Genomic DNA, 56,390 nt, shown 5'->3' on the forward strand with positions numbered 1-56,390 from the left:
CCCCATTTAAAACCCCCCTGCCGGGGTTCACCTCCCCCCCCCCGGCCGTAACCCCGCGCGCTTGATTAATTCCATTTGGGGGGGGGGGGGCCGACACCCCCCCCCCCCCTCCGGCGTTTTCACGCCAACCACCGCCCGTCCGCGCCCTCTTGCCCCGCGCGGGCCGAGCCGCTTCACTGGCCGACATCCTCCCGAGCGCAGCCCGAGCCCTTCGGACATCGAGGGAACACCCGTGACAGGCAGCCGAGTTCATCCCGCCGGACCGCTCCTCGCCGCGGCCGCGGCCGGCTGCCTGCTCACCCTCACGGCCGGCTGCGGCCGCGCGGCCGAACCGTCCCCCCCGCCCACGAGCGCGCCCACGAGCACCCCCGCCGGCACCCCCTCGCCGCGCGCGAGCACCCCCGCGGACATCTGCACGAGCCTGATCTCGTACTGGGTGAGGGAGGCCCTGGAGGGCAGCGTCTGGGCCGGGCTGGACTGGGAGCAGAAGGGGCTCTCCAACGAGCAGTACGCGATCCACGACGAGGTGCTCGCGGCGGCCCGGGCGGAGGAGCGGCGGGCCGGCCGCGCGGCGGCGACGGCGCTCGCCGACCGGGAGTCGCGCCGGCGCTGCGAGGCGGCGAAGGGGGCCACCGGGAGTTCGGAGAACTGGCGCCCGCCGGAGGAGTGGACGACTCCCCCACCGGCCCCGAGCGACTGATCTCGGCCACGCCCGACGTCACCCTGCGTCACACTCGCGCAATGTTCGGGACATCGGACCGCCCCGGCGACGGTGGACCTCTCCGTCCGCTGGCACCAGACCCCCTATCCGCTATCCGGAGACCCTCACGAAGGTCTCGTCAGGACCGTGATCCGCCCAAGCCCCTTAGCGGAACTGGGGATTCTCACTATGTGAACACCGCTCTACCGACCCTTTTGCCCCATTTTGCCCACCCGCTGCACACCGTCTCCCCCCGTCGGCATAACAAGACAGTCACATCATGACCTCGGCGCTCCCCGCCGTTCCCCACCTGCGCCTAGAGTCACGGCCAGTCACCGCGCCGCCGGGCGCTTCCACTGCACGGCCTGCTCGACCTTGTACGGCCCGGCATCGAAAACGGCACCTCTAGCTACACAGCTTCACGGCACCGCCTCAGCTTGAGGGGGCCGCGCCAGGGAAAGGATTCTTCGTGCGACACCGTTCTTTGCTCATCCTCACCAGCGTGCTCACCACGGGAGCGCTCACTCTCACCGCATGCGGTTCGCGTGACGACAAGGGCAGCAGCGACAACAACGCGGACGGCGGCGGCATCACCGTCGTCATCGGCGTCGACGCCCCGCTGACCGGTTCCCTCTCCGCGCTCGGCCAGGGCATCAAGAACTCCGTGGACCTGGCGGCCAAGACCGCCAACAAGAACAAGGAAGTCCCGGGCGTCACCTTCAAGGTCGAGGCCCTCGACGACCAGGCCGTCCCCGCCTCCGGCCAGGCCAACGCCACCAAGCTCGTCGGCAACAAGGACGTCCTCGGCGTCGTCGGCCCGCTGAACTCCGGCGTCTCCCAGCAGATGCAGGGCGTCTTCGCGGCCGCCAACCTGGCCCAGGTCTCCCCGGCCAACACCAACCCGGCGCTCAGCCAGGGCGACAACTGGGGCAAGGGCGAGTTCAAGCGCCCCTTCCCGACCTACTTCCGCACCGCCGCCACCGACGTGGTCCAGGGCAAGTTCGCCGCCCAGTACCTCTTCAAGGACGCCGGCAAGAAGAAGGTCTTCGTCGTCGACGACAAGCAGACCTACGGTGCCGGCCTCGCCGCGATCTTCTCGGACGAGTTCAAGCGCCTCGGCGGCACCGTCGTCGCGACCGACCACGTCACCGTGAAGGAGACCGACTTCTCCTCCACCGCCGACAAGGTCAAGTCCTCCGGCGCCGACTCCGTCTACTTCGGCGGCCAGTACCCCGAGGGCGGCCTGCTCTCCGACCAGGTCAAGAAGACCGGCGCCAAGATCCCCGTCATGGGTGGCGACGGCATCTACGACCCCGCCTTCATCAGCGCCTCCGCCGAGGCCAACGACGGTGACCTCGCGACCTCGATCGGCTACCCGGTCGAGAAGCTCGACACCGCCAAGAAGTTCATCGCGGACTACAACGCGGGCGGCTACAAGGACCCGTACGCGGCGTACGGCGGCTACTCCTACGACGCCGGCTGGGCCGTCATCCAGGCCGTCAAGGCCGTCGTCCAGGCCAACGGCGGCAAGCTGCCGGCCGACGCCCGCGCCAAGGTCACCGAGGCCCTGGGCAAGGTCTCCTTCGACGGTGTGACCGGCAAGGTCTCCTTCGACGAGTACGGCGACACCACCAACAAGCAGCTCACGGTCTACAAGGTCGAGGGCGGCAAGTGGATCGACGTCAAGAGCGACACCTTCAACCAGTAGTCACCGCCCCGGTACCCACCCGGGAACCCCGCACCACCTGAACCAAGCCGCGCGAGGGCGCAAACAGCGCCCTCGCGCGGAGTCATATCCGACAAGCTCATCGGAGGCCTGCGGTGCACGAACTGCCGCAACAGCTGGCCAACGGCCTGGCCCTCGGTGCCCTCTATGGCCTCATCGCCATCGGGTACACCATGGTCTACGGCATCGTCCAGCTCATCAACTTCGCCCACGGCGAGATCTTCATGATCGGGGGCTTCGGCGCCCTCACCACCTACACCGCTCTGCCGAGCGGCACGTCCCTGCTGGTGGCGATCCCGCTCATGATCATCGGTGGCGCGATAGCCTCCGTGGCCGTCGCCACCGCCGCCGAGCGGTTCGCCTACCGCCCGCTGCGCAGCGCGCCCCGGCTGGCCCCGCTCATCACGGCGATCGGCCTGTCCATCGCGCTCCAGCAGCTCGTGTGGCAGTTCTACCCGGACGCCAAGAAGGCCGTCAGCTTCCCCGAGTTCACCGGCGACGCCTTCAAGATCACCGAGAGCCTCTCGATCCAGCGCGCCGACGCCTTCATCCTGGTGCTCGCACCGCTGTGCATGCTCGCCCTCGGCGTCTTCGTCTCCAAGAGCCGCAGCGGCCGCGCCATGCAGGCCACCGCGCAGGACCCCGACACCGCGAAGCTGATGGGCATCAACACCGACCGCATCATCGTCATGGCCTTCGCCATCGGTGCCGCGTTCGCCGCCGTCGCCGCCGTCGCGTACGGCGTCGACAAGGGCCAGATCAACTTCGAGATGGGCTTCATCCTCGGCCTCAAGGCGTTCACCGCGGCCGTCCTCGGCGGCATCGGCAACATCTACGGCGCCATGGTCGGCGGCGTCGTCCTCGGCCTCGCCGAGGCCCTCTCGATCGCCTACATCGAGGACATCCCCGGCATGCAGCAGCTCGGCGGCGGTGCCTGGTCCAACGTGTGGGCCTTCGTCCTCCTCATCCTCGTACTCCTCGTGCGACCCCAGGGTCTGCTCGGCGAGCGCGTCGCGGACAGGGCGTGAGCACCATGACGAGCACTGACAAGACCCCCGACACGGCGAAGGCCGCGCTCAAGCCGGCCGCCCTGCTCTGGGCGATCCTCGGCGGCAGCATCGCCACCGTCGCCAGCGCCTTCCTCGCCTGGACGTGGACCACCGCCTTCCCCGGCAACCTCACGATCTACGGCAACCCCGCCCCGCTCCAGCTCCTCACGCTGGTCGGCGGCGTCCTCACCGCCCTCCACGCGCTCTCCGCGCTCGGCGTCAAGGGATTCGGCTGGCTGACCCCGGCCGGCGCCCGCAAGGCGCTGTGGATCCTGGCCCTCGGCACCTTCGCCACCACCGCCTTCACCGCGATCGCGATCATCGTGGAGCTCGGTGCCGTGGTCGACCTGGAGCCCGGCGCCGGTGTGGCCGTCCTCGCCTCCGCCGTGCCCGCGGTCGCCGCGTACCTGCTGCCCGACGACACCCGCAAGGCCGCCCCGGCCAAGCGACTGCCGTCCTGGGCCGAGATCCTCGTCATCGTCACGGTCTTCGCCCTCGGACTCTTCGTGGTCACGTTCGGCATCGACACCGACGACTCGGAGCCGCAGCTCTTCATCGCGTACCTGATCCTCGTCGGCTTCTCCGCCGCCGCGGTGATCAAGTCCGGGATCGTCGCCCGCCTCTCGCAGATCACGGCGCGCAACCGCCAGGTGACCGTCACCGCCAGCCTCGTCATGGCGATCGCCTTCCCGTTCATCCAGCAGAGCGGCGACACGTACACGCTGATCGCGGTCAACATCCTGATCTTCGCGACCGTCGCCCTCGGCCTGAACATCGTCGTCGGCCTCGCCGGCCTGCTCGACCTCGGATACGTCGCCTTCCTCGGTGTCGGCGCGTACACGGCGGCACTGGTCTCCGGAGCCACCTCCTCCGCCTTCGGCGTCCAGTTCCCCTTCTGGGCCGCGGCACTGACCGGCATGGCCGCCTCGCTGATCTTCGGTGTCGTCATCGGCGCCCCGACCCTGCGACTGCGCGGCGACTACCTCGCGATCGTGACCCTCGGCTTCGGCGAGATCTTCCGCATCGCGATGGGCAACCTCGACGGCACCTCCGGTCCGCAGATCACCAACGGCCCGAACGGCATCCCGAACATCCCGCAGCTGGAGTTCTTCGGCTACAACTTCGGCGAGTCGCACATCGTGCTCGGTGTCGAACTCGGCGCCTACGCCAACTACTACCTGCTCATGATCCTGATCATGGCGCTGGTCGTGGTCGTCTTCTCCCGCGCCGGCAACAGCCGCATCGGCCGCGCCTGGGTCGCCATCCGCGAGGACGAGACCGCCGCCACCGCGATGGGCATCAACGGCTTCCGCGTCAAGCTCGTCGCCTTCGCCCTCGGTGCGGCCCTGGCCGGCCTCGCGGGCACGGTGCAGGCCCACGTCAACACCACGGTGGTCCCGGAGAACTACGTGTTCGCCGGCCCCGTCCCGCCGAACTCCGCCTTCCTCCTGGCGGCCGTCATCCTCGGCGGCATGGGCACCATCAGCGGCCCGATCGTCGGCTCCGCGCTGCTCTTCCTGATCCCGGCGAAGCTGTCCTTCCTCCAGGACTACCAGCTCCTCGGCTTCGGCATCGCCCTGATCCTGCTCATGCGCTTCCGCCCCGAGGGCCTCATCGCCAACAAGCGGGCGAAGCTCGAATTCCACGAGAACGACGAACAGCCCGACGTACCGGAGCAGCGACAGCCCGCGGATGCGGAGTCCGGCGCCGGCACGGCGAAGGCGGGGGCGTGACGCCATGACCACCATCACGACGGACCTCGTCCGCGACACCGCCACGGCCGCCACCGTCCTCGACGCGAGCGGGGTGACCATGCGCTTCGGCGGTCTGACCGCCGTCCGCGGGGTCGACCTCACCGTCCGCGAGGGCGAGATCGTCGGCCTGATCGGCCCCAACGGCGCCGGCAAGACCACCTTCTTCAACTGCCTGACCGGTCTGTACGTCCCCACCGAGGGACAGGTCAGCTACAAGGGAACGGTCCTGCCGCCGAAGCCGCACCTGGTCACCCAGGCAGGCATCGCCCGCACCTTCCAGAACATCCGCCTCTTCTCCAACATGACGGTCCTGGAGAACGTCCTCGTCGGACGCCACACCCGGACCAAGGAGGGCCTGTGGTCCGCGCTCCTGCGCGGCCCCGGCTTCAAGCGCGCGGAGGCCGCCTCCCGCGACCGGGCCATGGAACTCCTGGAGTTCGTCGGCCTGGCCTCCAAGGCGGAGCACCTGGCCCGCAACCTGCCGTACGGCGAGCAGCGCAAGCTGGAGATCGCCCGCGCGCTCGCCAGCGACCCCGGTCTGCTGCTGCTCGACGAGCCGACGGCCGGCATGAACCAGAACGAGACCCGGACCACCGAGGAACTCGTCTTCGCGATCCGTGACCTCGGCATCGCGGTCCTGGTCATCGAGCACGACATGAAGTTCATCTTCAACCTGTGCGACCGGGTCGCCGTCCTCGTCCAGGGCGAGAAGCTCGTCGAGGGCACCTCCGAGGTCGTCCAGGGCGACGAGCGCGTCGTCGCCGCCTACCTGGGCACCCCGTACGAGGGTGCTCCGGGGGCGGAGGAGGTCGCCGAGGTCGAGGCGGCCGAGGTCGAGGCCGAGGTCGAGGCGGCGGAGGCCCAGGCCGCCGAGGCCGAAGTCGAGGCCGAGGTCGAGGTCGAGACGGCGGAGACCGAGCCGGCGGAGGAGTCCGCCGAAGAGGCCCCCGAGGCCGACGACACCCCCGCCGACGCGGCTCCGGCCGCGGAAGCGGACAGCACCACCGAAGGAGACTCCAAGTGACCGCACTTCTGGAGGTCGAGGACCTCAGGGTCGCCTACGGCAAGATCGAGGCCGTCAAGGGCATCTCCTTCTCCGTCGAGGCGGGCCAGGTCGTCGCCCTGATCGGCACCAACGGCGCAGGCAAGACCACGACCCTGCGGACCCTGTCCGGACTGATCAAGCCGTCCGGCGGCCGCGTCACCTTCGACGGCCAGGAGCTCAACGGCATCCCGGCCCACAAGGTCGTCTCGCTCGGACTCGCCCACTCCCCCGAGGGCCGGCACATCTTCCCCCGGCTCTCCATCGAGGAGAACCTCCAGCTCGGCGCCTTCCTCCGCAGCGACAAGGCGGGCATCGAGAAGGACATCCAGAAGGCGTACGACCTCTTCCCGATCCTGGGCGAGCGTCGCAAGCAGGCCGCGGGCACCCTGTCCGGCGGTGAGCAGCAGATGCTGGCGATGGGCCGGGCGCTCATGTCCCAGCCCAAGCTGCTGATGCTGGACGAGCCCTCGATGGGCCTCTCCCCGATCATGATGCAGAAGATCATGGAGACCATCGCGGCGCTGAAGTCCGAGGGCATGACGATCCTGCTGATCGAGCAGAACGCGCAGGCCGCGCTCTCCCTCGCGGACTACGGGTACGTGATGGAGGTCGGCACGGTGAAGCTCTCCGGCACCGGCCAGGACCTGCTGGTCAACGACGACGTGCGCAAGACGTACCTCGGCGAGGACTGAGCACCGCCCGGTCCGCTCACGACGGAAGGCCCGCCCCACAGTGCTGTGGGGCGGGCCTTCTTCACGTCGTCGCGCGGCGCCGGGACTACTGCTCCTTGTCCCGCGCGGCCTTCTTCTCCTCGGCGTCCTCGATGACGGCCTCGGCGACCTGCTGCATCGACATGCGGCGGTCCATCGAGGTCTTCTGGATCCAGCGGAAGGCGGCCGGCTCCGTCAGCCCGTACTGCGTCTGCAGGACCGACTTGGCACGGTCCACCAGCTTGCGGGTCTCCAGCCGCTGGGAGAGGTCGGCGACCTCCTTCTCCAGGGCGCGGAGCTCGGCGAAGCGGGAGACGGCCATCTCGATCGCCGGCACCACGTCGCTCTTGCTGAACGGCTTCACCAGGTACGCCATCGCGCCGGCGTCCCGGGCCCGCTCGACCAGCTCGCGCTGCGAGAAGGCGGTCAGCATGAGGACCGGGGCGATGGACTCGCCCGCGATCTTCTCGGCGGCCGAGATCCCGTCGAGCACGGGCATCTTCACGTCCAGGATGACGAGGTCGGGACGGTGCTCACGGGCGAGTTCGACGGCCGTCGCGCCGTCCCCCGCCTCGCCCACGACCGTGTATCCCTCTTCTTCCAGCATCTCTTTGAGGTCGAGGCGGATCAGTGCCTCGTCCTCGGCGATGACGACACGGGTCGTCAGCGGCGGGACGTGCGACACCTCGGCGTCGTCGGCGGGCTGGGGCGACTCGGGGGCGGTCACGGGGGCTCCTCGTTCAAGGCCTCTTCCAGGCGGATACAGCTCACCAAGAGCCTACCTAGCTGCGGTATGGTGGACGCGCAGAGGGTCAGGGAAAACCTTTGATTCTGCGGGCCCCGGTAGCCCAATTGGCAGCAGGCAGTGGATTCAAAACCCACACAGTGTCGGTTCGAGTCCGACCCGGGGCACTTTTCCTTCGATTCGAAGGTCGACGAGCAGTCAGTGATCGTCACCCACACGCGTGAACTCCGCCGAACGGCGCACGAACTCGCCGTCACGCCAGGCACCGTCGGCCACATGTACGACATCGGAACGCGTCGGCGGGCACTCGCCCTGCTGCGAAGCGGCGCGACGAACGCGGCCGTCGCCCGGACCCTGCACATCCCGCCCGGCACGATCAGTGCCTGGAAGCACAAGGACCGTGCGCAGCGCGGCGAGTGCCCCGGCAGGGTCTACCGCCCCCTCTGCCCGCGGTGCGACGGACGCGGGCTCGACGAAACGGCGTACGCGTATCTTCTCGGGCTCTACCTCGGCGACGGGCACATCAGTCACCCCCGGCAGCACCGGGTGCCGAGCCTGCGGATCACGCTGGACGACGCCTGGCCCGGAGTGCAGCAGGAAGCCGTGACGGCCGTCCGTACGGTGTTCCCCGACAACACGGCCTCCTGGGTGCGGAAGGTCGGGTGCCACGACGTCAAGGTGCACTCCAGGCACCTCGTCTGCCTCTTTCCGCAGCACGGACCGGGCAGGAAGCACGAACGGGCCATCGTCCTCGAACAGTGGCAGCAGGAGATCGTCGACGCCCACCCGTGGTCGTTCATCCGAGGACTGATCCATTCCGACGGGTCGCGCATCGTCAACTGGACGGAGAAGACCGTCGGCGGGCGGATGAAGCGGTACGAGTACCCCCGCTACTTCTTCACCAACACCTCGGACGACATCACACGGCTCTGCACCGACACGCTGGAACGTGTCGGTGTGTCCTGGCGGAGCAGGCGCCGAGCGACCGGTGCGCACGATGTATCCGTGGCACGGCGTGATGACGTCGCGCTCATGGACCGACACGTCGGCCCCAAGCGCTGACTACGTCAGCGGATCCCCGATGTGGTGGACGCGGACGAGGTTGGTGGAGCCGGCGACGCCGGGCGGGGAGCCGGCGGTGATCACGACGATGTCGCCCTTGTGGCAGCGGCCGATGCGGAGGAGTTCCTCGTCGACCTGGGCGACCATGGCGTCGGTGGAGTCGACGTGGGGGCCGAGGAAGGTCTCGACGCCCCAGGTGAGGTTGAGTTGGGAGCGGGTGGCCGGGTCCGGGGTGAAGGCCAGCAGGGGGATCGGCGAGCGGTAGCGGGAGAGGCGCCGGACGGTGTCGCCGGACTGGGTGAAGGCGACGAGGAACTTGGCGCCGAGGAAGTCGCCCATCTCGGCGGCGGCGCGGGCGACGGCTCCGCCCTGGGTGCGGGGCTTGTTGCGCTCGGTCAGCGGGGGCAGGCCCTTGGCGAGGACGTCCTCCTCGGCGGCCTCGACGATCCGGCTCATGGTGCGGACGGTCTCGATGGGGTAGCGGCCGACGCTGGTCTCGCCGGAGAGCATGACGGCGTCGGTGCCGTCGATGACGGCGTTCGCCACATCGCTCGCCTCGGCGCGGGTGGGCCGGGAGTTGTCGATCATCGAATCGAGCATCTGGGTGGCGACGATGACGGGCTTGGCGTTGCGCTTGGCGAGCTTGACGGCGCGCTTCTGGACGATCGGCACCTGTTCGAGGGGCATTTCGACGCCGAGGTCGCCGCGGGCGACCATGATGCCGTCGAAGGCCGCGACGATCTCCTCGATGTTCTCGACGGCCTGCGGCTTCTCGATCTTGGCGATGACGGGGAGCCGGCGGCCCTCCTCGTCCATGATCCGGTGGACGTCGTCGATGTCGCGGGCACTGCGGACGAAGGAGAGGGCGATGACGTCGGCGCCGGTGCGCAGCGCCCAGCGGAGGTCCTCGATGTCCTTCTCGGAGAGGGCCGGGACGGAGACGGCCACGCCCGGGAGGTTGAGGCCCTTGTGGTCGGAGACCATGCCGCCTTCGACGACCAGGGTGTGGACGCGGGGACCGTCGACGGAGGTGACCTCCAGGGTGACGCGGCCGTCGTCGACGAGGATGCGCTCGCCGGCGGTCACGTCCTGGGCGAGGCCGGAGTAGGTGGTCCCGCAGCAGTGGCGGTCGCCGTCCGTGGGCTCGACGGTGATGGTGAACTCGTCGCCGCGTTCAAGCAGTACGGGTCCCTCGCGGAAGCGGCCGAGGCGGATCTTCGGGCCTTGAAGGTCGGCCAGGACGCCGACGCTGCGGCCGGTCTCGTCGGCGGCTTTGCGGACGCGGTGGTAGCGGTCCTCGTGCTCGGCGTAGCTGCCGTGGCTGAGATTGAGGCGGGCCACGTCCATTCCGGCCTCGACCAACGCCTTGATCTGGTCGTATGTTTCGGTGGCGGGCCCAAGGGTACAAACGATTTTCGCTCGGCGCATGGGTCGAGCCTAGGGCTTACCCGCCAGTAGGAAATCGGCGCGGCATGACTACTCAACAACCTTTCCGTGAAAGGTTGTTGACAAGACTTGAATCTGTGCAGCGACGTGCTCCGATGAGCGATTTCCGCGTCCCGGAGCCGCCTGTCTCAGAGTGCGGGCGGCCGCATCGTGAAGCGCGCGACGACCTCCGCGGTGACGGTCTGCCGCTGCGGTTCGAGGTCCAGCGGCGGCGCCTCGACGGCCCGTTCCGCGGCGAAGGCGACCGGGGCCCCGCGGAAGCCGGGCCCGCCGGCCGGCGAGGGGCCCCCGATGCCGGCGTCCGAGAGTTCGAGGAGTGAGGCGAGGGAGGTGCCGAGCGCCTCCGCGTACGCCCGGGCCCGGCGCACCGCCTCGGTCACGGCGAGCCGTCGCGCCTCCGCGTACGCCGGGGACTCGGCCCGCAGCGACCACCAGGGGCCTTCGACGCTCGTCATCTCCAGGTCGGCGAGCCGGGTGACCAGTTCCCCGAGCGCCGTGAAGTCGGTCAGTTCGGCCGTCACCCGCACCCGCCCCTCGTAGGCGTGGACGCGTTCGCCGCGGCCGCGCCTGCCGAGTTCGGGGGCGATCGAGAGCCGGCCGGTCTCCAGCTTCTCGACGCCGTCGCCGACCGCCTTGACCAGGTCGATCACCCGGGCGTTGCGGCGGGTCAGGTCGGCGAGGGCGGCGGCGCGGTCGGTGCCGCGGGCGGAGACGGTGACCCAGATCCCGGCGAGCTCCGGGTCGACGTCGAGCCGCCCCTCGCCGCGGACCGTCACCTGGGGTGCGTCGGGGGTCGCGTGTTCCTGTGTCACGTCCGGATCCTCCGTGTTCGGCTGTGGTCGTCCCTCGAACACTTTCCCACTCCGTAACCCGGAAGGTCTGTTGCCGACGGTGCGTCTGAGCCAGAATCTACGCGCGTTGTGCGCCACGGTCGGCGCCGGCGCCACAGAACCACAAGGGGAGAACACACATGCCGCTGAACCGCAGGACGTTCCTGGAGCGCTCGGCCGCCGCCGGGGCCGGAGTGGCCGTCGCCGGAGCCGTCGCCGGTCCCGCCGAGGCCCACGGCCCCGGCCGCCCGCGTCCGCAGAAGCGGTACTCGTTCACCGTGATGGGCACCACCGACCTGCACGGCAACGTCTTCAACTGGGACTACTTCACGGACAAGGAGTTCGACGACAAGGCGCACAACGACGTCGGCCTCGCGAAGATCTCGACGCTGGTCGACCAGGTCCGCGAGGAGAAGGGCCGCCGCAACACGCTGCTCATCGACGCCGGCGACACCATCCAGGGCACCCAGCTGTCGTACTACTACGCCAAGGTCGACCCGATCACCGCCCGCCGCGGCCCGGTCCACCCGATGGCCCAGGCCATGAACGCCATCGGCTACGACGCCGCCGCGCTCGGCAACCACGAGTTCAACTACGGCATCCCGGTGCTGCGGAAGTTCGAGGAGCAGTGCGACTTCCCGCTGCTCGGCGCCAACGCGCTCGACGCGAGGACGCTGCGCCCGGCCTTCGCCCCTTACAGCATGCACCGGCTGTGCACCCCGCACGGCAAGGACGTGCGGGTCGCGGTCCTCGGTCTGACCAACCCGGGCATCGCGATCTGGGACAAGGCGAACGTCACCGGCAGGATGGTCTTCCCCGGTCTGGAGGAGCAGGCCGCGAAGTGGGTGCCGAAGCTGCGCTCGATGGGCGCGGACGTGGTCGTCGTCTCGGCCCACTCCGGCTCCAGCGGCACCTCGTCCTACGGTGACCAGCTGCCGTACGTGGAGAACGCGGCCGGGCTCGTCGCCGAGCAGGTCCCGGGCATCGACGCGATCCTCGTCGGCCACGCGCACACGGAGATCCCCGAGTACCGGATCGCGAACAAGGAGACCGGCAAGGAGGTGGTGCTCTCCGAGCCGCTGAAGTGGGGGCAGCGCCTCACGCTCTTCGACTTCGACCTGGTGTGGGAGAAGGGCCGCTGGACGGTCGAGAAGGTCGCCGCGCAGGTCCTGAACTCCAACACGGTGGCGGAGGACCCGAAGATCACCGGGCTGCTCGCGGACGAGCACCGGAAGGTCGTCGCGTACGTCAACCAGGTCATCGGCACCTCGACCGCGGCGATGACCACGGCCGACGCGCCGTGGAAGGACGAGCCGATCATCGACCTGATCAACGTGGTGCAGGCCGAGACGGTGAAGGCGGCCCTCGCGGGCGGCGCGTACGCCGGGCTGCCGGTGCTCTCGCAGGCGTCCTGCTTCTCGCGGACGGCCCGGATCCCGGCCGGCGAGATCAGCATCAAGGACGCCGCCGGGCTGTACCCCTTCGAGAACACGCTGGAGGCCCGTCTGCTGACCGGCGCCCAGCTGAAGGACTACCTGGAGTACTCGGCGAAGTACTACGTCCGGACGGCGGCGGGCGAGCCCGTCGACACGGCGAAGCTGACCAACGCGGACAACACGCCGGACTACAACTACGACGCGGTGTCGGGTCTGACGTACGAGATCGACATCGCCCGGCCGGCGGGCTCGCGGATCGTGAACCTGGCGTTCGAGGGCAAGCCGCTCGACCCGGCGGCGAGGTTCGTCCTCGCGGTCAACAACTACCGGGCGAGCGGTGGCGGGGCGTTCCCGCACGTCGCGGCCGCCCAGCAGCTGTGGGCCAACTCGGACGAGATCCGCAACACCATCATCCAGTGGGTGAAGGCCAAGGGGACCGTCGACCCGGGCCTCTTCGCGTCGGTGGACTGGAAGCTGACCCGGGACGGCGTGCCGGTGTTCTAGGTCCCGCTAGACGAGCGGTGTGAGGGGCGTCAGCTTCTGGCCCTGTGCCGGGATGCTCGGCGCCTCTCGCGTCTCCAGGCCGAAGCTGGTGAAGGCGGTGCGGCGGGGCAGCGGGTACGGCTCCTTGCCGCTGACCGCGTTGAGGATGGTCGCGCTGCGCCAGGCGGCGAGGCCGAGGTCCGGGGCGCCGACGCCGTGGGTGTGCTTCTCGGCGTTCTGGACGTAGACGGAGCCGGTCACGGACGGGTCGAGGACGAGCCGGTACCGCTCGTCGACCCGGGCGCGGCCGGCGGAGTCGTGGCGAAGGTAGGGGTCGAGGCCGGCGAGCATCCGGTCGACCGGACGTTCGCGGTAGCCGGTGGCGAGGACGACGGCGTCGGTGGTGAGCCGGGAGCGGGTGCCCTGCTGGAGGTGCTCCAGGTGGAGTTCGACCTGGGTGGTGGCGACCCGGCCGGCCGTGCGGACCCGGACGCCGGGGGTGAGGACGGCGTCGGGCCAGCCGCCGTGCAGCGTCCTGCGGTAGAGCTCGTCGTGGATGGCGGCGATGGTGTCGGCGTCGATGCCCTTGTGGAGCTGCCACTGCCGGGGGACGAGGTCGCCGCGGACGGGTTCGGGCAGGGCGTGGAAGTAGCGGGTGTAGTCGGGGGTGAAGTGCTCCAGGCCGAGCTTGGAGTACTCCATGGGGGCGAACGCCTCGGTGCGGGCCAGCCAGTGGATGCGTTCGGCTCCGGCGGGGCGGGAGCGGAGGAGGTCGAGGAAGACCTCGGCGCCGGACTGCCCGGAGCCGATGACGGTGACGTGTCCGGCGGCGAGGAGGGTCTCGCGGTGGGCGAGGTAGTCGGCGGAGTGGACGACCGGGACGCCGGGGGCGTCGGCGAGGGGCTTGAGGGGCTCGGGGACGTAGGGCTCGGTGCCGACGCCGAGGACGACGTTCCGGGTGTAGGCGCGGCCGAGGGCCTCGGCTTCGCCGGCCGGGTCGACCTGGGTGAAGTCGACCTCGAAGAGGCGGCGTTCGGGGTTCCAGCGGACCGAGTCGACCTGGTGGCCGAAGTGGAGGCCGGGGAGGCGTTCGCTGACCCAGCGGCAGTAGGCGTCGTACTCGGCGCGCTGGATGTGGAACTTCTCGGCGAAGTAGAAGGGGAAGAGGCGCTCGCGGCTCTTGAGGTAGTTGAGGAAGGTCCAGGGGCTGGCGGGGTCGGCGAGGGTCACGAGGTCCGCGAGGAACGGCACCTGGAGGGTGGCGCCCTCGATGAGGAGGCCGGGGTGCCACTGGAAGGCCGGCTTCTGCTCGTAGAAGGTGACGGCGAGTCCGCCGGGCACGCCGTGGGCGAGGGCGGCGAGGGAGAGGTTGAAGGGGCCGATGCCGACGCCCACGAGGTCGTGGGGCTGGTCGAGGTCCTGCTGGGGGGTGCTGCCGGTCATCGGTGCGTGCTGCCTTCCACGAGGGTGATGAGCTGTGCCAGGTCGCCGGGGGTGGCGTGGGGGTTGAGCAGGGTGGCCTTGAGCCAGAGGCGGCCGTCCGCGGCGGCGCGGCCGAGGACGGCGCGGCCTTCGGCGAGGAGGTCGCGGCGGATCGCGGCGACGGTCTCGTCGGCGGCGTCGACGGGCCGGAAGAGGACCGTGGTGAGGGTGGGGCGGGCGCGCAGTTCGAGGCCGGGGGTCTTCTCGACGAGGTCGGCGAGGTCCCGGGCGCGTTCGACGCAGGCGTCGACGAGGGCGCCGAGGCCGTCGCGGCCGAGGGCGCGGAGGGTGACGGCGGTCTTGAGGACGTCGGGGCGGCGGGTGGTGCGCAGGGAGCGTCCGAGGAGGTCGGGGAGTCCGGCCTCGGTGTCGTCGTCGGCGTTGAGGTAGTCGGCGGTGTGGTCGAGGGCGGCGAGGTCGGATGCCTCCCGTACGGCGAGGAGTCCGGCGGCGGCCGGCTGCCAGCCGAGTTTGTGGAGGTCGACGGTGACGGTGCGGGCCCGGTCGAGGCCGTGCAGGAGGCGGCGGTGGGTCCGGCTGAAGAGGACGGGGCCGCCGTAGGCGGCGTCGACGTGGAGGGCGGCGCCGTGGGCGTCGCAGACGTCGGCGAGGGCGGGGAGGGGGTCGATCAGGCCCTCGTCGGTGGTGCCGGCGGTGGCGGCGACGAGGACGGGGCCTTCGGTGCGGGCGAGGGCGTCGGCGAGGGCGGTGGGGTCCATGGTGCCGCGGGGGGTGGGCACGGTGACCGGCTCGGGCAGGCCGAGGAGCCAGGCGGCGCGGCGGAAGGAGTGGTGGGCGTTGGCTCCGACGACGGTGCGGAGGGCGCCGTGCCGTTCGCGGGCGAGGAGCAGGGCGATCTGGTTGGACTCGGTGCCGCCGGTGGTGACGAGCGCGTCCGGGGCGGGTGCGGTGGGGAAGACCTCGGCGGCGAGGGCGGCGGTGACCCGGTGTTCGAGGGCGGAGGCGGCGGGGGCCTGGTCCCAGGAGTCCATGGACGGGTTCAGCGCGGAGGCGGCCAGGTCGGCGGCGGCGGCGAGCGCGAGCGGCGGGGTGTGGAGGTGGGCGGCGCAGAGGGGGTGGGCGGGGTCGGCGGCGCCCTCGGCCAGGGCGCGGACGAGGGTCCGCAGGGCCTCGTCGGCGCCGGTGCCGGTCTCGGGCAGTACGGCTCCGAGGGTCGCCGTCCGTGCGGCGACGGCGTCCGGGCCGCCGGCGGGGAGCGGGCCGCCGCGCTCCGTCGCGCCGGTGCGGAGGGCGTCGAGGACGGTGTCCAGGAGGGGGCGGAGGGCGTCGGGGCCGGGGGTGCCTCCGGCGAGGGGTGGGGGTGCGGCACGCATGGACGACAGCGTGGCGGGCGCTGGTGGGGCGTGTCCGGGGAGTGGCCGCTTGTGACCCGAACGAGGGACATGCGGGGGCGGGGAGGGGGCCCGGGCGGGTAGGGGTGCCGGGGCCCTGGGGGTGCCCGGGCGGGGAGGGGTGCCGGGTCGGCCTCGGCCTGCGTGGGGCGGGTGCGGTGGGTCTCGCGGGGCGGCCGGGTGGGGGCGCCGCGGCTCCCCCGTGCCCCCGGCGCGGGGGACGCGCCCTGCGCCGGGGTGGGGTGGGGTGGGCTCAGGCGGTGCGGACCGCGAGTGCCCGGCGGAGGTCGTCGAGCTGGTCGACGAGCTTGCGGCGGAGGGCGGGGATGACGGTGTCGTCGGCGAGGTGGGTCTCGCCGAGGGCGAGGGAGTCGGCGTCGACGGCGAAGGCCGGGAAGGCGTAGCGGCCGGCGGCCTCGGCCATGGCCGGGCCCCGGCGGTCTCCGAGGGCGGCGGCGTCGGCGTAGAAGCGCGGCACGTAGTCGCGGACGAGGTCGGCCTGTTCCGGCTGCCAGAAGCCCTGGGCGGTGGCGGTGAAGAGGTAGTTGGACAGGTCGTCCGTGTCGAAGAGGGCGGACCAGGCGGCGGCCTTGGCGGCGGGGTCCGGGAGGGCGGCGCGGCAGCGGGCGGCGCCCTCCTCGCCGGTGGCGCTGGGGTCGCGCTCCAGTTCGGCGGCGATCGCGGCCTCGTCGGTGGCGCCGAGGACGGCGAGGCGGGCCAGGATGCGCCAGCGCAGCTCGGGGTCGAGTTCGGGGCCGCCGTGGACGGTGCCCTCGTCGAGCCAGGAGGCGATCTTGTCGGGGGTGGTGGCGCTGTCGACGAGGGCCCGGACGGCGGTGAGGCGGAGGCCGGGCGACTCGCCGTCCTCGGTGCGGCGGAGCAGGTCGCGGGCGATCTCGCCGATCTTCGCGAGGGCGGCGGGGCGCTCGTCCTCGGTGACGTACCGGTCGGCGATCTGGGTGCGGGCGAAGCCGAGGACGCCCTGGAGGAGGGCGAGTTCGGTCTCCTGCGGCAGGTGCGCGAGGGCGGTCTCCAGGTACGCGGCGGGTTCGAGGTCGCCGTCGCGGACCATGTCGCGCAGGGCGTTCCAGACGACGGCGCGGGTCAGCGGGTCGGGGATCCGGGAGAGGCCGCGCAGGGCGGTCTCCTCGGAGACCTCGTCGAAGCGGAGCTTGGTGTAGGTGAGGTCCTCGTCGTTGAGGACGACGAGGGCGGGGCGGGGGCCGGACAGCTCCAGGGGGGCCTCCTGCGGCACGTCGACCTCGCGGCGCTCGCGCAGGACGAGGTCGCCGGAGGGGTCGCGGTCGTGGACGCCGACGGAGATCCGGTGCGGGCGGCTGCCGTCGCGGTCGACGGTGAGGCGCCAGGTGCCGCCGGCGCCGTCGAGGCGGGGGGTGAGGGTGTCGACGCCGGTGGTGCGGAGCCACTGGTCGGCCCAGCCGTGGACGTCGCGGTCGGTGGCGGCGGCGAGGTTGTCGATGAAGTCGGCGAGCGTGGCGTTGCCGAACCTGTGCCGCTTGAAGTGGATGTTGATGCCGGCGAGGAAGTCCTTCTCGCCGAGCCAGGCGACGAGCTGGCGGAGGGCGGAGGCGCCCTTGGCGTAGGAGATGCCGTCGAAGTTGAGGAGGGCGGAGGCGGTGTCGGGGACGGCCTCCGGGTCGGGGGCGACGGGGTGGGTGGAGGGCCGCTGGTCGGCCTCGTACCCCCATGCCTTGCGGGCGACGCCGAAGTCGACCCAGGTGTCGGGGAAGAGGTCGGAGCACGCCTCGTTGACGGTCTGGAAGCCCATGTACTCGGCGAAGGACTCGTTCAGCCAGATGTCGTCCCACCAGCGCAGGGTGACGAGGTCGCCGAACCACATGTGGGCCATCTCGTGGGCGATGACCATGGCGCGCGTCTGGCGTTCGGTGACGGTGACGGCGGAGCGGAAGACGAACTCGTCGCGGAAGGTGACGAGTCCGGGGTTCTCCATGGCGCCGGCGTTGAACTCGGGGACGAACGCCTGGTCGTACGAGTCGAAGGGGTAGGGCTCGTCGAACTTCTCGTGGTAGCGGTCGTAGCAGGCTCTGGTGACGGCGAGGATCTCGTCGGCGTCGGTGTCGAGGTGGGGGGCGAGGGAGCGGCGGCAGTGGATGCCGAAGGGCAGTCCGGCGTGTTCGGTGCGGATCGAGTGCCAGGGTCCGGCGGCGACGCAGACGAAGTAGGTGGAGAGCAGGGGGGTGGGGGCGGCCAGCCAGCTGCCGTCGGGCTGCTGCTCGGTGACGCTGTTGGAGAGGACGGTCCAGCCGTCGGGGGCGGTGACGCTCAGCTCGAAGACGGCCTTGAGGTCGGGCTGGTCGAAGGCGGCGAAGACGCGCTGGACGTCCTCCATGAAGAGCTGGGTGTAGACGTACGACTCGCCGTCCGTGGGGTCCTTGAAGCGGTGCATGCCCTCGCCGGTGCGGGAGTACCGCATGACGGTGTCGACGCTCAGGGTGTGCTCGCCCTCGGTGAGGCTCAGCGGGAGGCGGTTGCCGTCGAGGGCGGAGGTGTCGAGGGGCTCGCCGTCGAGGACGGCGGAGTGGAGGGTCTCGGGCTTGAGCTCGACGAAGGTGTCCCCCGCGGCGCGGGCCGTGAAGCGGATGAGGCTCCGTGACGTGAAGGTCTCGTCGCCGGTCGTGAGGTCGAGGTCCACGCGGTAGTGGTGGACGTCGAGGAGCTGGGCACGGGTCTGCGCTTCGTCGCGCGTCAGTACGGACATGGGCCCTATGCTGCCCGATGCCCGGGGTATCGGGCAGGGGTGGTGGCGGATCCCGCGCTCAGGCGAGTCCCGAGCCGTTCAGGTGGGCGAAGGCGGCGGTGATGCGGGGGCGGTCGTATCCGGCGGGGCCGGCCGCGCCGCTGGAGAGCAGGGTGTGGAGGAGGATGCGGGCCTTGGCGGGGTCGAGGGGGCCGGCCGGGACCAGTCCGTGGTGCAGCAGGTCGTACTCCGAGCCGGGGCCGCGGTAGGTCTGGGTGAGGGTCGCGCCGCCGCCGGTGCGGGAGGCCAGGACGACCGGGATGCGGCGGGCGAGGGCGGCGAGCGGTTCGACGAGCCAGGTGGGGGCGTGGCCGGCGCCGAACGCGGCGACGACGAGGCCCTGGAAGCGGTCGTCGACGGCGTCGAGGAGTTCGCCGCGGTCGCCCTGGGAGAGCGTCACGAGGGCCACCCGTACCGCCGGGTCGAAGGAGAGCCGGCAGGCGGCGGCGGGGACGGCGGGGCGGAGCAGGATCCGGGGTTCGCCCTCGACGACCGTGCCGATCGGTCCGGCGCCGGGCGAGGCGAAGGTGGCGACGGAGGTGGTGTGGGTCTTGCGGGCGAGGCGGGCGGCGTGGATCTCGTCGGCGAGGACGACCAGGACGCCGAGGTTCCGGCAGGCGGGGTCGGCGGCGACGGCGAGGGCGGCGGCGAGGTTGGCGGGGCCGTCGGCGCCGGGCAGGTCGGGGCGGCGCATGGCGCCGGTGACGGCGATCGGCTGTTCGGTGGTGCAGAGCAGGTCGAGGAGGAAGGCGGTCTCCTCCAGGGTGTCGGTGCCCTGGACGACGACCACGCCGGAGCCGTCGGCGACCGCCGCGCGCACCTCGTCCGCGAGGGCGGCGAGGTCCTCGTGGGTGACGGAGGAGCTGGGGACGCGGCGGAAGTCGCGCAGGACGACGTCCTCGGGCGCGCCGAGTCCGGCGAGGACCTCCTGGCCGGTCATGCGGGCCGCGTCACCGCCGCGCGCGGAGATGGTGCCTCCGAGGGTGAAGACCGTGACGCGGGCCATCAGCGTGCTCCGTCCGCAATCGTCTCGTGGTGGCGGATGACCTCGGCGATGATGAAGTTGAGGAGTTTCTCCGCGAAGGCCGGGTCCAGTCTGGCGCTCTCGGCGAGTTCTCGCAGCCGGGCGATCTGGCGGGCCTCGCGGTCGGGGTCGGCGGGCGGCAGCTGGTGCTCGGCCTTGAGGACGCCGACCTGCTGGGTGCACTTGAAGCGCTCGGCGAGCATGTGCACGACCGCCGCGTCGATGTTGTCGATGCTCTCGCGCAGCCGGGTCAGTTCGGCGATGACGGTCGGGTCGATCTCGCTGGTGTCGCTCATGATCTGCGAGCTTAGACCGATCTCGGCGGGACCGTGGGCGGGTGTTCGGGATCCGGAACGCGGTCGCTCCAGCCGCCGTGGACGGCGTGCCCCTGCTGCTCGCGGAAGCGGATGGGGGCGGTGCCGACCCGGCGGGTGAAGAGGCGGGAGAAGTAGGCGGGGTCGTCGTAGCCGACGCGCCGGGCGACGGCGGCGACGGGCAGTTCGGTGGCGGCGAGGAGTTCCTTGGCGCGGCCGAGGCGGACGGTGAGCAGGTAGTCCTTGGGGCTGCAGCCGGCGGCGCGGCGGACGGCGGTGCGCAGCTCGGCGGGGGTCATGCCGTGGCGGGTGGCGTGCTCGGCGACGGAGAGGGGCTGGAAGGCGTCGCGGGCGAGGGCGGCGAGGACGGGGTCGCCGTCGGCGTTGGTGTCGGCGCGGGCGCGGCGCAGGGCGACGAGGAGTTCGTGGACGGCTGCGCCGGCCTCGACGTCGAGGAGGGGGTTGCCGGGGCGGGCGGCGCGGGCGATGCGGCCGATGGCGGCGCGGGCGGGGGCGGCGTCGGAGAGGGGGACGACGGGGCGGTCGGGCTCGATGTAGCCGAGTTCGGTGTAGGTGGCGGTGGCGGGCCCGGAGAAGTCGACGAACGCCTCGTCCCAGCCGGTGCCGGGGTCGGCGCCGTAGTGGTGGGGGGTGCCGGGGGTGAGCCAGAGGAGGGCGGGGGCGGTGACGGTGGTGCGCCGGCCGTCGGCGCCCCGGTACCAGCCGCCGCCGGCGGAGACCACGACGGCGACGTGGTGGTCGAGGGTGCGGGGGCCGACGGTGGGCAGGGTGCCGTGCTGGAGTCCGACGCCGAGGCAGACGAGGCCGAGGCGGTGGTGGACGGGGCTGGGCGTGAAGTAGCGCATCCAGGTGTGGTACATGCCGCGGGCCCCTCCGTTACGTCCAAACTTCGACGATCTTTGTCCATGGACCGGTTCGCCGCCAGAGGGTGAGGGTGAGGCCATGAGCACGTTCGCTGTGGGTGACGAGGACTTTCTGCTCGACGGGCGGCCGGTGCGGCTGCTCTCGGGCGCGCTGCACTACTTCCGGGTGCACGAGGGCCTGTGGGAGCACCGGCTCGGGATGCTGCGGGCGATGGGCCTCAACTGTGTCGAGACGTACGTCCCCTGGAACCTGTACGCGCCGGAGCCGGGCCGGTACGGGGACGTGGACGAGCTCGGCCGGTTCCTGGACGCGGTGGCCCGGGCCGGGATGTGGGCGATCGTCCGTCCGGGTCCGTACATCTGCGCCGAGTGGGAGAACGGCGGTCTGCCGCAGTGGCTGACCGGTCCGCTGGGGCGGCGCGTGCGGACGCGGGACCCGGAGTTCCTGGCGCCGGTGGCGGCGTGGTTCCGACGGCTGCTGCCGCAGGTGGTGGAGCGGCAGGTGGACCGGGGCGGTCCGGTGATCCTGGTCCAGGTGGAGAACGAGTACGGGAGCTACGGCAGCGACCTGGCCTATCTGGAGTGGGTGGCGGAGCTGCTGCGCGACTGCGGGGTGAGCGTGCCGCTGTTCACGTCGGACGGGCCCGAGGACCACATGCTGACGGGCGGCAGCGTCCCGGGGGTGCTGGCGACGGCGAACTTCGGCTCGGGGGCGCGGGAGGGGTTCGCGACGCTGCGGCGCCACCGGCCGTCGGGGCCGCTGATGTGCATGGAGTTCTGGTGCGGCTGGTTCGACCACTGGGGCACGGGGCACGCGGTCCGTGACGCGGCGGAGGCGGCGGAGGCGCTGCGGGAGATCCTGGAGTGCGGGGCGTCGGTCAACCTGTACATGGCGCACGGGGGGACGAACTTCGCGGGACGGGCCGGTGCGAACCGGTCGGGTGAGCTGCACGACGGGGCGCTGCTGCCGACGGTGACCTCGTACGACTACGACGCGCCGGTCGACGAGGCGGGGCTGCCGACGGAGAAGTTCCGGCTCTTCCGCGAGGTGCTCGCCGGGTACGCGGAGGGGCCGCTGCCGGAGGTGCCGGAGCCGCCGGTGCGGCTGTCGGCGCCGGTGCGCGGCGGCTTCGAGGGCTGGGCGCCGCTGGAGGAGGTCCTGGAGGTGCTCGGCGACGAGGAGTCGGTGGCGCCGGTGCCGCCGACCTTCGAGGAGCTGGGGGTCGACCGGGGGCTGGTCCGCTACCGGGTGTCGGTCCCGGGGCCCCGTCAGCCGTATCCGCTGGGGGTGACGGGGCTGCGGGACCGGGCGACGGTGTACGTCGACGGGGTCCTCGCGGGGGTGCTGGAGGAGGAGGACGACCGGCTGGCCGAGCCGGTGGCCGGTCCGGCGGTGGTCGATCTGTGGGTGGAGTCGCTGGGCCGGGTGAACTACGGTCCGCGGCTGGCCGAGTCGAAGGGCATCACCGGCGGCGTCCGGCACGAGCGGCAGTACCTGCACGGGGTGCGGGCCCGCGGTCTGCGGCTGGACGCCTTCGAGGCGGCCGCGGTCGGCAAGGTGCCGTTCGGGGCGGTGCCGGCGGCGGGGCCCGGTCTGTACCGGGCGGTCCTCGACGTGTCGGGTGCGGGGGACGCGGTGCTGCGGCTGCCGGGTGCGACCCGGGGATTCGTGTGGGTGAACGGCTTCTGCCTGGGCCGCTACTGGGCCGTCGGTCCCCAGGACTCCCTGTTCGTCCCGGGCCCGGTGGTCCGCGAGGGCGCCAACGAGGTGTGGGTCCTGGAGCTGGAGGGGGCCGCGGCGGCCTCGGTCGAGCTGGCGTGAGGACCCGGGGCCGGGGCCTGGGCCGGGCGGATCGGGGGCCCGGGCCGAGCTCCGGCGCGCGGGAGGGCCCCGGGGCGCGGGAAGGCCCCGGGGCGGTGTGCCCCGGGGCCCTCCCCTCTCGGGTTACAGCGTGGCCGCGGCCGACTTGATCGCGGCGGCGAAGGTCGAGACCTCCGTGTAGACGCCGGGGTAGCCGGCCCGCGCGCAACCCTCGCCCCAGCTCACGATGCCCACCTGGATCCAGGCACCGGCGTTGTCCTTGCGGAACATGGGGCCGCCGGAGTCGCCCTGGCAGGTGTCGACCCCGCCCTGGCTGTAGCCGGCACAGATCTCCTCGGCCGGGACGAGGTCGCTGCCGTACGACGACTGGCAGGAGGCGTCGGAGACGAACGGGACGTTCGCCTTGAGCAGGTAGCGCTGCTGTCCGCCGCCCTCGCGGGCGGCGCCCCAGCCGGCCACGGTGAAGGTGCCGGTGTTGTAGGCCGTGGTGTCGGCGATCTTCAGGTTGGGCAGCGAGGTGATCGGGCTGGCGAGCTTGATCAGGGCCCAGTCCTTGCCCTTGCCGTTGTAGCCGGGGGCCTGCAGGACCTTGGTGGACCTGACCTTGATGGCGCTGCTCGACTGGAGGTCGACGACACCGGCGGTGGCGGTGATGCTGGTGTTGTTGCCGGAGCCGCTGACGCAGTGGGCGGCGGTGAGGACGACCTGGGGGCTGATCAGGGAGCCGCCGCAGCCCATGGAGAGCCTGACCATCCAGGGGAACTCGCCCTGGGCGGCGCGGGTGCCTCCGACGACGGGGGCCGGGGCGGCGGAGGCGGAGGTGGTCGGCTGGAGGCTGACGGCCGCCAGGACGACGGCGCCCGCCGCGGCCAGCTTCTGAAGGGTGCGGACCACACGGTTCTGCTTCATGTGCCTTCCTTCTCTCGTGGGGGGTTGCCCCTGACGGGGGTGACATGAGCCCGTCAAGGCATGTCCGGATTATGGACAGCACCCAACTGCCGCCACAAGCAAGCCTTTTCGGCCATGACCGGTGGTGGGACCGTACAGTGGAAAAGAGGGGGGATGCGGTATGCCGAACCGTGATGGGGCCGACCGTGTCACCCACGGCTTCCCGCACCGCGCCACGATCCGGGCCTCCCTCACCGCGCTCTACCGGCGCCTCTCCCCCGACGGCGTGCACCGCTACCCGGCCAGCGTTCCCCCCGCCGCCGTGGCCCTCGGCGACGACGAGGACCTCCACCTCGGCACCCAGCGGGTGGCCGGCGCCCTCGTCCGCCACCTGCGGCTGCCCGAGGCGCGCATGGTGGTGTGCTTCCGGACCATGGAACACGCGGCGACCGTGGAACTCACCGCCGGACCCGAGTACTTCGTCGAGCTCAACGACCGCTTCCGGACCCGCCGCAGGGACATCGGCGCGGCCCTCGCCCACGAGATCACCCACGTCCTGCTGCACCGCCTCGGCCTCGGCTTCCCCGGCACCGCCGAGAACGAGGTCCTCACCGACGTGGCCACCACCTACCTCGGCGCGGGCTGGCTGCTCCTCGACGCCTACCGGCGCGACGGCGTGGAGAGCCAGAAGCTCGGCTACCTGACGCCGGAGGAGTTCGGGTACGTCCTCGCCAAGCGCGCCGAGGTCTTCGGAGAGGACCCCTCGCCCTGGTTCACCAGCGCCGTGGCGTACGAGGCGTGGCTACGGGGCCGGGCCGAGGCGCGCCGCGAACTCGCCCCGCCACCGCTCGCCGGGGCCGGCTGGGCCGACCGTCGCCGGTACGACCGGGAGCGGCGGCGCGGCCGGGCGGCCCCGGGCGCCCCGTACGCCTTCGACGGCGGCGCCCCGGCCGTCGGCGTCGCCTTCCCCTGCCCGGTCTGCGCGCAGCGGCTGCGCGTCCCCGCCGGCCGGGCGCTGCGGGCCCGGTGCGGGGTCTGCCGCACGGTGCTGGAGTGCGCGGCCTGAACCCGCTCCCCGGGAATGGATTTGCGCCGGGGACCGACGGCGGGTCAGGGTCGGTGCATGAGCACGTTGTTCGACGCCATCCGGGACGGGGACGAGAACGGGGCGGTACGGGCCCTGCGGGACGGGGCCGACCCCGAGGGCCGGGAGGACGGCGAGAGCGCGCTGTACCGGGCGGCCCTCGGGAACGAGGCCGGCATCGTGCGGGTGCTGCTCGCCGCCGGGGCCGACCCGGCCCGGCGCAGCGGCGAGGACGAGGGCGACCTGCCGCTGTGCGGGGCGGCCTGCGGCGGGCACACCGAGGTGGTGCGGGCCCTGCTGGCGGCGGGCGTCGACCCGGACCAGGAGGAGGACTTCGGGTTCACCGCCCTGGCCTGGGCGCTGCGGCTCGGCCACACCGACACGGCCCGGGCGCTCCTGGAGCACGGCGCCGACCCCGACCGGCCCGGCCCCGACGGCGTCCTCCCGCTCGTCGCCGCCGCCCGGCGCGGCTCCGCCGGATGCGTGCGGGCCCTCCTCGACCACGGCGCGCTCGCCCGCGAGGCGGCCCTGCGCGAGGCGCGGCGGTGGATCGGCGTCGACATCGCGGCGGAGCTGCGGCGCGGGCTGGTCGCCGGGAACGAGGGCGGCGAGACCTACGAGGCGGTCGTCCGCCGGGTCCGCGAGGACGGCGGGGTGACGGTCGTCGTGGAGCTCCTGCGGGAGGACGGCGCCCCCGGGCGCGGCGACGACCGGCACACCGGGCACGCGGCGATCGCCACCCTCCTGGAGGCGGCGCTGGGGCTGCGCACCCCGCACGAGGAGCTGGCGGCGCGGGCGCTGCGGTGCGGCGACCCGGAGCTCGACGACTGGACGACGGCGGTGGCGGAGCTGGCGGGCCGGGCCGACGAGGAGACGTTCGTCGCGGCGGCCGGCTGGTGCGCCTACCGCGACCCGCTGCGCCGGGCGCTGGGCGCGCGGGTCCTCGGCGCGCTCCCCGGCTTCGCCCCGGGCGCCGTTCCGGTGCTGCGGCGGCTGGCCGCGGACGCCGCCCTCCCGGCCCGCGAGCCCCTGCTGTCGGCGGTCCTCGCGCTCGGGGAGTGCGCGGACCCGGCCGCCGTCCCCGAACTCCTCACGGCGGCCGGGCATCCCGGTGCCGCCGTGCGGCGGGCCACCGCCGCCGCGCTGGCCGGGATCGTCCCGGCCGGGCACGTCGAGGCCCTGGGCGTGCTGCTGGCGCTGAGCCGGGACGGCGATCCCCGGGTGCGGGACTGGGCGACGCTCGCCCTGGCGGAACTGCCCGACGACACCCCGCTGGTGCGCGAGGGCCTCGCCGAGCGCCTCGGCGACGACGACCCGGAGACCGCGGCCGAGGCGGCGCGGGGTCTGGCGATCCGCCAGGACCCGCGCGCCGCCGACGCCCTCGCCTCGATCCTCGCGGACGGCGCCTCCGACGGACCGGCCCGAGAGACGGCCCTCGCCGCGCTGGAGCACGTCCACGACGCCCGCGTCAGGACCCGTCTGGAGTGGACGACGCCCCGGCGCGGCTGAGCGTCGGTCTCAGTCGCCCCGCGCCGTGCCGCGCACGACGGCGACGCGGGCCTCGACAGCGTCGACGATCCGCCGCATGGCGGCCTCCGGGAGGGCCGGGTTCAGGACGGCGTCCCGCACGGTCGCCCGGTCGAGCAGCAGCCGGAGCAGCGCGTCCCACGGCAGGGCGGGGTGGCGTGCGGCGAGGGCCCGTACGGACCGGTCGGGGTCGTCGAGAAGCCGGGCGGCTGCCGCCGGGGAGAGCCTCGGGTCCTGGGCCGCGTCCTGGCGGACCTCGGCGGCCGGGTCGTGGGCGAACTCCTCGACCAGCTCCGGGGTGGAGTCGGGGTCGTCGAGCGCGAGGCGCCGCAGGCGCGGGTTGGGGTCGGCGGCGAACCGCAGGAGTCCGGCGCGCGGGAAGGCGGGGTGGCTGCGGGGCCGTCCGGGGCTGGAGAAGCTGCCGGTCCACCAGTGCCAGACCTCCAGGAGCATGTCGGCGGGGGCGTCGTCGCAGGACTCGGCGAGGAAGAGCCGCACGACCTCGTCCTCGTCGCGGGCGAGGAGCGCCGCGACGTCCGGGGGGAGCCGGCGGGCCCGGGCGACGCTGCTGCGGATGTACGGGTGGCAGGAGGCGGCGAGGCGGCGCATGGCCTCGGGGTCGTCGTGCAGGGCCGTCACCCAGGGCACGGCGTAGCGCAGGGTCGAGGTGTCCACGGTGACGCGGACGGCGGCCCGTTCCTCCTCGGTGAGGTCGGCGCGGAGCGCGACCGCCTGTCGGACGGTCTCGTCGGCGTCCTCGGCGAGCCGGGCGACGCCGGCCGGGGGCAGGTCGGGATGGCCGGCGATGCCCCGCCGGACCGCCGGGTCCGCGTGCGCGGCGAGGCGGAGGGAGAGCGCGGGGGCGAGGCGGCACTCCTCCAGGCCCCGGAAGTCGGTGCCGCCGAGCGCCGTGTGGCCGTCCTCGTCGAGCGGCTCGTCCCGGTGGTGCCGGATCAGGGCCGCGGTGCGGACCCCCGCGTCGGCGTCGGCGAGCAGGGCGGCCCGCGCCGCGGGGCCCAGGTGCGGCCAGGCGGGGGCGCAGGCCGCGGCCCGCACGGCGGGCGAGGCGTCCCCGGCCAGGGTGCGCAGCGGCTCGCCCGGCAGGCCGGGGAGGCGGGCGGCCTCGGCGCGGACCAGCGGCGAGGGGTCGGCGGCGAGCCGCTCGCGGGTGGCGGGTGCGAGCGGCGCGCGGGCGCGGGCCGCGTCCTGCACGAAGTACGCCCGCCGGGCCCCCGAGGTCTCGGCGGCCAGGTGGCGTTCCCACTGGGCGGCCGTCAGCGCCGTCCGGGCCTCGGACAGCGCGCTCCGCACACCCCGGTCCGGGTGGCCGGCGGCGGCGTCCACGACGGCCGGCGGCAGGTCCCTCGGGTGGACGAGGCCCGCGTCCAGCGCGAGCAGGCGGATCAGCAGGTCGTCGGGGAGGGCCCGGTTGAGGCCGATCCAGTCCCAGCCGTTCACGAACGTGCCGAGCGGGTCGTGGTCCTCGGCCCCGTCGGCCGCCGGGGCCGTCCGCTCCCCGTCCGCCCGCTGCCGCTCCGTGTCCTGTCGCCGTGCCGGCTCCATGCCGCTCCCCTCCCCGGTGTGCGGTTCATCCTGCCCTGCCGGGAGGGGGCGGCGAACGGGGCCGTGCCGGGGCGGCGTGCGAGGAGCGGTGCCCTCAGGCCCCGTAGACCGGGCGCGGCGGTTCCGCCTGCGCGAGGAGCCTGCGGGCGCTCTCCCCCGCCTCCGCCGGGGACCGGCGCCCGCCCTTGTCCTCCGTCGGGCCCGGCCGCCAGCCCTCCATCACGGTGAGCCGGCCGCCCTCGGCCTCGAAGACCCGGCCGGTGACCCCCTCGGAGTCCGCCGATCCCAGCCACACCACCAGCGGCGAGACGTCCTCGGGCAGCGCGTCGAGGCCGTCGAAGACCCGCTCGGTCATCCGGGTCCTGGCGGCCGGCGCGATGGCGTTGACCTGGACCCCGTACCGGGCGAGCTCGGATGCCGCGACGAGGGTGAGGCCGACGATCGCGGCCTTCGCGGCGGCGTAGTTGCCCTGTCCGACGCTGCCGAGGAGTCCGGCGCCGGAGGTGGTGTGGACGACCCGCGCCTCGGGGGTCCGCCCGGCCTTCGCCTCGGCCCGCCAGTGCGCGGCGGCGTACTTCAGGGGGAGGAAGTGTCCCTTGCCGTGGACCCGCATGACGGCGTCCCAGTCCTTCTCGTCGAGGTTGACGAGCATCCGGTCGCGCAGGAAGCCCGCGTTGCTGACGAGGGTGTCGAGCCGTCCGTACGCGTCGAGGGCGGCGGCGACCAGGGAGGCGGCGCCCTCGGTGGAGGCGATGTCGCCGCCGTGGGCGACGGCCTCGCCGCCCGCCGCCCTGATCTCCTCGACGACCGCCGTCGCGGGGCTGTCGGGCCCGGGGCGCCCGTCGACGCCGACCCCGAGGTCGTTGACGACGACCCGGGCCCCTTCGGCGGCGAAGGCGAGGGCGTGTGCCCGCCCGAGCCCTCGTCCGGCTCCCGTCACGATCACCACGCGTCCGTCGCAGAGTCCCATGTCAGCTCTCCTTGTTGGCAGTTGCGGCGTCCAGGAAGGCGGGGCGTTCGCCGCCGCCGTGTACGAGGAGCGAGGCCCCCGAGACGTAGGCCGCCCGGTCGGAGGCGAGGAAGACGGCCGCCTCGCCGATCTCGTCCGGTGCGGCGAGGCGGCCCAGCGGCACGGTCCGGCCGACGGCGGCGACACCGTCGTCGTCGCCGTAGTGCAGGTGGGACAGTTCGGTCCTGACCATGCCCAGGACGAGGGTGTTGACCCGTACCTCGGGGGCCCATTCGACGGCCATCGAACGGGCGAGGTTCTCCAGGCCCGCCTTGGCCGCGCCGTAGGCGGCGGTGCCCGGCGAGGGCCGGGTGCCGCTGACGCTGCCGATCATGACGACCGCGCCGCGCGAGGCGCGGAGCAGCGGGTGCGCGGCGAGGCTGACGGCGAGCGGCGCGGTGAGGTTGAGCTCGACCACGCGCGCGTGCCGTTCGGCCTCGCCCTCGCCGAGGAGGCGGTGGGGGGTGCCTCCCGCGTTGTTGACGAGGACGTCGAGCCGCCCGTACCGCTCGGCGAGCGTGGTGGTGAGGAACTCCCTCACGGCGGTGGGTTCCCTCAGGTCGAGGGGGTGGAAGTCGGCGGTGCGGCCCGCCGCTTCGACCGGTGTGTCCGGGGGTCTGCGGGCGCAGACGGCGACCCGCGCGCCGGCCCGCAGAAAGGCGCGTGCGATGCCCGCGCCGACGCCCCGGGTTCCGCCGGTGACGAGCACGACCCTCCCGTCCAGCTCCATCGGCTGCTACCTTCCTCCTCAAGAGGTTACCTAACAAACGTTTGGTGGAAAGGTAGCTGATCCGCTCATGGGTGTCTCCACCTCCCGCACGGGCCCGGGCGTCGCCCTGGTCACCGTCGACTTCCCGCCCGTCAACGCCCTGCCCGTCAAGGGCTGGTACGCGCTCGCCGACGCCGTCCGCGCCGCCGGCCGCGACCCCGGGGTCCGCTGCGTCGTCCTGACCGCCGAGGGGCGCGGCTTCAACGCGGGCGTCGACATCAAGGAGCTGCAGCGCGACCCCGGCCCCACCTCCCTGATCGGCGCCAACAGCGGCTGCGCGGCGGCCTTCGCGTCGGTGTACGAGTGCGAGGTGCCGGTCGTCGCCGCGGTGGCGGGCCACTGCCTCGGCGGCGGCATCGGCCTCGTCGGCAACGCGGACGCGATCGTCGCCGCCGACGACGCCGTCTTCGGCCTGCCCGAGCTGGATCGGGGCGCGCTCGGCGCCGCCACGCATCTCTCCCGGCTGGTCCCCCAGCACCTGATGCGGGCCCTGTACTACACCTCGCGGACCGTGACCGCCGCCGAGCTGCACGCCCACGGGTCGGTGTGGAGGGTGGTCCCCCGCGACGGGCTCCTGCCGGCCGCCCTGGAGCTCGCGGGCGAGATCGCGGCGAAGGACGGGACGCTCGTCCGCCTCGCCAAGGCCGCGATCAACGGCATCGACCCCGTGGACGTGCGGCGCAGCTACCGCTTCGAGCAGGGCTTCACCTTCGAGGCCAATCTGGGCGGTGTCGCCGACCGGGTCCGCGCCACCTTCGGCAAGGAGGACTCCCCGTGACCGACAAGACCATGACCCCCGAGGACGTCGTGGGGCGGCTGCGCTCCGGCATGACGATCGGCATCGGCGGCTGGGGCTCGCGCCGCAAGCCGATGGCCCTGGTCAGAGCGCTGCTCCGGTCCGAGATCACCGATCTCACGGTGGTCTCGTACGGCGGCCCCGACGTGGGCCTGCTCGCCGCCGCCGGGCGCGTCCGGCGGCTCGTCGCCCCCTTCGTCACCCTCGACTCGATCCCCCTCGAACCGCACTACCGGGCCGCCCGCGAGAACGGCACCCTCGCGCTGACCGAGCTCGACGAGGCCATGTTCATGTGGGGACTGCGGGCCGCCGCCCACCGGCTGCCCTTCCTGCCCGTCCGGGCCGGCCTCGGCTCCGACGTCATGCGGGTCAACCCCGCGCTGCGGACGGTCGCCTCCCCGTACGAGGACGGCGAGGAGTTCGTCGCCGTGCCCGCCCTGCGGATGGACGCGGCCCTGGTCCACGTCAACCGCGCCGACCGGCACGGCAACGGCCAGTACCTGGGCCCCGACCCGTACTTCGACGACCTGTTCTGCGAGGCCGCCGACACCGCGTACGTCTCCTGCGAGCGGCTCGTCGAGGACGGCTTCGGCCCCGACACCGTCCCGCAGTCCCTCCTCGTCAGCCGGCACAGCGTCACCGGCGTCGTCGAAACCCCCAACGGGGCCCACTTCACCTCCTGCGTCCCCGACCACGACCGCGACGAGGCGTTCCAGAAGCTCTACGCGACCACCCCCTGGCCCGAGTTCGCCGCCCGCTTCCTCGGCGGCGCGAGCGAGGAGGACTACCAGCGCGCCGTCCAGACCTGGCAGAAGGAGCAGCAGCCGTGAGCAGCCCGAGCGCCCCGCCCGTCACCCGCGCCGAGTACTGCGTCGTCGCCTGCGCCGAGGCGTGGCGGGGCGCCGGCGAGGTGCTGGCCAGCCCCATGGGCCTCGTCCCGTCCGTCGGCGCCCGCCTCGCCCGGCGCACCTTCTCCCCCGACCTGCTGCTCACCGACGGCGAGGCGATGCTCGTCGGCCCCGACGGACGCCCCGAGGGCTGGCTGCCCTACCGCCGCCACCTCGCGCTGGTCACCGGCGGGCGGCGGCACGTGATGATGGGCGCGAGCCAGATCGACCGGTACGGCAACCAGAACATCTCCTGCGTCGGCGACTGGGAGCGCCCCTCCCGGCAGCTGCTCGGGGTGCGCGGTGCCCCGGTGAACACCCTGAACAACCCGGTGAGCTACTGGATCCCCCGGCACTCCCCCCGGGTCTTCGTCGAGCGGGTCGACATGGTCTGCGGGGTGGGGTACGACCGCGCCGGGGACGCCCCGTACCACCGGCTGGTCCGGGTCGTCAGCGACCTCGGGGTCTTCGACTTCGACACCCCCGACCACCGGATGCGGCTCGCCTCGGTGCACCCGGGCGTGAGCGTGGCCGAGGTGCGGGCGGCGACCGGCTTCGAGCTCGCGGCCGACGGCGACGTGCCGACCACCCGGGAGCCGAGCGCCGAGGAGTTGCGGCTCGTCCGCGAGGTCATCGACCCGCGGGGGCTGCGGGACCGGGAGGTCGCGCCCCGATGAGGACCGCCCTCACCGAGCTGACCGGTGTCCGCCACCCGATCGTGCAGACCGGCATGGGCTGGGTCGCCGGGCCCCGGCTCGTCTCCGCCACCGCGAACGCCGGCGCGCTCGGCATCCTCGCCTCCGCCACGATGACCGCCGCCGAACTGCGCGCCGCCGTCCGCGAGGTGAGGTCGCGCACCGACCGCCCCTTCGGGGTGAACCTGCGGGCCGACGCCCAGGACGCCCGCGAACGGGTCCGGATCATCGTCGACGAGGGCGTGCGGGTCGCCTCCTTCGCCCTCGCCCCGTCCCGCGACCTGATCGCCGAGCTGAAGGACGCCGGGGTGGTCGTCATCCCCTCCGTCGGCGCCCGCCGGCACGCCGAGAAGGTCGCCGCCTGGGGCGCCGACGCGGTCCTCGTCCAGGGCGGCGAGGGCGGCGGGCACACCGGCGAGGTCGCGACGACCGTCCTGCTCCCCCAGGTCGTCGACGCCGTCGGCATCCCCGTGATCGCCGCGGGCGGCTTCCGCGACGGACGCGGGCTGGTCGCCGCCCTCGCCCACGGGGCCGCCGGCGTCGCCATGGGCACCCGCTTCCTGCTCACCTCCGACTCGACCGTCCCGGACGCGGTCAAGGCCCGCTACCTGGCGGCCGGCGTCAAGGACGTCACCGTCACCACGGCCGTCGACGGGCTCCCGCACCGGATGCTCCGCACCGAGCTGGTCGCCTCCCTCGAACGGGCCGGGCGGGTCGGGGGGCTGGCGCGGGCCGTCCGCCACGCGGCCGGCTTCCGCCGGCTGTCCGGGCTCTCGTGGCCCGCGATGATCCGCGACGGCCTGGCCCTGCGCCACGGCAAGGACCTCTCCTGGAGCCAGGTGCTGCTCGCCGCGAACACGCCGATGCTGCTGCGGGCCTCCATGGTCGAGGGCCGCGCCGACCTGGGCGTGATGGCCGCCGGGCAGGTGGCCGGGGTCATCGAGGACCTCCCCAGCTGCGAGGAGCTGGTCGCCCGGATCATGGCCGAGGCCGCCGACGTGCTCCGGGCGCTGCCCGTACCCGATCCCACCGTCCGCTCCGAGCCCGCGAACCCGTAGGGCTGCCGCGCCGGTCCGGCCGGCACGCACCCCAGGACCCGATCCGAACGACGCCCCAGCCCCGCGGGCCCGTCCGCCCACGGCTGTGCCACCCGAGTCCGTCAGTCGTACGCCCCCGTACGTCCGTCAGTCCGAAAGGGAGTCCAGCCATGTCCCTGTCCCGACGCGCACTGCTCACCGCCACCGGCGCCACGCTGGTCCTGGGCGCCGCGCCGCCCGCACCCGCCCGTCCCCGGGCGGCGGACGCCATCCGCCGGATCCCGCTCCAGGGCGCGGTCAACGTCCGCGACCTCGGCGGCTACCGCACCTACGACGGGGCCCTGGTCCGGCACGGCCTCGCCTATCGGGGCGACCATCTGGGGAAGCTCACCGACGCCGACGTCACCGCCCTCGCCGGGCTCCGCCTCGGCACCGTGGTCGACCTGCGGATCCCGCTGGAGGTCGGGTACGACGGGGCCGACCGGCTGCCGGCCGGCCCGGTCCCGGTCGCCCGGCCCGTCACCGACCACGGCCTCTTCGGGCAGCTGCTCGCCGCGATCGGCTCGCGGGACCCGGTCCGGCAGGAGGAGATGCTGGGCGGCGGGCGGGCCGCCGCCTTCATGCGCGAGGTCTACCGCACCTTCGTCACCGAGGCGGCGAACCGGGCCGCCCTGGCGGCCACCCTGCGGGACCTGGCCGATCCGCGCCGGGGGCCGCTGCTCGTGCACTGCACCTCGGGCAAGGACCGCACCGGGTGGACGAGCTGGCTCCTGCTCACCCTGCTCGGGGTGCCCGAGGCCGCCGCCCGCGCGGACTACCTGGCCTCCAACACCTTCCGCGCCGCGTACGACGCGCGGCTGCGGGAGGGGTTGAAGCAGGGCGGGCTGATGCAGAACCCGGAGCTGATCGTGCCGCTCCAGGAGGTGCGGGCCGAGTACCTCGACACCGCCCTCGACCAGGTCCGCGCCTCGTACGGGAGCCTGTTCCGCTACGTGTCGGTCGGCCTCGGCCTGGAGCTGCGCGAGCTGGTCGCGCTGCGCGAACGGCTGGTGGCCGACGCCTGACGCCCGCCACGGCCCGCACCGGCACCCGTACCCGCGCCACGGCCCGCACCGGCACCCGTGCCCGCGCCGCGCCCGGCTCCCGCACCGGAGCCGGCGCCGCGGCCCGATCCGGTCCCGCGACCCGCGCCGGCCGTCGCCGTACGGCCCGCGCCGGACGCGGCGCGCCCGCCGCCGGACGTGGCGCCGTTCCCGCGGCCCGCGGCCGTGCCGGAGCCGGAGGGGCGTCCGGCGCCCGTCGCCGTACCACCGGATCCGCCGCGGCGGCGACGGCCGCCGCCGCTGCCCGCGGCCCCGGCCGGCTTGCGCGGCGGGGTCGGCTGCGGGGTCTCGATGACGACGGGGACGCCCGAGGGCTCCCGGGCGCCGGTGAGCTCGACGAGCTGCTCGTCGCTGGACTTGATCTGAGCCGTGCGCGGGCTGATCCCGGCGTTGGACATCAGCCGGCCCATGTCGCGCTTCTGCTCCGGCAGGACCAGGGTGAAGACGCTGCCCGACTCGCCGGCGCGGGCCGTGCGGCCGCCCCGGTGCAGGTAGTCCTTGTGGTCGATGGGCGGGTCGACGTTCACGACCATGTCGAGGTCGTCGACGTGGATGCCGCGGGCCGCCACGTTCGTCGCCACGAGCGTGGTGACCTGGCCGTTCTTGAACTGGTCGAGGGTCCGGTTGCGCTGCGGCTGCGAGCGGCCGCCGTGCAGGCCGGAGGCGCGCACGCCGTTGGCGAGGAGCCGCTTGACCAGCCGGTCCACCGAGCGCTTGGTGTCCATGAAGAGGATGGTGCGGCCGTCGCGGGCCGCGATCCGCAGCGTGACGGCCTTCTTGTCGGTCTCGTCGGCCACGTACAGGACGTGGTGCTCCATGGTCGTGACCGCGCCGGCGGACGGGTCGACGGAGTGCACGACCGGGTCGTCCAGGAACATCTTGACGAGCTTGTCGATGTTCCGGTCGAGGGTCGCCGAGAAGAGCAGCCGCTGGCCGCCCGGCTCGACCTGCTTGAGGACCTTCGTGACCTGCGGCAGGAAGCCCATGTCGGCCATCTGGTCGGCCTCGTCCAGGACGGTGATGGCGACCTGGTCGAGCCGGCAGTCGCCGCGCTCGATGAGGTCGTGCAGCCGGCCGGGGGTGGCGATGAGGACCTCGGCGCCGCGGCGCAGCGCGGAGGACTGCCGGGAGATCGACATGCCGCCGACGACGGTGGTGATCCGCAGCCGCAGGGCCCCGGCGTACGGGGTGAGGGCGTCGGTCACCTGCTGGGCGAGCTCACGGGTGGGCACCAGGACCAGCGCGAGGGGCGCGGTCGGCTCGGCGCGGCGGCCCGCGGTGCGGGCGAGCAGGGCGAGCCCGAAGGCGAGGGTCTTGCCGGAGCCGGTGCGGCCCCGGCCGAGCACGTCACGACCGGCCAGCGAGTTCGGCAGCGTCGCCGCCTGGATCGGGAACGGCTCCGTGACCCCCTGCTCGCCGAGGATCCGCAGCAGGCCCTCGGGCATGTCGAGGTCGGCGAAGGAGTCCACCGCGGGGAGCGCGGGCGTCACCGTCTCCGGCGGCGTGAACTCGCTCGGCGGCGGGGGCGCCGTGGGACGGCGGCCGCCGCGGGAGCCCTTCGGCTGCGACGTGGACTTCGCCTGGGTGCTGCGGGGGCTGCGCTTGTGGGGGCGCTCGGAGCGGGTCATGCGTGCCTTCCTGGCCGGTGCTCGCGGCACAGCCGGGGCCCGCACCTGCACGGTACGGGCCCCGGCTGCTCTACCCGGAACACGCGATACGGGCCCCGGCTGTCTCTCCCGGAACGCGCGAAACGCGTTCCGGAGGTCTCTACCGGAACAATAGTGCGCCTCAGGACCTTCCCGCCCCGCCCGCCCGATGCCCGGACGGATCAGACCAGCCCAGACCGGTCCGACGTGTGCCACTTCACAGTGCGGCCCCCGCTCACGGGCCCCCCTCGGCCGCCCCGGAGCCGTACGGGTCGTTCCGGAGCGTTCGGAACGACCCGTACGGCTCGGGGACTGTCAGAGCCGTTCGATGATCGTCACGTTCGCCTGGCCGCCGCCCTCGCACATGGTCTGGAGGCCGTAGCGGCCTCCGGTGCGTTCGAGTGCGTGGAGGAGGGTGGTCATCAGTTTGGCGCCGGTGGCGCCGAGGGGGTGGCCGAGGGCGATGGCGCCCCCGTTGACGTTGACGCGGGCGGGGTCGGCGCCGGTCTCCTTGAGCCAGGCGAGGACGACCGGGGCGAATGCCTCGTTGATCTCGACGAGGTCGATGTCGTCGATGGTCAGGCCGGTCTTCTTGAGGGCGTGGGCGGTCGCGGGTATCGGCGCGGAGAGCATCCGGATGGGGTCCTCGCCGCGGGCGGAGAGGTGGTGGACGCGGGCCCGGGGGGTGAGCCCGTGCTCGCGTACGGCCCGCTCGCTCGCGAGGAGGAGGGCGGCGGCGCCGTCGGAGACCTGGGAGGAGCAGGCTGCGGTGATGGTGCCGCCCTCGACGACCGGCCGTAGCCCGGCCATCTTCTCCGCGCTGGTGTCGCGGCGCGGCCCCTCGTCGACGGCGACGTGGCCGTGGGCGACGGTCTCCCGGGTGAAGCGGCCCTCGTCGATCGCGCGGAGCGCGCGCCGGTGCGAGCGGAGGGCGAACTCCTCCTGGTCGCTCCGGGTGATCCGCCACTTCTCGGCGATCAGCTCGGCGCCGTGGAACTGGTTGACCGGCGCGTCGCCGTACCGGGCCCGCCAGCCCTCGCTGCCGTGGAAGGGCCCGCCGGTGAGGCCGAGGGGTTCGGCGGCCTGCCGGGAGGCGAAGGCGATGGGGATCATCGACATGTTCTGCACGCCGCCGGCGACGACGAGGTCCTGGGTGCCGGACATGACCGCCTGGGCCGCGAAGTGGACGGCCTGCTGGGAGGAGCCGCACTGGCGGTCGACGGTGACGCCGGGGACCTCCTCGGGGAGACCCGCGGCCAGCCACGCCGTACGGGCGATGTCGCCGGCCTGGGGCCCGACCGTGTCGAGGCAGCCGAGGACGACGTCGTCGACGGCGGCCGGGTCGATCCCCGAGCGGGCGACGAGGGCCGCCAGGACGTGGGCGCCGAGGTCCGCCGGGTGGACGGCCGCGAGGCCGCCCCCTCGGCGGCCCACGGGCGTGCGGACCGCTTCGACGATGTATGCCTCGGGCATGGCGACTCCTCCGGTCGGTCAGGTGGGACGTACGGCGATCCCGTCCAGGACCATCGACAGGTACTGGCGGGCGATCTCCTCGGGGCGGTGCAGTCCGCCGGGCCGGTACCAGGACGCGGCGACCCAGACGGTGTCGCGGACGAAGCGGTAGGTGAGGCGGACGTCGAGGTCGGCGCGGAAGACCCCGGCGGCGACCCCGCGCTCCAGCGTCCCGAGCCATGCCGTCTCGAACGTGCGCTGCGAGTCGGCGAGGTAACGGAAGCGGGGCTGGTCGGCCAGGTGCCGGGACTCCTTCTGGTAGATGGCGACGGCGGCGCGGTGCCGGTCGATCTCGCGGAAGGACTCGGTGACGAGGGCCTCGATGGTCTCGCGGGGGCCGAGGGCGGCGTCGAGGACGGCGTCGTACCCCTCCCACAGCTCGTTCAGGAAGGTGGAGAGGATCTCGTCGAGCATCGACTCCTTGGAGTCGAAGTGGTAGTAGAGGCTGCCGGCGAGCATGCCGGCGGCGTCCGCGATCTTGCGGACCGTGGTGGCGTTGTACCCCTGGGCGGCGAACACCTCGGCCGCCGTGTCGAGGAGTTCACGGCGCCGCTCGGGCGCGGCGCTCACCTGGGTCTTCTTCGGGCTGGCGGTCTGGGGATTCTTCGGCACGCGTCCATTCTGGTCCTAGGCGCGTTGGCTGCTGACCGACACGGTCTCGCCGGTCATGTACGAGGAGTAGTCGCCGGCGAGGAAGACGATGACGTTGGCGATCTCCCAGGGTTCGGCGTAGCGGCCGAATGCCTCGCGGGCGGTGAGTTCGTCGAGGAGTTCGGTGGTGGTGACCTTGGCCAGGTGGGGGTGCATGGCGAGGGAGGGCGAGACGGCGTTGACGCGGACGCCGTAGGCGGCGGCCTCGACGGCGGCGCAGCGGGTGAGGGCCATGACGCCGGCCTTGGCGGCGGCGTAGTGGGCCTGTCCGGCCTGGGCGCGCCAGCCGACGACGGAGGCGTTGTTGACGACGACGCCTCCGGTGCCGGAGTCCCGGAAGCGGCGCAGGGCGGCGCGCGTGCAGCGGAAGGTGCCGCCCAGGGTGACGTCGAGGACGCGGTCCCACTGCGCGTCGGTCATGTCGGCGAGTGCGGCGGTGCCGCCGAGTCCGGCGTTGTTGACGACGATGTCGAGGCGGCCGTGGAGGCGTTCGGCGGTGTCGTACAGCTCCTGCACCTGGCTCTCGTCGGTGACGTCGCAGGGCTGGGAGGCGACGGCGTCGGCGCCGAACTCGGCGGCGAGGGCGGTCGCGGTCTCCTTGAGGCGGCGGGTGTGGGCGTCGCTGACGAGGACGTGGGCGCCCTCCTCCAGGAAGCGGCGGGCGGTGGCACCGCCGATGCCGGCTCCGGCGGCGGCGGTGACGACGGCGGTGCGGCCGGCCAGGAGGGCGTGGCCGGGGACGTAGGGGGGCGGCGGGGTCCGGGTCATGGGCGCGGCTCCTTCGGGAGGCCGAGCACCCGCTCGGCGATGATGTTCCGCTGGATCTCGCTGGACCCGGCGTAGACGGTGTCGGCGCGGGAGAAGAGGAACAGCCGCTGCCAGTCGTCGAGTTCGTACGGCGCGCCGGCGGCGAGGGTGCCGGCGGGGCCGCGGACCTCCAGGGCGAGTTCGCCGAGGTCGCGGTGCCAGTGGGACCAGTACAGCTTGGCGGCGGAGGGGTCGGTGCCGCGCAGGGCTCCCGCGCGCATGGCTTCGAGGCCGGTCCAGGCGCGGGTGAGGCGGTCGCGGATGTCGGGGTCGGCGGCGGCCCCGTTGGCGCGGGCGAGGGCGACGAGCGCCTGGAGTTCGCGGCGGAAGCCGACCTGCTGGCCGAGGGTGGAGACGCCCCGTTCGTAGCCGAGGGTGGCCATGGCGATCCGCCAGCCGTCGCCGGGCGCGCCGACGACGTGGGCCGCGTCCGTGGTGGCGCCGTCGAAGAAGACCTCGTTGAACTCGCTGGTGCCGGTGAGCTGGACGATGGGCCGGATGTCGACGCCGGGTCCGTCGAGCGGGACGAGGAGGTAGGAGAGCCCGGCGTGGCGCCGTGAGCCCGGCTCCGTCCGGGCGAGGACGAAGCACCACTGGGACTCGTGGGCGAGGGAGGTCCAGATCTTCTGACCGTCCACCACCCACCGGTCTCCCCGGAGGGTGGCGCGGGTGCGGACGGCGGCGAGGTCGGAGCCGGCGCCGGGTTCGCTGTAGCCCTGGCACCAGAGCTCCTCCACGGCGCGGATCGGGGGGAGGAAGCGGGCCTTCTGCTCCTCGGTGCCGTGGTCGACGAGGGTGGGGCCGAGGAGCTGTTCGCCGATGTGGTTGACGCGGGCGGGGGCGTCGGCGAGGGCGTACTCCTCGTGGAAGGCGATCTGCTCCTCGACGCTCGCGCCGCGGCCGCCGTACTCCTTCGGCCAGCCGACGCAGGTCCAGCCGTGGGCGGCCATGTGCCGTTCCCAGGCGAGGCGTTCGGCGAAGTCCTCGTGTTCGCGGCCGGGTCCGCCGCGGCCCTTGAGGGCGGCGAAGGAGCCGCTGAGGTGGGTCTTCAGCCAGCCCCGTATCTCGGCCCGGAACTCCTCGACGCTGCTCATGGCCGTACGTTAACCTACCAAACACTTGTTAGGGAACGGGCGAGGGCGGGGTGACCGATGGATCTCTCGTACACACGGACCGAGGAGACCTTCCGGGCGGAGGCGCGCGCCTGGCTGCGCGCCCACGTCCCCCCGGTTCCGCTGCCCTCCCTGGAGACCGCCGAGGGCTTCGCCGCCCATCGCGCCTGGGAGGCCGAACTCGCCGCCGACCGCTGGTCGGTGGTCTCCTGGCCCGAGCCGTACGGCGGCCGGGGCGTCGACCTCGCCCGCTGGCTGGTCTTCGAGGAGGAGTACTGGGCGGCCGGCGCCCCCGGCCGGGTCTCGCAGAACGGCATCCAGCTCCTCGCCCCCACCCTCTTCGACCACGGCACCGAGGAGCAGCGGGCCCGTGTCCTGCCCTCGATGGCGACCGGCGCGACGGTCTGGGCGCAGGCGTGGTCCGAGCCCGAGGCCGGCTCCGACCTGGCCTCCCTCACCTCCCGGGCGGTGCGGACGGACGGCGGCTGGCTGCTGTCCGGGCAGAAGACCTGGTCCTCCCGGGCCGCCTTCGCCGACCGCGCCTTCGGCATCTTCCGCAGCGACCCGGCGGCCGACCGGCCCCACCGCGGCCTCACCTACCTCATGTTCGACCTGCGCGCGCCCGGCGTGACCGTCCGGCCGATCGGCCGGCTCGACGGCAAGCCGGCCTTCGCCGAACTCTTCCTGGACGAGGTCTTCGTCCCCGACGAGGACGTGATCGGCGAGCCGGGACAGGGCTGGCGGATCGCCATGTCCACCACCGGCAACGAACGCGGGCTGATGCTCCGCTCCCCCGGCCGGTTCCTCGCCGCCGCCGACCGGCTCGTACGGCTCTGGCGGAGCGAGGCCGACCCCGGGGACACCGCGCTGCGCGACCGGGTGGCCGACGCGGTCATCGGGGCCCGCGCGTACCGCCTCTTCACGGCGGGCGCCGCGGCCCGCCTCGCGGCCGGCACCCCCTCGGGGGCCGAGTCCAGCCTCAACAAGGTCTTCTGGTCGGAGTACGACCTCGCCCTGCACGAGACCGCGCTCGACCTCCTCGGCGCCGACGGCGAGCTGACGGACACCGACTGGGCCGAGGGGTACGTCTTCTCCCTCGCGGGCCCCCTCTACGCGGGCACCAACGAGATCCAGCGCGACATCATCGCCGAGCGGCTGCTCGGCCTGCCGAAGGGCCGCCGCTGATGAGCTTCCTGCCCACCGCCGAGCAGCGGGCCTTCGCCGGCTCCCTCGACGCCATGCTCACCGCCGCGGACGCCCCGGCGGCCGCCCGGGCCTGGGCCGGCGGCGACGCCGCCCCGGGCCGGGCCGTGTGGGGGCGGCTCGCGGAGGCGGGCGTCTTCGCGCTCGCCGCCCCCGAGGGGTACGACGGGCTCGGCCCCCTGCCCGTCGAACTCGCCCACGCCTTCGTCGCCCTGGGCCGCCACGCGGTGCCCGGCCCCCTGGTCGAGACCGTCGCGGCCGCCGCGCTGCTCACCGAGCTCGCCCGTCTCGGCGACGAGGATCCCGCGAAACGCCTGCTCCCCGCCCTCGCCTCCGGCGCCACCACGGCCACCCTGGCGCTCGCCGAGTCCCCGGCACCCGCCGGCCGGCCCGCCGTGCCGCGCGCTCTCGACGCCGACCGCGCCGACGTCGTCCTCGTCGTCCGCGGCGACGGGCTGTGGCAGGCGCCGGGTCACGGCCCCGTGCGCGTCTCCGCCGACCCCGCCCGACGCCTGGCCCGCCCCGCGCCCGGTGGCGACCTCCTCGCCGCCGGCCCGACCGTGGCCGCGGCGGCCGCGCACGCCCGTCGCTGGGCCATGCTCGCGACCGCCGCCCAGTCCCTCGGTGTCGGCCTCGCCCTCCTCGACGCCACCGTCGCCCACGCCCGCAGCCGCAGCCAGTTCGGCACCCCCGTCGGCGCCTTCCAGGCCGTCAAGCACCGCCTCGCCGACACGCTCCTCGGTCTCGAGTTCGCCCGCCCCCTCCTCTTCGGCGCCGCCCTCACCCTCACGGACCCCGACCTCGCCGCCGCCAAGGTGGCCACCGGCGAGGCCGCCTACGCCGCCGCCCGCACCGCCCTCCAGATCCACGGCGCCGTCGGCTACACCGACGAACTCCCCCTCGCCCTCTGGCTCCGCAAGGCCCGCCCCCTCCGCGACGCCTGGGGCGCCCCTGACCACTGCCGGGCCATGGTGCTCGCGGAGGGCTGACCCCGGGTCCGCGCCCGGGTTCCGCCTGCCGCGCCGCGCTCACGGGTCCCGGCGCGGCGGGCTGTCGTCGTTGCCGCGCCGGATCGTCCGCGTCGGCCGGCCGGGGGCCCAGGTCCGGAAGACGATCTCCTCGCCCTCCACCCAGGTCCGCACCACCTCGGCCGGCTCCGCCCGGAAGAGGTGGAACGGCTGCGGCGCGCCCGCCTCCTCGACGTACCGCGCGACCGTCTCCGGGTCGGTGACCTCGACCGCCCGCCCGGAGACCCGGACGTCGCCGCCTCCCATGTCGGTCCCCGGGCCGGGGTTGGCCATCAGCGCGAACCGGGCGTCCCGCCGCAGGTCCAGGGCCTTCCGCGAGTTCGGCATCATGCCGAACCACAGCTCGCCGAAGCGGAAGTCCGCCTCGATGCCGCTGAGCCGCGGCGAACCGTCCTTCCGGACCGTGGCCAGGGCATGGTGCGTGTGCTGCCCGAACCTCTCCCGCACGACCGCGGCGAAGTCGGGCTCGGCGGCCTCGAAGGCCGCCCAGGTGTATCCGGTGTCTCCCATCCGTCCAGGAAACACCGGATACCCGACAGCTCCTGTCCGGATTACTCCGGACGCCCGACGGACGACACGTCCGCGCCGGGCCTCCGCCGCCGGCGGCGCCCGGCGGCGGGGCGATCACGCGGTCGCGGCGCGCTCCGCCTTGCTGCGCTCGACGCAGAACTCGTTGCCCTCGGGGTCGCCAAGGGTGGCCCAGCCGGTGCCATCGGCGTTGCGGCGGTCGTCGAGGAGGGTGGCGCCGAGGGCGAGGAGGCGGTCGATCTCCTCGTCGCGGGTGCGGTCCTGGGGCTGGAGGTCGAGGTGGACGCGGTTCTTCACGGCCTTGGATTCGGGGACCTGGATGAAGAGGAGGGAGGCGCCGGGCGACACGACCGTCGCCTCCGGGTCGCCGGGGAAGTCGTCCTCGGCGAGCTCCGCGTCCAGGGCCTCGGCCCAGAAGGTCGCGAGGGCGTGGGCGTCGGCGCAGTCGATGGTCACGTGGCGTACGAGAGAACTCATGGCGTCATGATCGGCCCCGCGCCCGCGCGGGGGCCACCGGATTGCGGGCCACCGACCCTCCCTCGGTGGCCGGTTGTCGGCCCTCCGTGGCGGCCACGAGCGCGGCGAGGGAGGAGCGGGTGCCCTCCAGGTCGTGGATCTGCTCGTCGAGGGCGTCGAGCCGCGCGACCAGCAGGGGGCTGAGGCAGGGCTCGATCTCGGCCTCGCTGCCGCAGACGCAGTCCAGGACCTCGGAGATGACGCGCGTCGGCAGCCCCGCGGCGAGCAGGGCGCGGATGCGGCGGACGACCGCGGGGGCGTCGGGGCCGTAGACCCGCTGGCCGCCCGGCGTGCGGGCGGCGTCGAGGAGGCCCTGCTCCTCGTAGTAGCGCAGGAGCCGCACGCTCACTCCGGTCGCCTGCGCCAGTTCACCGATCTTCACTGTGTGACCCCCCTCACATGTGCCCGTGTGCGCTTGAAGCTCACATCCATGTCAGCTCCTACGGTTCCGGGCATGAGACACGACACGAAGTCCCCGGACACGACGATATTCCAGCTCGGCGGCGACCTCCCGGTCCGACGTGTCGGGTACGGCACGATGCGACTCGCCGACGCCCCCGGCGACCCGACCGGGCCCGAGGCGCCGATCTGGACGGCCCCGGCCGACCGCGCCGCGGCGGTGGCGCTGCTCCGGACGGCGGCCGAGGCGGGCGTGACGCTCTTCGACACGGCCGACGCCTACGCCCTGGGGGCGGGTGAGGAACTGCTCGCCGAGGCCCTGGCGCCGTACCGCGACGAGATCGCGGTGGCCACCAAGGTCGGCGTGGTCCGGCCCTCCCCCACCGAGTGGGTGCCGCTCGGCCATCCCGCCTATCTGCGCCAGCAGGCCGAGCTGAGCCTGCGCCGCCTGCGCACCGACCGCATCGACCTCCTCTACCTGCACCGCCTCGACGAGAACGTCCCGGTCGCCGAGCAGATCGGTGCCCTGAAGCGCCTTCAGGAGGAGGGCAAGGTCCGGCACATCGGCCTCTCGGAGGTGACCGTCGCCCAGCTGGAGGAGGCCGAGGCCGCCGCGCCGATCGCGGCCGTGCAGAACCTGTACAACCTGGCGACCCGCGCCCACGAGGCGGTGGTCGAGCACACCGCCGGGCGCGGGATCGCGTTCGTGCCCTTCTTCCCGGTCGCCATGGGCGGGCACGCGGGTCCCGACGGGCCCGTGGCCCGGGTCGCCCGCGAGGTCGGCGCCACCCCGTCGCAGACGGCCCTGGCCTGGCTGCTGCACCGGTCCCCGCACATCCTGCCCATCCCGGGCACGTCCTCGGCGGCCCACCTGGTGGAGAACCTGGGCGCGCTCGACGTCACCCTCACCGAGGAGCAGTTCGCGCGCCTCGGCGAGGAGGTGGGTGCGGGCTCGGGTTCATGACCGGACGATGCCCCGGGCCCGGGCCGCCGCGAGCCATGTGGGGAACTCGGCGACGATCCTGTCGTACAGCTCCGCGTCCGGGACCCGGCTCGGGTCCTGACCCGCGTGGAAGAACCCCGCGTTGTCGACCGGCCGCTTCCCCGGCACGTCCAGCTCGTCGAGCTTGCGCAGGAACTCGAACTGCCGGCTCGCCGGGTCCCCGAAGCCGATGAACTGCCAGAAGATCGGCAGCCGCGCCGCCTTGCACACGTAGCGTTCCGCCGCCGGCTTGTTGATCGGGCCGCCGTCGGTCTGGAAGACGACGAGCGCGGGCGCGGTCGAGCCGCTGTCCAGGTAGTGGTCGATGACGGCGTCCATCGCGAGGTGGTAGCTCGTCTTGCCCATGTGCCCCAGGCCCGCCACGATCCGGTCGATCCGCCCCGCGTGGTCGTCCAGCCGGATGTCCGTCTCCGCGTCGATGTCGGTCGAGAAGAACACCACCGGCACCCGTCCGTCGTCGTCGAAGTGCGCCGACAGTCCCAGCACCCGGTCGGCCAGGGCCTGCACGCTGCCGTCGGCGTAGTAGGGCTTCATCGACCCCGAGTAGTCCACGACCAGGTAGACGGCGACCCGCTGCCCGCTCATCCCGTGCCGCCGGACCGAGTCCCCGGCCGACTTGTACAGGTTGACGAGCGCGGGCGCGGTCTCCTCGACCTTCTGCAGGCTCAGTGCCATGGGCGCTTCCCTTCCCCTTCCTCGATGTCCGCGAGCATGGCGTCGGCCAGATCGCGTTCGGCCGCGTAGTACCTCTCGGCCCAGGTCAGGGCGAGCCGGGGGTACGCCCACGCCTCGTCGGCCGCCGCGTCCGCGACGTCCGCCTCGGCGCGCAGCCTCATGGTCTCGGCGTACTCCCGGTGTCCGGCCAGGATCTCCCGCATCCGGTCGGGTTCGAGGAGGTGGCCGAGCCAGAGCCGCAGCATGGGCCCGTGCTTCAGGACCGGGGGGTCGAGCGGCGCGTTGCGGGCCCAGGCGCGGACGGCGGCGAGGCCGTCGTCGGTGACGCGGTAGACGCGCTTGTCGCGGGCGCCGGCCTCGGGGGCGACGAGGCGCGAGGTCGCGTAGCCGCGGGTCTCCAGCCGCTTCAGCTCGCTGTAGACCTGACTGAAGGAAGGGCTCCAGTAGAAGAGGCCGAGCGACCGGTCCGCCCACTTCTTGACGTCGTAGCCCGACAACTCCCGTCCGAACGAAAGCAGTCCGAGCACCGCCCAGCTGGTCGCGGGAAGGTCCGGCACGGTCTCGTCGTCCACCACGGAGGGAAGTCTACGGGCCTTCCCTCCTCACTTTATGCCTGCTAGAAGTATTTCGATTAGGCATATCCGCCTGAGCGTTCCGGGAGGAGCTCCCCCGTGAAGTTCTCGATGATCTTCGAAGCACAGCTCGTCGACCCCACCCCCGACCGCGAACACCGCGTCCTCCACGACTGCGTCGAACAGGCCGTCCTCGCCGAGGAGATGGGCTTCGACCGCGTCTGGGCGGTCGAGCACCACTCCCTCACCCAGTACGCCCACATGAGCGCGTCCGAGATCTTCCTGACCTGGGTCGCCGCCCGCACCCGGACCATCCGCGTCGGCCACGGCGTGGTGACCATGCCCTTCGGCTACCAGCACCCCGTCCGGGTCGCCGAACGCGCCGCGATGCTCGACGTGCTCTCCGGCGGCCGCGTCGACGTCGGCGCCGGCCGGGGCGCGACCCGCCAGGAGATGCGGATGTTCGGGGTCAGCCCCGACGACACCCGCCCGCAGACGGAGGAGGCCCTGCGGATCTTCGCCTCCGCCTGGCGCGAGCCCGAGTTCGAATGGCACGGCACGCTCGACATCGGCCCGGGGGCGGTGCTCCCCCGCCCCGTGCAGACCCCGCACCCGCCGCTCTTCATGGCCTGCTCGCAGCACGACTCGCTCCGGCAGGCCGCCGAACTCGGCATCGGCGCCCTGGTGATGGGCTTCGCCGGCGCCGACGACGTCCGCGCGATGCGCGGCGTGTACGACGAGGCCGTCGCCGCCCGCGACGGATCGCGCCTCGTCTCCACCGAGGTCAACGACCACTTCTCCGCCCTGTGCCCGACGATCGTCCTCGACGACGCCGCCCGCGCGCTCCGGCTGGGCACCCGCGGCCAGCGCTTCTTCGCCGAGTCGATCGCCCACTGGTACGGCGGCGCACCGGCCCCCACCGGCTACGCCGAGGACGAGGACCACGCCGGGGCGCTCGACCGGGAGCGCCGCAGGCTCGTCGCCCGCCTCCACGAGGCGGACATCCCCGCCCGGCCCGTCGACACCGGCCCGTACAACGCCGACCACGCCTACGGCGACGCCGCCACCGCGATCGCCTACGTCGAACGGCTCCGCGACATCGGGGTGGACGAGGTGATGTGCCTCATCCAGATGGGCACCGTGCCCCAGGACGTCTGCCTGGAGACCATCCGCCAGTGGGGCACGAAGGTCATCCCCCGCTTCCGCGCCGCGGCGGCCCGCCCGTGACCGGCCTGCGGGGCAAGGTCGTCGTCGTCACCGGCGCCGCCCGCGGCCAGGGCGCGGCCGAGGCCCGCCTCCTGGTGGCGTCAGGCGCGCGCGTCGTCCTCACCGACGTACGGGAGGAGGAGGGCCGGGCCGTCGCGGCCGGACTCGGCGCCGCGGCGCTCTTCGTCCGCCACGACGTGACCTCGGCCGACGACTGGCGGACCGTGACGGACGCCGCGCACGGCGCGTACGGCGGCGTCGACGGACTCGTCAACAACGCGGCGCTCTGGCGGACGGCCCCGGTGGAGTCGGAGACGTACGAGAACGCCGAACTCCTGCTCAGGGTGAACCTGCTGGGCCCCCTCCTCGGCATCCAGGCCGTCCTCCCCTCCCTCCGGCGGGCGGGCGGCGGCTCGATCGTGAACGTGTCCTCCACCGCCGGCCTCGTCGGCGTCCCCGGCCACGCGGCCTACGGCGCGGCCAAGTTCGGCCTCCGCGGACTGACCCGCTCGTCGGCGCTCGACCTCGCCCCGTACGGCGTCCGGGTCAACTCCGTCCACCCGGGCGCGGTCGACACCCCCATGACGGCCGCCGTCGCCGACCGCGACTGGTCCCACGTCCCCCTCGGCCGCATGGGGCGTCCCGAGGAGGTCGGGGAGCTGGTCGCCTTCCTGCTGTCGGAGGCGTCCTCGTACGTGACCGGCGCCGCGTTCACGGTCGACGGAGGTCTCACCGCGTGACCACCGACCCGCTCACCCCGGCCGCCCGCGCGCTCTGCGAGGCGCTGTCGGCCGGATTCCCCCGCCCCGGGGCGGGCCCGGAGGCGCTCCGCGCGGCGGCCCGCGCCCGCCTCGGGGCGATCCCGCCCACCCCTTCCGTCTCCGCGCACGGCGTCCCGGTCCGCGTCTACGAGGGCCCCGCCGACCCGGTCGTCGTCTTCGCCCACGGGGGCGGCTGGGTCCTCGGCGACCTGGACACCCACGACCGGCTCTGCCGCGCCCTCGCCGCCCGCACCCGCGCCACGGTGCTCTCCGTCGACTACCGGCGCGCGCCCGAACACCGCTTCCCCGCCGCCGAGGACGACGTGTACACCGCCCTGCGCTGGGCGGCCGCCGCCTACCCCGGCCGCCCCCTCGTCCTCGCCGGCGACTCCAGCGGCGGCGGCCTCGCCGCCGCGGCGGCCCTCCGCGCCCGCGACGGGGGCGGCCCGCCCGTCGCGGCCCAGCTCCTCCTCTACCCGGCCCTCGACCATCGCCTCGACCGTCCCTCCGCCCGCGACTTCGCCGACGGCTTCTTCCACACCACCGCCCACATGCGCTGGTACTGGCAGCAGTACCTCGGCCCCTGCGGCGACCCCCGCGCGGCCTCCCCCGGTCTCGCCGCGGACCTCTCCCGCCTCCCCCCGGCCCTTCTCCTCCTCGCCGACTGCGACCCCCTCCGCGACGAGGGCCTCGCCCACGCCCGCCGCCTCTCCGCCGCCGCCGTCCCCACCCAGGTCCACCTCCACACCGGCATGTTCCACGGCTTCCTCGCCGGCGCCGGCCTCCTCCCCGAAGCGGACGCGGCCCTGACCACCGCGGCGGCCTGGCTGGCGCCCCTCTCCGGGTGACGGCCGTCGTCCCGAACTCCCTTGTGGGGCGGCATCGTTCTGGGATCATGGGTGCGGGTGGGGAGCGCGCTCCGTACCCGCGCCCCGGACCGGATCCGGCGGTGCGCACGGCTCTTCGCTCTCGTTCCCCACCCCGGCGGCAGGAGGCCCGCGCCCATGAGTCCGACCGTTCCCTACCGCGTCACCGACCGGCCGCTCACCGCGCCCGTCGCCACCTTCCTCTGGGAGTCACGGGCGGCCGGCGGAGTGGTGGCCACCGGTGAGTGCCCCGAGTGCCGGTGCGTGACGATGCGGGTCTGGGAAGACGTGCAGTACGTGACCAAGGGGCCCGGTGGGCCGGGGAAGCAGGTGTTCGACGACGGGGCCCCGAAGTACGCGCGGTGTGCGTGCGGGGCCTCCCACGCGGACCGGCCGACGGGCGTCGAGGCGGGGTGCGGGGCCTCGTTCTGGATCGCGTTGCCGCCGGGGGGAACGGCGCGGTGAACGAGTTCACGCCCGCGGAGCTGCGGGACGCCGACGAGCGGGTACTGGCCATGGCGAGGCCGCCGGAGCAGCTGCGCGCGGCCCTCCAGCAGGCGGAGGGGTACCGGAACTTCCTCGCCACGCTCACCGGGCTGCTGACGGTGGTCTTCGTGCTGAAGGGCCAGGAGAACCTGAGCCGGATGACCACGGGTCCGCGGTGGTGGGTGACAGGGCTGCTGGCGGGTGGGTTCCTGCTGCTCCTGCTGGCGTCCTGGCTGATGGTGACGGTCGTGCACGAGCGGCCCGGGCGGAGGCTTCCCTCGGGGGCGGAGTACCTCCTGCGGTACGAGCGCGCCCGGGCCGGGAAGGTCCGGCGGACGACCGGGTGGGCCCGGTGGATGGGGCTGGCCGGGGTGGTGGCGGTGTCGGCGGCGTCGCTGATCACGTGGATCTTCCCCGGGCCGGTGGGCTGAGGGGGCGGGGACGCGCATCGGCGCCCTCCCAGTCGTCCGGTCGGGGACATTCGGGGGGCGCCGCGCTCAGTTCCGTACGTCGTTGTACGGGACGTCTTGGGGGTGATCCGGCGGGATCAGACCACGAGGGAGCGGTCCGTCGGGCGGATCGGGGCCGGCAGGGAGCTGGCTCCGGTCAGGAAGCGGTCGACTCCGCGGGCGGCGGAGCGGCCCTCGGCGATGGCCCACACGATGAGGGACTGGCCGCGGCCGGCGTCGCCGGCGACGTACACGCCATCGACATTGGTGGCGAACTCCGCGTCACGGGCGATGTTACCCCGCTCGTCGAGGTCCAGACCAAACTGGGCGACCAGGCCGTTCTCCACGTCCGTGCCGGTGAAGCCCATCGCGAGCGTGACCAGCTGGGCGGGGATCCGGCGCTCCGTGCCCGGCTTCTGCGTCAGCCTGCCGTCGACGAACTCGACCTCGATGAGGTGGAGGGACTGGACGTTGCCGTCCTCGTCGCCCTCGAAGTGGGTGGTGGAGACGGAGTAGACCCGCTCACCGCCCTCCTCGTGCGCCGAGGTGACCTTGTAGAGCATGGGGAAGGTCGGCCAGGGCTGGCCCGGGTTCCGCTCCTCGCCCGGCTTGGGCATGATCTCCAGCTGCGTGACCGAGGCCGCGCCCTGGCGGTGGGCCGTGCCGACGCAGTCGGCGCCGGTGTCGCCGCCGCCGATGACGACGACGTGCTTGCCCTCGGCGGTGATCGGCGGGGCCACGAAGTCGCCCTCGACGACCTTGTTGGCGAGCGGCAGGTACTCCATCGCCTGGTGGATGCCGTTCAGCTCCCGGCCCGGGACGGGCAGGTCGCGGGCGGTGGTGGCGCCGGCGGCGATGACCACGGCGTCGAACCGCTTGCGCAGGTCCGTCGACGTCAGGTCGCGGCCGATCTCGATGCCCGTGCGGAACTTGGTGCCCTCCGCGCGCATCTGCTCGATGCGGCGGTTGATGTGCCGCTTCTCCATCTTGAACTCGGGGATGCCGTAGCGCAGCAGGCCGCCGATGCGGTCGGCGCGCTCGTAGACGACCACGGTGTGGCCGGCCCGCGTCAGCTGCTGGGCGGCGGCGAGGCCCGCCGGTCCCGAGCCGATGACGGCGGCCGTCTTGCCGGACAGGCGCTCGGGCACCTGCGGCGTGACGTCGTTGGAGTCCCACGCCTTGTCGATGATGGAGACTTCGACGTTCTTGATGGTGACGGCCGGCTGGTTGATGCCGAGCACGCACGCGGACTCGCACGGAGCAGGGCACAGGCGGCCGGTGAACTCCGGGAAGTTGTTCGTGGCGTGCAGCCGCTCCGACGCCGCCGCCCAGTCCTCGCGGTAGGCGTAGTCGTTCCACTCGGGGATCAGGTTCCCGAGGGGGCAGCCGTTGTGGCAGAACGGGATGCCGCAGTCCATGCAGCGTCCGGCCTGCTTGCTGATGATCGGGAGCAGGGAGCCGGGAACGTAGACCTCGTTCCAGTCCCTGACGCGCTCGCCCACCGGTCGGGTCTGGGCGACTTCGCGCCCGGTGGTCAGGAAGCCCTTGGGGTCAGCCATGGGACGCAGCCTCCATCATCTTCTCGGTGGTCTCGGTCTCGGAGAGACCGGCGAGCTCAGCGGCGTCCTTGGCGGCGAGCACTGCCTTGTACGTGGTGGGGATGATCTTGCTGAACCGGGCCGCCGCGGCGTCCCAGTCGGCGAGGAGCTTCTCGGCGACCGTGGAGCCGGTCTCCTCCAGGTGACGGCGCACGACGTCGTGCAGCCACGTCCTGTCGGTGTCCGACAGGGCCTCGATCGCGCCCAGGTTCCCGGAGTTGACGTTGTCCCGGTCGAGGTCGACGACGTACGCGACGCCGCCGGACATGCCGGCCGCGAAGTTGCGGCCCGTCTCGCCGAGGACGACGGCCGTGCCGCCGGTCATGTACTCGCAGCCGTGGTCGCCCACGCCCTCCGAGACGACCAGCGCGCCGGAGTTGCGGACGCAGAAGCGCTCGCCGGTGCGGCCGCGGAGGAAGAGCTCGCCGCCCGTGGCGCCGTAGCCGATGGTGTTGCCCGCGATGGTCGAGTACTCGGCCAGGTGGTCGGCGCCGCGGTCGGGGCGGACGACGACGCGGCCGCCGGAGAGGCCCTTGCCGACGTAGTCGTTGGCGTCGCCCTCCAGGCGGAGGGTGACACCGGCCGGCAGGAAGGCGCCGAACGACTGGCCGGCGGAGCCGGTGAAGGTGATGTCGATGGTGTCGGCCGGGAGGCCGGCGCCGCCGAACTTCTTCGTGACCTGGTGGCCGAGCATGGTGCCGACCGTGCGGTTGATGTTGCGGATGGCGACCTGGGCGCGGACCGGCTGGGCCTCCTCGGCGGTGGCCGCGTTCAGGGCCTCGGCGGCGAGCTGGATCAGCTCGTTGTCGAGGGCCTTCTCCAGGCCGTGGTCCTGCTCGATCCGGGCGTGGCGGACCGCGCCCTCGGGCAGCTCCGGCACGTGGAAGAGCGGCTGCAGGTCGAGACCCTGCGCCTTCCAGTGGGTGACGGCGCGGCTGGTGTCGAGCAGCTCGGCGTGGCCGACGGCCTCTTCGAGGGTGCGGAAGCCCAGCTCGGCGAGGAGCTCGCGGACCTCCTCGGCGATGAACTCGAAGAAGTTGACGACGAACTCGGCCTTGCCGGAGAAGCGGTCGCGCAGGACCGGGTTCTGGGTGGCGATGCCGACCGGGCAGGTGTCCAGGTGGCAGACGCGCATCATGACGCAGCCGGAGACGACGAGCGGCGCGGTCGCGAAACCGAACTCCTCGGCGCCGAGCAGCGCGGCGATGACCACGTCGCGGCCGGTCTTCAGCTGACCGTCGGTCTGGACGACGATGCGGTCGCGCAGGCCGTTGAGCAGCAGCGTCTGCTGGGTCTCGGCGAGGCCGAGCTCCCAGGGACCGCCGGCGTGCTTCAGCGAGGTGAGCGGCGAGGCGCCCGTTCCGCCGTCGTGGCCGGAGATCAGGACGACGTCCGCGTGGGCCTTGGAGACACCGGCGGCGACCGTGCCGACGCCGACCTCGGAGACCAGCTTCACGTGGATGCGGGCGACCGGGTTGGCGTTCTTGAGGTCGTGGATCAGCTGGGCCAGATCCTCGATGGAGTAGATGTCGTGGTGCGGCGGCGGCGAGATGAGGCCGACGCCGGGCGTCGAGTGACGCGTCTTGGCGACCCACGGGTAGACCTTGTGGCCGGGCAGCTGGCCGCCCTCGCCGGGCTTGGCGCCCTGGGCCATCTTGATCTGGATGTCGTCCGCGTTGACCAGGTACTCGCTGGTGACGCCGAAGCGGCCGGAGGCGACCTGCTTGATCGCGGAGCGGCGCTCCGGGTCGTACAGGCGGTCCGGGTCCTCGCCGCCCTCGCCGGTGTTGGACTTGGCGCCCAGCCGGTTCATGGCGACGGCGAGCGTCTCGTGCGCCTCGCGGGAGATGGAGCCGTACGACATGGCGCCGGTGGAGAAGCGCTTGACGATCTCGGAGACCGGCTCGACCTCGTCGATCGAGATCGCCTCCCGCTCCGAGGAGAAGCCGAACAGGCCGCGGAGCGTCATGAGGCGCTCGGACTGCTCGTTGACCCGCCCGGTGTACTGCTTGAAGATGTCGTACCGCTTGTTGCGCGTGGCGTGCTGCAGGCGGAAGACGGTCTCCGGGTCGAACAGGTGCGGCTCGCCCTCGCGGCGCCACTGGTACTCGCCGCCGATCTCCAGGGCGCGGTGCGCGGAGGCGACGCCGGAGACGGGGTACGCCTTGGCGTGGCGGGCGGCGACCTCCTTGGCGACGACGTCGAGGCCGGCGCCGCCGATCTTGGTGGCCGTGCCGTTGAAGTAGGTGGCGACGAAGGTCTCGTCGAGGCCGACGGCCTCGAAGACCTGGGCGCCGCGGTAGGAGGCGACGGTGGAGATGCCCATCTTGGACATGACCTTGAGGACGCCCTTGCCGAGGGCGTAGATCAGGTTCCGGATGGCCTGCTCGGGCTCCATGCCCTCGATGAAGGTGCCGTCGCGGACCAGGTCCTCGACGGACTCCATGGCGAGGTAGGGGTTGACCGCCGCGGCGCCGTAGCCGATGAGCAGGGCGACGTGGTGGACCTCGCGGACGTCGCCGGCCTCGACCAGCAGGCCCACCTTGGTGCGCTGCTTGGTGCGGATGAGGTGGTGGTGGACGGCCGCGGTGAGCAGCAGCGAGGGGATCGGCGCGTGCTCGGCGTCGGAGTGCCGGTCGGAGAGCACGATGAGGCGGGCGCCGCCCTCGATGGCGGTGTCGGCCTCGGCGCAGATGGCGTCGATGCGGGCGGCGAGGGACTCGCCGCCGCCGGAGACGCGGTAGAGGCCGGAGAGCGTGGCGGCCTTCATGCCGGGCATGTCGCCGTCGGCGTTGATGTGGATGAGCTTGGCCAGCTCGTCGTTGTCGATCACCGGGAAGGGCAGGGTGACGCTGCGACACGACCCGGCGGTGGGGTCGAGCAGGTTGCTGCCGGGGCCGAGGGAGGAGCGCAGCGAGGTGACGAGTTCCTCGCGGATGGCGTCCAGCGGCGGGTTGGTGACCTGCGCGAAGAGCTGGGTGAAGTAGTCGAAGAGCAGCCGCGGGCGGGCGGACAGCGCCGCGATCGGCGAGTCGGTGCCCATGGAGCCGAGGGGCTCGCCGGCGGTGCGGGCCATCGGCGCGAGGATGACGCGGAGCTCTTCCTCGGTGTAGCCGAAGGTCTGCTGGCGGCGGGTGACCGAGGCGTGGGTGTGCACGATGTGCTCGCGCTCGGGGAGGTCGGAGAGCTCGATCTCCCCGGTCTCCAGCCACTCCTCGTAGGGGTTCTCGGCGGCGAGGCCGGCCTTGATCTCGTCGTCCTCGACGATGCGGTGCTCGGCGGTGTCGACGAGGAACATCTTGCCGGGCTGGAGGCGGCCCTTGCGGACGACCTTGGCGGGGTCGATGTCGAGGACGCCGACCTCGGAGGAGAGGACGACGAGGCCCTCGTCGGTGACCCAGTAGCGGCCGGGGCGCAGACCGTTGCGGTCGAGGACCGCGCCGACCTGGACGCCGTCGGTGAAGGTGACGCAGGCCGGGCCGTCCCAGGGCTCCATCAGCGTGGAGTGGTACTGGTAGAAGGCGCGGCGGGACGGGTCCATGGACTCGTGGTTCTCCCACGCCTCCGGGACCATCATCAGGACCGCGTGCGGCAGGGAGCGGCCGCCGAGGTGGAGCAGCTCCAGGACCTCGTCGAAGGAGGCCGAGTCGGAGGCGTCCGGGGTGCAGATCGGGAAGATCCGGGAGAGGTCCTTGCCCTCGCCGAAGACCTTGGAGTCGAGCTGGGCCTCGCGGGCGGTCATCCAGTTCCGGTTGCCCTTGACGGTGTTGATCTCACCGTTGTGGGCGACGAAGCGGTACGGGTGGGCCAGCGGCCAGCTCGGGAAGGTGTTGGTGGAGAACCGGGAGTGGACCAGGGCCACGGCGGTGGCGCAGCGGCGGTCCGACAGGTCCGGGAAGAAGGGCTCCAGCTGGCCGGTGGTCAGCATGCCCTTGTAGACGACGGTGCGGGCGGAGAGCGACGGGAAGTAGGTCGCCGCCTCGCGCTCGGCGCGCTTGCGCAGCACGAACGCCTTGCGGTCCAGCGCGATGCCGTGGTGCTCGCCGTCGGCCACGAAGAGCTGGCGGAAGACCGGCATGGTGGAGCGGGCGGAGGCGCCGAGCAGCTCGGGGGCGACGGGGACGTCGCGCCAGCCGAGGACGTTCAGGCCCTCTTCGGCGGCGATCGTCTCGATCTTCGCGACGGTCTCGGCCGTGCCGTCCTCGGGGAGGAAGGCGATGCCGACGGCGTACGCGCCGGCTTCGGGGAGCTCGAATCCCGCGACCTCGCGGAGGAAGGCGTCCGGGACCTGGAGCAGGATGCCGGCGCCGTCACCGGAGTCGGGCTCGGAGCCGGTGGCGCCGCGGTGCTCGAGGTTGCGCAGTACGGTCAGCGCCTGCTCGACCAGCGCGTGGCTGGCTACACCGGTCAGGGTGGCCACGAACCCGACACCACAGGCGTCGTGTTCGTTACGGGGGTCGTACATCCCCTGTGGAGCGGGGCGACCGTCCATGGGCGACCAGGCGTCGGAACGCATCGGCTCTCCCGTCGTCGTCGTGGCTGGGGGCATCTCCCAGACGACGTCTGGGGGAGCGACTGCCGAGGGACGACGTTGGCCCTCCGCGAAATTTCGTGCAGGTTACATGATGGCTGGCTTCTCGCGAAGTGGATAGCTCGTTCCAGCATGCGGACACCGCCGATACGCAGCGGTGGTGTGGGTTCAGCTCTGGGGTGCGGCGGCAGCGACTGCCTCGCGGGGACGGATCCAGGGTTCCGGACGATCTCCGGAATCCGGCGGTCCGTCGCTGATCGGGCTTCGTTGCCCGGTGACGCTCTGGCCTCATTCCCGTTGGTCACGAGTTCGAAACCGCCGAGTAACCGGCTACATATGTGGCGTCCTGCATAGTGTCTCATCGCCGCGACGAATCCGGCCAGGGATATACGTCACAACCGATCAGCACCCTACGTCCCGAAATGGCGCCCCTGAACGCCGGAAAGGCCCCTTTCGGGGGCCTCTCGGTCTTCTACGGCGGTACGGAATCCGTTCCGGCACGGATGCGGAATCCGCATCACCGCGGATTCCGTGGCACGGTTACAGCGCCGCCCCGAGGAGCATGCCGAGTCCGTACGTGACGGCCGCGGCGGCGCCGCCCAGGACGAGCTGGCGCATGCCGCTGAACAGCCAGCCGCGGGCGGTCACCCGGGCCACCAGCGCGCCGCAGGCGAAGAGCCCGACGAGCGCGAGCAGGACGGCCGGCCAGAGCGCGGTCGCGCCGAGCAGGTACGGCAGGACGGGGAGCAGCGCACCCAGGGCGAAGGAGCCGAAGGACGAGACCGCGGCGACGGCCGGGGACGGCAGGTCGTCCGGATCGATGCCCAGCTCCTCGCGGGC

Annotated in this window: 50 protein-coding genes and 1 tRNA gene (1 of these 51 running past the window's edge); 25 read left to right on the forward strand and 26 right to left on the reverse strand. The window is 73.2% G+C overall.

Features of this window, described 5'->3' with window-relative positions; genetic code table 11:
- The first annotated feature begins 232 nt into the window (after positions 1 to 232).
- From AB0424_RS04445 to AB0424_RS04470, 6 genes are all read left to right on the forward strand, one after another.
- Complete coding sequence (locus tag AB0424_RS04445) at positions 233 to 700, forward strand: hypothetical protein (RefSeq protein ID WP_366302174.1); 468 nt, start codon at positions 233 to 235, stop codon at positions 698 to 700.
- Between the two features lie 469 nt (positions 701 to 1,169).
- Positions 1,170 to 2,408, forward strand: coding sequence for a branched-chain amino acid ABC transporter substrate-binding protein (locus AB0424_RS04450; RefSeq protein WP_366302176.1), 1,239 nt, complete (start codon positions 1,170 to 1,172; stop codon positions 2,406 to 2,408).
- A 113-nt stretch (positions 2,409 to 2,521) separates the two neighbouring features.
- Positions 2,522 to 3,454 (forward strand): branched-chain amino acid ABC transporter permease, encoded by a 933-nt coding sequence (locus AB0424_RS04455; RefSeq protein WP_366302178.1) that lies wholly within the window; start codon positions 2,522 to 2,524, stop codon positions 3,452 to 3,454.
- A 5-nt stretch (positions 3,455 to 3,459) separates the two neighbouring features.
- The gene (locus AB0424_RS04460) at positions 3,460 to 5,208 is read left to right on the forward strand and encodes a branched-chain amino acid ABC transporter permease (RefSeq protein WP_366302179.1); all 1,749 of its coding nucleotides are present in this window, start codon (positions 3,460 to 3,462) and stop codon (positions 5,206 to 5,208) included.
- 4 nt (positions 5,209 to 5,212) lie between these two features.
- Positions 5,213 to 6,253: an ABC transporter ATP-binding protein gene (locus tag AB0424_RS04465; RefSeq protein ID WP_366302181.1), complete on the forward strand. Its 1,041-nt coding sequence runs from the start codon at positions 5,213 to 5,215 to the stop codon at positions 6,251 to 6,253.
- Entirely contained in the window at positions 6,250 to 6,966 is a 717-nt protein-coding gene (locus AB0424_RS04470; RefSeq protein WP_366302183.1) for an ABC transporter ATP-binding protein, read from the forward strand. Before AB0424_RS04465 ends, AB0424_RS04470 begins: the two co-directional genes overlap by 4 nt.
- 85 nt (positions 6,967 to 7,051) lie before the next feature.
- Here AB0424_RS04470 and AB0424_RS04475 read toward each other — a convergent pair whose 3' ends face one another.
- Positions 7,052 to 7,711, reverse strand: a complete 660-nt coding sequence (locus tag AB0424_RS04475; RefSeq protein WP_366302184.1) for a response regulator — start codon at positions 7,709 to 7,711, stop codon at positions 7,052 to 7,054.
- A 110-nt stretch (positions 7,712 to 7,821) separates the two neighbouring features.
- Here AB0424_RS04475 and AB0424_RS04480 point away from each other — a divergent pair.
- Both AB0424_RS04480 and AB0424_RS04485 read left to right on the forward strand, forming a co-directional pair.
- Positions 7,822 to 7,896: transfer RNA gene (locus AB0424_RS04480), tRNA-Leu, on the forward strand.
- Positions 7,897 to 8,005: 109 nt separating this feature from the next.
- A complete protein-coding gene (locus AB0424_RS04485) occupies positions 8,006 to 8,791 on the forward strand; it encodes a helix-turn-helix domain-containing protein (RefSeq protein ID WP_366302186.1) in 786 nt (261 codons plus the stop codon).
- Here the strand turns inward: AB0424_RS04485 and pyk are convergent, their stop codons facing one another.
- The gene (gene pyk / locus AB0424_RS04490) at positions 8,792 to 10,219 is read right to left on the reverse strand and encodes a pyruvate kinase (protein WP_366302188.1); all 1,428 of its coding nucleotides are present in this window, start codon (positions 10,217 to 10,219) and stop codon (positions 8,792 to 8,794) included. It abuts the gene before it with no gap.
- 146 nt (positions 10,220 to 10,365) lie between these two features.
- Positions 10,366 to 11,049, reverse strand: coding sequence for an SIMPL domain-containing protein (locus AB0424_RS04495; RefSeq protein WP_366302189.1), 684 nt, complete (start codon positions 11,047 to 11,049; stop codon positions 10,366 to 10,368).
- 158 nt (positions 11,050 to 11,207) lie between these two features.
- Here AB0424_RS04495 and AB0424_RS04500 point away from each other — a divergent pair, with 158 nt between their 5' ends.
- Positions 11,208 to 13,007, forward strand: coding sequence for a 5'-nucleotidase C-terminal domain-containing protein (locus AB0424_RS04500; RefSeq protein ID WP_366302190.1), 1,800 nt, complete (start codon positions 11,208 to 11,210; stop codon positions 13,005 to 13,007).
- Between the two features lie 6 nt (positions 13,008 to 13,013).
- Here the strand turns inward: AB0424_RS04500 and AB0424_RS04505 are convergent, their stop codons facing one another.
- From AB0424_RS04505 to AB0424_RS04530, 6 genes are all read right to left on the reverse strand, one after another.
- Entirely contained in the window at positions 13,014 to 14,429 is a 1,416-nt protein-coding gene (locus AB0424_RS04505) for a SidA/IucD/PvdA family monooxygenase (RefSeq protein ID WP_366302191.1), read from the reverse strand.
- Positions 14,426 to 15,802 carry an aminotransferase class V-fold PLP-dependent enzyme gene (locus AB0424_RS04510; protein WP_366302193.1) on the reverse strand — a complete coding sequence of 459 codons (1,377 nt, stop codon included), beginning with the start codon at positions 15,800 to 15,802 and terminating at the stop codon, positions 14,426 to 14,428. The genes AB0424_RS04505 and AB0424_RS04510 overlap by 4 nt, the downstream gene beginning before the upstream one ends.
- 271 nt (positions 15,803 to 16,073) lie before the next feature.
- Positions 16,074 to 18,560, reverse strand: a complete 2,487-nt coding sequence (gene pepN, locus AB0424_RS04515) for an aminopeptidase N (RefSeq protein WP_366302195.1) — start codon at positions 18,558 to 18,560, stop codon at positions 16,074 to 16,076.
- Between the two features lie 58 nt (positions 18,561 to 18,618).
- Positions 18,619 to 19,605, reverse strand: a complete 987-nt coding sequence (locus AB0424_RS04520) for an asparaginase (protein WP_366302197.1) — start codon at positions 19,603 to 19,605, stop codon at positions 18,619 to 18,621.
- Positions 19,605 to 19,919 (reverse strand): chorismate mutase, encoded by a 315-nt coding sequence (locus tag AB0424_RS04525; RefSeq protein ID WP_366302199.1) that lies wholly within the window; start codon positions 19,917 to 19,919, stop codon positions 19,605 to 19,607. Before AB0424_RS04525 ends, AB0424_RS04520 begins: the two co-directional genes overlap by 1 nt.
- An 11-nt stretch (positions 19,920 to 19,930) precedes the next feature.
- Positions 19,931 to 20,818, reverse strand: coding sequence for an AraC family transcriptional regulator (locus tag AB0424_RS04530; protein WP_366302201.1), 888 nt, complete (start codon positions 20,816 to 20,818; stop codon positions 19,931 to 19,933).
- Between the two features lie 82 nt (positions 20,819 to 20,900).
- Between AB0424_RS04530 and AB0424_RS04535 the strand changes: the two genes are divergently transcribed.
- Positions 20,901 to 22,643 (forward strand): beta-galactosidase family protein, encoded by a 1,743-nt coding sequence (locus AB0424_RS04535; RefSeq protein WP_366302202.1) that lies wholly within the window; start codon positions 20,901 to 20,903, stop codon positions 22,641 to 22,643.
- A 123-nt stretch (positions 22,644 to 22,766) separates the two neighbouring features.
- Here the strand turns inward: AB0424_RS04535 and AB0424_RS04540 are convergent, their stop codons facing one another.
- Positions 22,767 to 23,552 (reverse strand): serine protease, encoded by a 786-nt coding sequence (locus tag AB0424_RS04540; RefSeq protein ID WP_366302204.1) that lies wholly within the window; start codon positions 23,550 to 23,552, stop codon positions 22,767 to 22,769.
- 160 nt (positions 23,553 to 23,712) lie between these two features.
- Here AB0424_RS04540 and AB0424_RS04545 point away from each other — a divergent pair, with 160 nt between their 5' ends.
- A complete protein-coding gene (locus tag AB0424_RS04545) occupies positions 23,713 to 24,597 on the forward strand; it encodes a hypothetical protein (protein ID WP_366302206.1) in 885 nt (294 codons plus the stop codon).
- Positions 24,598 to 24,654: 57 nt separating this feature from the next.
- Positions 24,655 to 26,124 (forward strand): ankyrin repeat domain-containing protein, encoded by a 1,470-nt coding sequence (locus AB0424_RS04550; RefSeq protein ID WP_366302208.1) that lies wholly within the window; start codon positions 24,655 to 24,657, stop codon positions 26,122 to 26,124.
- 9 nt (positions 26,125 to 26,133) lie between these two features.
- On the opposite strand, the gene AB0424_RS04555 is transcribed toward AB0424_RS04550, so the two are convergent.
- The 3 genes from AB0424_RS04555 to AB0424_RS04565 all read right to left on the reverse strand — a co-directional run bounded on the left by AB0424_RS04555 (position 26,134) and on the right by AB0424_RS04565 (position 29,444).
- On the reverse strand, positions 26,134 to 27,705 hold the full coding sequence (locus AB0424_RS04555; RefSeq protein ID WP_366302210.1) for a PE-PGRS family protein: 1,572 nt from the start codon (positions 27,703 to 27,705) through the stop codon (positions 26,134 to 26,136).
- A gap of 94 nt (positions 27,706 to 27,799) precedes the next feature.
- Positions 27,800 to 28,675 (reverse strand): SDR family oxidoreductase, encoded by an 876-nt coding sequence (locus tag AB0424_RS04560; protein WP_366302212.1) that lies wholly within the window; start codon positions 28,673 to 28,675, stop codon positions 27,800 to 27,802.
- Between the two features lies 1 nt (position 28,676).
- Positions 28,677 to 29,444, reverse strand: a complete 768-nt coding sequence (locus AB0424_RS04565) for an SDR family oxidoreductase (protein ID WP_366302214.1) — start codon at positions 29,442 to 29,444, stop codon at positions 28,677 to 28,679.
- Between the two features lie 67 nt (positions 29,445 to 29,511).
- Here AB0424_RS04565 and AB0424_RS04570 point away from each other — a divergent pair, with 67 nt between their 5' ends.
- The 5 genes from AB0424_RS04570 (at position 29,512) to AB0424_RS04590 (ending at position 33,962) form a co-directional block, all read left to right on the forward strand.
- Complete coding sequence (locus AB0424_RS04570) at positions 29,512 to 30,261, forward strand: enoyl-CoA hydratase family protein (protein WP_366302216.1); 750 nt, start codon at positions 29,512 to 29,514, stop codon at positions 30,259 to 30,261.
- Positions 30,258 to 31,109 carry a CoA-transferase gene (locus AB0424_RS04575; protein WP_366302218.1) on the forward strand — a complete coding sequence of 284 codons (852 nt, stop codon included), beginning with the start codon at positions 30,258 to 30,260 and terminating at the stop codon, positions 31,107 to 31,109. Before AB0424_RS04570 ends, AB0424_RS04575 begins: the two co-directional genes overlap by 4 nt.
- Positions 31,106 to 31,843 (forward strand): CoA-transferase, encoded by a 738-nt coding sequence (locus AB0424_RS04580; protein WP_366302220.1) that lies wholly within the window; start codon positions 31,106 to 31,108, stop codon positions 31,841 to 31,843. The genes AB0424_RS04575 and AB0424_RS04580 overlap by 4 nt, the downstream gene beginning before the upstream one ends.
- Complete coding sequence (locus AB0424_RS04585) at positions 31,840 to 32,919, forward strand: nitronate monooxygenase (RefSeq protein ID WP_366302221.1); 1,080 nt, start codon at positions 31,840 to 31,842, stop codon at positions 32,917 to 32,919. The genes AB0424_RS04580 and AB0424_RS04585 overlap by 4 nt, the downstream gene beginning before the upstream one ends.
- A gap of 149 nt (positions 32,920 to 33,068) precedes the next feature.
- Entirely contained in the window at positions 33,069 to 33,962 is an 894-nt protein-coding gene (locus tag AB0424_RS04590; protein WP_366302222.1) for a tyrosine-protein phosphatase, read from the forward strand.
- On the opposite strand, the gene AB0424_RS04595 is transcribed toward AB0424_RS04590, so the two are convergent.
- The 5 genes from AB0424_RS04595 to AB0424_RS04615 form a co-directional block, all read right to left on the reverse strand.
- A complete protein-coding gene (locus tag AB0424_RS04595; protein ID WP_366302224.1) occupies positions 33,887 to 35,629 on the reverse strand; it encodes a DEAD/DEAH box helicase in 1,743 nt (580 codons plus the stop codon). The genes AB0424_RS04590 and AB0424_RS04595 overlap by 76 nt on opposite strands.
- A gap of 333 nt (positions 35,630 to 35,962) precedes the next feature.
- Entirely contained in the window at positions 35,963 to 37,120 is a 1,158-nt protein-coding gene (locus AB0424_RS04600; RefSeq protein WP_366302226.1) for an acetyl-CoA C-acetyltransferase, read from the reverse strand.
- A gap of 18 nt (positions 37,121 to 37,138) precedes the next feature.
- Positions 37,139 to 37,771, reverse strand: coding sequence for a TetR/AcrR family transcriptional regulator (locus tag AB0424_RS04605; protein WP_366302227.1), 633 nt, complete (start codon positions 37,769 to 37,771; stop codon positions 37,139 to 37,141).
- Between the two features lie 15 nt (positions 37,772 to 37,786).
- Positions 37,787 to 38,578 carry an SDR family oxidoreductase gene (locus tag AB0424_RS04610; protein ID WP_366302228.1) on the reverse strand — a complete coding sequence of 264 codons (792 nt, stop codon included), beginning with the start codon at positions 38,576 to 38,578 and terminating at the stop codon, positions 37,787 to 37,789.
- Positions 38,575 to 39,711 (reverse strand): acyl-CoA dehydrogenase family protein, encoded by a 1,137-nt coding sequence (locus AB0424_RS04615; protein ID WP_366302230.1) that lies wholly within the window; start codon positions 39,709 to 39,711, stop codon positions 38,575 to 38,577. Before AB0424_RS04615 ends, AB0424_RS04610 begins: the two co-directional genes overlap by 4 nt.
- Before the next feature lie 57 nt (positions 39,712 to 39,768).
- Here AB0424_RS04615 and AB0424_RS04620 point away from each other — a divergent pair, with 57 nt between their 5' ends.
- Together AB0424_RS04620 and AB0424_RS04625 are read left to right on the forward strand one after the other, a co-directional pair.
- Complete coding sequence (locus AB0424_RS04620; RefSeq protein ID WP_366302232.1) at positions 39,769 to 40,914, forward strand: acyl-CoA dehydrogenase family protein; 1,146 nt, start codon at positions 39,769 to 39,771, stop codon at positions 40,912 to 40,914.
- Complete coding sequence (locus AB0424_RS04625) at positions 40,914 to 41,921, forward strand: acyl-CoA dehydrogenase family protein (protein ID WP_366302233.1); 1,008 nt, start codon at positions 40,914 to 40,916, stop codon at positions 41,919 to 41,921. The genes AB0424_RS04620 and AB0424_RS04625 overlap by 1 nt, the downstream gene beginning before the upstream one ends.
- A gap of 39 nt (positions 41,922 to 41,960) precedes the next feature.
- Here AB0424_RS04625 and AB0424_RS04630 read toward each other — a convergent pair whose 3' ends face one another.
- The 3 genes from AB0424_RS04630 to AB0424_RS04640 all read right to left on the reverse strand — a co-directional run bounded on the left by AB0424_RS04630 (position 41,961) and on the right by AB0424_RS04640 (position 43,386).
- Positions 41,961 to 42,470: a pyridoxamine 5'-phosphate oxidase family protein gene (locus AB0424_RS04630; protein ID WP_366302235.1), complete on the reverse strand. Its 510-nt coding sequence runs from the start codon at positions 42,468 to 42,470 to the stop codon at positions 41,961 to 41,963.
- A gap of 114 nt (positions 42,471 to 42,584) precedes the next feature.
- Entirely contained in the window at positions 42,585 to 42,965 is a 381-nt protein-coding gene (locus AB0424_RS04635) for a VOC family protein (protein WP_366302236.1), read from the reverse strand.
- Between the two features lie 4 nt (positions 42,966 to 42,969).
- Complete coding sequence (locus AB0424_RS04640; protein WP_366302237.1) at positions 42,970 to 43,386, reverse strand: MerR family transcriptional regulator; 417 nt, start codon at positions 43,384 to 43,386, stop codon at positions 42,970 to 42,972.
- 72 nt (positions 43,387 to 43,458) lie between these two features.
- On the opposite strand from AB0424_RS04640, the gene AB0424_RS04645 reads away from it, so the two are divergent.
- Complete coding sequence (locus AB0424_RS04645; RefSeq protein ID WP_366302239.1) at positions 43,459 to 44,367, forward strand: aldo/keto reductase; 909 nt, start codon at positions 43,459 to 43,461, stop codon at positions 44,365 to 44,367.
- Here the strand turns inward: AB0424_RS04645 and AB0424_RS04650 are convergent.
- Both AB0424_RS04650 and AB0424_RS04655 read right to left on the reverse strand, forming a co-directional pair.
- Positions 44,362 to 45,081 carry a VWA domain-containing protein gene (locus AB0424_RS04650; protein WP_366302240.1) on the reverse strand — a complete coding sequence of 240 codons (720 nt, stop codon included), beginning with the start codon at positions 45,079 to 45,081 and terminating at the stop codon, positions 44,362 to 44,364. The genes AB0424_RS04645 and AB0424_RS04650 overlap by 6 nt on opposite strands.
- On the reverse strand, positions 45,072 to 45,656 hold the full coding sequence (locus AB0424_RS04655) for a PadR family transcriptional regulator (RefSeq protein ID WP_366302242.1): 585 nt from the start codon (positions 45,654 to 45,656) through the stop codon (positions 45,072 to 45,074). Before AB0424_RS04655 ends, AB0424_RS04650 begins: the two co-directional genes overlap by 10 nt.
- Before the next feature lie 96 nt (positions 45,657 to 45,752).
- On the opposite strand from AB0424_RS04655, the gene AB0424_RS04660 reads away from it, so the two are divergent.
- The 5 genes from AB0424_RS04660 (at position 45,753) to AB0424_RS04680 (ending at position 49,403) form a co-directional block, all read left to right on the forward strand.
- A complete protein-coding gene (locus AB0424_RS04660; protein ID WP_366302244.1) occupies positions 45,753 to 46,880 on the forward strand; it encodes an LLM class flavin-dependent oxidoreductase in 1,128 nt (375 codons plus the stop codon).
- Complete coding sequence (locus AB0424_RS04665; protein ID WP_366302245.1) at positions 46,877 to 47,599, forward strand: glucose 1-dehydrogenase; 723 nt, start codon at positions 46,877 to 46,879, stop codon at positions 47,597 to 47,599. Before AB0424_RS04660 ends, AB0424_RS04665 begins: the two co-directional genes overlap by 4 nt.
- Complete coding sequence (locus AB0424_RS04670) at positions 47,596 to 48,468, forward strand: alpha/beta hydrolase (protein WP_366302246.1); 873 nt, start codon at positions 47,596 to 47,598, stop codon at positions 48,466 to 48,468. Before AB0424_RS04665 ends, AB0424_RS04670 begins: the two co-directional genes overlap by 4 nt.
- A gap of 156 nt (positions 48,469 to 48,624) precedes the next feature.
- Positions 48,625 to 48,951 (forward strand): hypothetical protein, encoded by a 327-nt coding sequence (locus AB0424_RS04675; RefSeq protein WP_366302248.1) that lies wholly within the window; start codon positions 48,625 to 48,627, stop codon positions 48,949 to 48,951.
- A complete protein-coding gene (locus tag AB0424_RS04680; protein WP_366302250.1) occupies positions 48,948 to 49,403 on the forward strand; it encodes a hypothetical protein in 456 nt (151 codons plus the stop codon). The genes AB0424_RS04675 and AB0424_RS04680 overlap by 4 nt, the downstream gene beginning before the upstream one ends.
- 116 nt (positions 49,404 to 49,519) lie before the next feature.
- Here the strand turns inward: AB0424_RS04680 and AB0424_RS04685 are convergent, their stop codons facing one another.
- From AB0424_RS04685 to AB0424_RS04695, 3 genes are all read right to left on the reverse strand, one after another.
- Positions 49,520 to 50,980, reverse strand: coding sequence for a glutamate synthase subunit beta (locus AB0424_RS04685; RefSeq protein ID WP_366302251.1), 1,461 nt, complete (start codon positions 50,978 to 50,980; stop codon positions 49,520 to 49,522).
- Positions 50,973 to 55,535 carry a glutamate synthase large subunit gene (gene gltB, locus AB0424_RS04690; protein WP_366302252.1) on the reverse strand — a complete coding sequence of 1,521 codons (4,563 nt, stop codon included), beginning with the start codon at positions 55,533 to 55,535 and terminating at the stop codon, positions 50,973 to 50,975. Before gltB ends, AB0424_RS04685 begins: the two co-directional genes overlap by 8 nt.
- Positions 55,536 to 56,090: 555 nt before the next feature.
- Positions 56,091 to 56,390 carry the final stretch of a VIT1/CCC1 transporter family protein gene (locus tag AB0424_RS04695; protein WP_366302253.1) on the reverse strand. Its footprint extends 429 nt past the window's final position, so the window shows 300 of its 729 coding nt (coding positions 430-729); its start codon lies beyond the right edge, outside the window; it ends in the stop codon at positions 56,091 to 56,093.

This window comes from Streptomyces sp. NPDC051180 (assembly GCF_040689545.1).
Taxonomy (GTDB): Bacteria; Actinomycetota; Actinomycetes; order Streptomycetales; family Streptomycetaceae; genus Streptomyces.

Coding starts and splice junctions, on each gene's coding strand:
- AB0424_RS04460 (WP_366302179.1), top strand. CDS start 3,460: ATGACGAGCACTGACAAGACCCCCGACACGGCGAAGGCCGCGCTCAAG.
- AB0424_RS04465 (WP_366302181.1), top strand. CDS start 5,213: ATGACCACCATCACGACGGACCTCGTCCGCGACACCGCCACGGCCGCC.
- AB0424_RS04485 (WP_366302186.1), top strand. CDS start 8,006: ATGTACGACATCGGAACGCGTCGGCGGGCACTCGCCCTGCTGCGAAGC.
- pyk (WP_366302188.1), bottom strand. CDS start 10,219: ATGCGCCGAGCGAAAATCGTTTGTACCCTTGGGCCCGCCACCGAAACA.
- AB0424_RS04500 (WP_366302190.1), top strand. CDS start 11,208: ATGCCGCTGAACCGCAGGACGTTCCTGGAGCGCTCGGCCGCCGCCGGG.
- AB0424_RS04505 (WP_366302191.1), bottom strand. CDS start 14,429: ATGACCGGCAGCACCCCCCAGCAGGACCTCGACCAGCCCCACGACCTC.
- AB0424_RS04510 (WP_366302193.1), bottom strand. CDS start 15,802: ATGCGTGCCGCACCCCCACCCCTCGCCGGAGGCACCCCCGGCCCCGAC.
- pepN (WP_366302195.1), bottom strand. CDS start 18,560: ATGTCCGTACTGACGCGCGACGAAGCGCAGACCCGTGCCCAGCTCCTC.
- AB0424_RS04520 (WP_366302197.1), bottom strand. CDS start 19,605: ATGGCCCGCGTCACGGTCTTCACCCTCGGAGGCACCATCTCCGCGCGC.
- AB0424_RS04525 (WP_366302199.1), bottom strand. CDS start 19,919: ATGAGCGACACCAGCGAGATCGACCCGACCGTCATCGCCGAACTGACC.
- AB0424_RS04530 (WP_366302201.1), bottom strand. CDS start 20,818: ATGTACCACACCTGGATGCGCTACTTCACGCCCAGCCCCGTCCACCAC.
- AB0424_RS04535 (WP_366302202.1), top strand. CDS start 20,901: ATGAGCACGTTCGCTGTGGGTGACGAGGACTTTCTGCTCGACGGGCGG.
- AB0424_RS04540 (WP_366302204.1), bottom strand. CDS start 23,552: ATGAAGCAGAACCGTGTGGTCCGCACCCTTCAGAAGCTGGCCGCGGCG.
- AB0424_RS04545 (WP_366302206.1), top strand. CDS start 23,713: ATGCCGAACCGTGATGGGGCCGACCGTGTCACCCACGGCTTCCCGCAC.
- AB0424_RS04550 (WP_366302208.1), top strand. CDS start 24,655: ATGAGCACGTTGTTCGACGCCATCCGGGACGGGGACGAGAACGGGGCG.
- AB0424_RS04555 (WP_366302210.1), bottom strand. CDS start 27,705: ATGGAGCCGGCACGGCGACAGGACACGGAGCGGCAGCGGGCGGACGGG.
- AB0424_RS04560 (WP_366302212.1), bottom strand. CDS start 28,675: ATGGGACTCTGCGACGGACGCGTGGTGATCGTGACGGGAGCCGGACGA.
- AB0424_RS04565 (WP_366302214.1), bottom strand. CDS start 29,444: ATGGAGCTGGACGGGAGGGTCGTGCTCGTCACCGGCGGAACCCGGGGC.
- AB0424_RS04570 (WP_366302216.1), top strand. CDS start 29,512: ATGGGTGTCTCCACCTCCCGCACGGGCCCGGGCGTCGCCCTGGTCACC.
- AB0424_RS04585 (WP_366302221.1), top strand. CDS start 31,840: ATGAGGACCGCCCTCACCGAGCTGACCGGTGTCCGCCACCCGATCGTG.
- AB0424_RS04590 (WP_366302222.1), top strand. CDS start 33,069: ATGTCCCTGTCCCGACGCGCACTGCTCACCGCCACCGGCGCCACGCTG.
- AB0424_RS04595 (WP_366302224.1), bottom strand. CDS start 35,629: ATGACCCGCTCCGAGCGCCCCCACAAGCGCAGCCCCCGCAGCACCCAG.
- AB0424_RS04600 (WP_366302226.1), bottom strand. CDS start 37,120: ATGCCCGAGGCATACATCGTCGAAGCGGTCCGCACGCCCGTGGGCCGC.
- AB0424_RS04610 (WP_366302228.1), bottom strand. CDS start 38,578: ATGACCCGGACCCCGCCGCCCCCCTACGTCCCCGGCCACGCCCTCCTG.
- AB0424_RS04615 (WP_366302230.1), bottom strand. CDS start 39,711: ATGAGCAGCGTCGAGGAGTTCCGGGCCGAGATACGGGGCTGGCTGAAG.
- AB0424_RS04620 (WP_366302232.1), top strand. CDS start 39,769: ATGGATCTCTCGTACACACGGACCGAGGAGACCTTCCGGGCGGAGGCG.
- AB0424_RS04625 (WP_366302233.1), top strand. CDS start 40,914: ATGAGCTTCCTGCCCACCGCCGAGCAGCGGGCCTTCGCCGGCTCCCTC.
- AB0424_RS04630 (WP_366302235.1), bottom strand. CDS start 42,470: ATGGGAGACACCGGATACACCTGGGCGGCCTTCGAGGCCGCCGAGCCC.
- AB0424_RS04635 (WP_366302236.1), bottom strand. CDS start 42,965: ATGAGTTCTCTCGTACGCCACGTGACCATCGACTGCGCCGACGCCCAC.
- AB0424_RS04645 (WP_366302239.1), top strand. CDS start 43,459: ATGAGACACGACACGAAGTCCCCGGACACGACGATATTCCAGCTCGGC.
- AB0424_RS04650 (WP_366302240.1), bottom strand. CDS start 45,081: ATGGCACTGAGCCTGCAGAAGGTCGAGGAGACCGCGCCCGCGCTCGTC.
- AB0424_RS04675 (WP_366302248.1), top strand. CDS start 48,625: ATGAGTCCGACCGTTCCCTACCGCGTCACCGACCGGCCGCTCACCGCG.
- AB0424_RS04685 (WP_366302251.1), bottom strand. CDS start 50,980: ATGGCTGACCCCAAGGGCTTCCTGACCACCGGGCGCGAAGTCGCCCAG.
- gltB (WP_366302252.1), bottom strand. CDS start 55,535: ATGCGTTCCGACGCCTGGTCGCCCATGGACGGTCGCCCCGCTCCACAG.